Source organism: Micromonospora lutea (assembly GCF_016863535.1).
GTDB lineage: Bacteria > Actinomycetota > Actinomycetes > Mycobacteriales > Micromonosporaceae > Micromonospora > Micromonospora lutea.
Map to the genome: position 1 here is coordinate 1 of NZ_BOPB01000035.1, position 57,671 is coordinate 57,671.

Here is a 57,671-nt window from a genome sequence, read left to right on the forward strand (position 1 = left end):
CACCACGCTGACCAACGTGCCGTGCTTGATCAACACGTCCTTCAACGTGGCCGGCGAACCGATCGTGTGCAGCCCGGCCGACGCGCTGAACTGCTTCCTGAGCACCGAGATCGACCATCTCGTGCTCGGCAACCGCCTGGTCAGCAAGCGTGTCGCGGGTGCCTGAGCGCCATGAGCGTCGCAGCCGGTAGGCGAGCGGCGGGTCCGGAATACCTTAGCCTCAGGAAGGGTCCGCTTTGGGCGGTCCCAGCGGTACGTAGACGCATGGTCTGACACGGTCAGTCACCGGGACTGCGGGCAGCCACCTCGACCCACCATCAGGTGGCTGCCTCGGTCACTCTCCGCCACACGGCAGCCCCGAAAGGCTGGACCTCGGCGTGCAGGAGGCCCTGACCCACGCCTTCGCCGCGCACCACCGTCGACCTGAGCCTGGCGGCCGACTCCCACCCGGTCCCCATCGTCGTACACGACAGCGGCCCGCCCGACGACGAACCAGCGCGGTCGCCAACCGGCCGATGCGCCGTTAACAGTCGTCTCAGGTTCGCTCGGTACGAAGTAGGCATCGCCGGGCGATGCGGATCTCGGCCTCGCCGGCATGGCCGAACGCGCCGCGCTCTACGGCGGCACGGTCAGCGCCGGCCCCGCACCGAACGGCGGCTGGAGCGTCCACGCGACCCTGAGAGGCAGCCGTTCATGATCACTGTGCTCGTGGTGGACGACCGGCCGTTGCAACGCTTCGGGTTTCGCATGCTGCTGGAGAGCACCCCCGACACCGAGATCGTCGGCGAGGCCGAGAACGGCGCCGAGGCCGTTCGTCGGACCACCGAGTTGCATCCCGACGTGGTGCTGATGGACCTCCACATGCCGGGCGTCGACGGGATCGAGGCCACCCGGCGCATCGTCGCCGCCGGTGGGCGTTCGCGGATCCTGGTGCTGACGACGTTCGACGTGGACCGGTACGCGCTCGCCGCGCTGCGGGCCGGGGCAAGTGGTCTCCTGCTCAAGGACACCCGCCCGGAGGAGTTGCTCGCCGGCATCCGGGCCGTCGCCGCCGGAGACGCTGTGCTCGCGCCGGCGCTGACTCGGCGGCTGCTCGACGCGTTCGCCGACCGGCTCGACGACGACCCCGGCGGGCCCGTGCGGGAGGATCCCCGGCTGGGCTCCCTGACCGACCGCGAGCGCGAAATCCTCGTCGCCATCGGCCGTGGCCTGACCAACGGCGAGATAGCGCAACGGTTCACGCTGTCGCAGTCGACGGTGAAGACCCACGTCGGGCGGGTCCTCGCCAAGATCGGCGCCCGGGACCGGATCCAGGCCGTCATCCTCGCCTACGACCTGAGACTCACCCGGCCGGTTGAGAGCGACCGGCAGTAGGGCGGTGGAGGCGAGGCGGGTCTTGGCCGAGGGTGGCAAGGCGGAGGAGGAGGCCATGCCGGTGTTGCATGGCCGACGACGACAACGCCGCCAGCCGAAGTGCCAGGGCGCGCCGCAGCCCCGCCAGCCCGATTGCCGGTCGCTCTTAGTGCCTCATCTCGCGCGTCCGTCAGTGCGGACGTGTGTGAGCTCAGAGGTGTTTCTCGACTTGTTGACCTCGGTAGCTCACACACGTCCGACGCTTCGTCAGGACTTGCGGGGAGAGACCGTCATGATGCCAATGCACATCTCGTCGCTGGTGCCGTCGCCCCACACCACATAGCGCGGCGGCAGCTTGCTCAGCTGCGGCAGGCGTTTGCGCAGTCCCGCGTCGTGCGTGCAGGTCACCCGCAGCGTGTCCCCCGGGCCGATCTCCACCGGCGACGCCAGCTTCATCAGCCGCTGGTTGTCGAAGTCGAACTGCGGCACGTCCAGCACGACCTTGGCCTTTGGCGTGCCCGGGTTGAGTTCGACCTTCATGGCCCGCCCGAGCATGTGCATGTGACCGAAGCCGGCGAACAGCGTCATCGGCGCCTCCACCTTGTGGTCGCAGCTCTGGGTGTCACCGGGCTTCGGCGCGCCGCCCTCGTTGCACTCCTCCACCTGGCGGTCCGCCATCTCGCCGACCTCCGGCCCGAACCGCTTCGTCACGTCCGCGATCGAGGTCGCCCGATCACAGAGCGGACCCGACTCGTCGGCGGCGCAGGGCAGGTCGGTCGGCGCGTCGAGCGACCACGTCTCGAGCTCCCGGGTCTGCGGCGTGCCGTCCGTCAGCCGCAGCCGCACCGCCGAGCGGTCCGACCCGGCCGGCTTGCCGTCGGTCGCGAGCAGGTTGTAGTGGATCTGGAGGATGAGCAGGCTGCCCGGCTCCAGCTTGTGGCCGGCGTCCTCGGTGAGCAGCGTCTCCGTGGCACCCGGCGCCCAGGTGTCCACCCACGCTGCGTCCCCCTCTTCCACCTCGGCGCCGGCCACGCCGGTCCCGCCGAAACACTGCCAGCCGGGTCCGGGGGTCTTCGCATCCTGTTCACGCACCGCGTCAGCGCCACCCGGCGGCACCGCGTACACGATGGCGTGGTGTGCGATGGCGACGTTCTCCGGCGTGAACTGGGCCCCGGTCAGGAACGCCGCCCTGGTCAGGCCCAGATCGATCATCTGGCACCGGTACTCGTCGGTGCCGCCCTCCGGCGGCGCGGGCGTGTATGCCTCGGCCATCTTCAGGTCGACGAACCGCTCGCCGGCCCGCAGCGGCTGCGGTGCCGCCGAGGAGCCGCTCGCGTGCGCGCCGTGCGATCCGGTCGTGGCCGGCGCCGAACTGTTCTCGGCATCCGACCCGCAGGCGGCGACTGCGAGCATTGCCGCCAGCGCGATGCTGCCCGCCCTGAACCTCCACAGTGGGCTCTCAGGTTTCTTCATGGCCTGAACGCTAGGCACGATTCTGTCCCGTTTCGTCGTACTGCGGCCTCATCCTCAGGCGTGGGGCGGCACCCCGGTACTACCTCCGTGGAACGCCGTTGAACGGCCGCACGAGAATCATGCCCGTCGCAACGGGCGGCCCGGCCGCGCCGCCCGTTGGTCCTGCCGGGGCGGGGTGCGGGTCAGCGTACCCCGCTGTCCTCCCCGGCGACGCGGCGCGCGATCGGGGCGGGCGGGGTCGCGGCCGGAAGGTCGACCCGGAGCAGCGCGCCACCGCGTGCGGAGCGGGCGACGGTGGCCCGGCCGTCGTGGGCGTCGACGACCCGCTGCACGATCGACAGCCCGAGACCGGATCCGGGCAACGCCCGGGCGCTGTCGGCACGGTAGAACCGGTCGAACACCCGAGGTACGTCGACGGCGTCGATGCCCGGCCCGGCGTCGTCGACCTCGAGCACCGCCGATGCGTCCTCGGCACGAAGCCGGATCTGGACCGGCTGATCCGTGGGGGACCACTTGCCGGCGTTGTCGATGAGGTTGAGCACCGCCCGCTGGAGCGCCGCGGGACGGCCGCTCACCCACACCGAGGTGAGGTCGAGCGCGATCTCGATGTCGGGTACGCGGGAACGCGCCCGGGTCGCGGCGGCCACCACCACGTCGGCGAGGTCGAGCAGCTCGGTGTTCTCGTCGCTGACGTCACCTCGGGCCAGGTCGGTCAGCTCGGCGGCAAGGGTGCTCAACTCGGTCACCTGGGCACCGAGATCGTTGAGCAGCCGGGTCCGGCTCTCCACCGGCAGTGCGCTGTCCAGGTTGCCGCGCCGATCGAGCCGGATCAGCAGCTCGACGTTGAGGCGCAGGCTGGTGAGCGGGGTCTTGAGCTCGTGGGCGGCGTCCTCGGCGAGCAGCCGCTGGGCCTGCCGGGAGTCCCGGAGCGCGGCGAGCATGTCGTTGATCGACCGGATCAGCCGCCGAATCTCCCCACCGCCCTCATCCGGGATGTCGGCGTCGAGATCCCGGGTCTGCGCGACACGTTCCGCAGCGACGGTCAGCCGGTCGATCGGTGCCAGCCCGGTCCGCGCCACGGTCCGCCCGACCAGAGCGCCGCCGACCACGCAGAACAGCCCGATCAGCAGCATCCCGAACCCGAACTGGTTGACCGGACTGTCGTCGACGACCCGGGCCACCTGGACCGCGCCGTCACCCGCCCGGAGCGTGTAGATGAGGTAACCGTCCTCGTCGCTGTCGTTCGACTCCATCAGGTCGGTCGAGCCGCCCTGTGCCACGCGCCCGGCGGGCTCGCTGACCGGGGGCAGTGCGGGTTGACCGGCCGCCGTCCGCGTCGAGCCGTCGGGCAGGATGACCCGCACCAGCGGACCGGAGCCGGGATACGGCGGCAGCGGGACCTGCGCCAGACCCGCGCGCTCCGCGTTCGTCGCCAAGAGACGGGAGTCGGCGCGCAGCTGATTCTCGGCGGTGTCCCGCAGCTGCCAGTCCAGCAGTTCGCTGGCTACCTGAAAGGCCATGAACACGCTGACGGCGATGGCCGTCGCCGCGATCACCGTCAGCCTGGTCCGCAGGGACCGCCGGCGCCACCATCGGGTCAGCCGGCGCGGCTCCCGGCCGGCGGTCCTGCTCACGGAGGAGTCTCCCGCAACGTGTATCCCAGACCGCGCAGCGTGTAGATCAATCGTGGCTCCCCCTCGGCCTCCAACTTGCGGCGCAGATAGCTGACATACACCTGGAGGTTGTTGGCGGTGGCGCTCATGTCGAAGCCCCAGATCGCCTCGAACAGCGCGTCGCGGGTCAACACCCGGGTCGCGTTGCGCATGAGGACCTCCAGGAGGGAGAACTCGGTCCGGGTCAGGCGGAGCGGCCGCCCGCCCCGCCACGCCTCGAACCTGTCGGGATCGAGCCGGAGATCGGCGAACGCCAGGATCTGCGTCTCGCCGTCGCCCGGCGTGCGCCGGCGCAGCAGAGCCCGCACCCGGGCCAGCAGCTCCTCGGTGGCGAACGGCTTGGGCAGGTAGTCGTCGGCGCCCGCGTCCAGCCCCGCGACCCGGTCGGAAACCTGGTCCCGAGCGGTCAGCATCAGCACCGGCAGATCCCGACCCGCGGCCCGCAACCGCCGGCAGGTCTCCAACCCGCCGAGGCGGGGCATCATCACGTCGAGGATCAGCAGATCCAGCGTGTCACCACCGGCCCCGCCGAGCCCGTCGAGCACGGCGAGACCGTTGGCGACGGTGCTGGTGTCGTAACCCTCGACCTGGAGCACCCGCTCCAACGACTCACGGATGGCCGCGTCATCATCCGCAATCATGATCCGCACGCCGGCCCCCTTCCAGCCGATGGTTCTGCCGTTCATTCTCCGCCGGGAGGTTCCTGCACCGGGAGCGTTCGTCGGGCCGCCCGGTGCAGACGCAGGACCTGCGCATCAGCGGTCCCGGCCGGCCAGCTCGAGCACGGGCACCCGGGAGACCCGGAACGCGGGCCACGCCGCAGCGACGACGCCGGCTGCGACCGCGACGACGAGCGTCACTGCGAGGCGGGACCACGGTACGACGACGGATGGGATCTCCGCGCCACCGGTGACGTCGATCAGCGCCCAGCCGAAGCCGAACGCGACGGCGATACCGATCGATGCTGCCACGAACGACAGGAGTGCCACCTCGAGCCGCACGATTCGACGCAGCTCTCGGCGAGTCGCGCCGACCGCCCGCAGCAGCCCGAGTTCGCCGGAGCGTTCATTGATCGCGAGCGCCGTGGTGTTGGCGACTCCGAGGAGCGCGATGAAACCCGCGAGGAGGAGCATCCCGTCGATGAAGTTCCGGAACGCGGCGATTTCGCTTCCGCTGTTGGCGACGTGTTCCGTCCGGGTCTCGAAGAATGACCCGGGCGTGGCTCGGACCAGCGCCCGCACGTCTTCGTCGGCTGCGACCGCTCCGTCGGCGAGGTTGACGAACAACAGAGCGTCGAGCAGGCGACCGACCGAGGCGTCGAGCGTCGCCCGGTCGACGAAGTACAGCGGGGCTTCGAAACCGCCGGTGCTCCTGGCGACCACGGCGACGATCGGCGCCTCGAGTGTCGAGCCTTCGAACTCGATCGCGAGGGTGCCGCCGAGCAGCGTCGGGTCGTCACCGACCACGGCCACGCCCCCCTCGCTCAGGTCGGCGAGGTCGCCGGCGATCGGGTCGAGGTCGAACAGGGTCGGCAGTGCCGTCGGGTCGATGCCGCCGATCGCCTCGGCCTTCCCTGCCACGATTCCTTCGGCGATCGACAGCGCAGCGACTGCGTCGACCTCGGGCAGCGCTGCGATGCGGCCGGCCAGGGTCGGGTCGATCGTCGGGAAGTCGGCGGTCGCCGACGTGACCACCAGGTCCGCCTGCAGTCCGTCACGAACATCCGTCCCGACCGCGCTCGTCAGTGAGGTCGCGAAGATCCCGAACATCGTCACCATCGCGGTGCCGAGCATGAGCGCGAGCGCCGTCGACGCCGATCGGCGTGGGCTCGCAGCCAGGTTGCCCGCCGCGATCGAGCCACCCACACCGGCGACGCGGCGGGCCACCCGAGCGCTCCCCCGCGCTGCGGCGGTCACGATCGCCGGGCCGCACAGCACGAGCGCCGGGACGATGGCGACGACGAGTACGACCCACGCCGCGCTCGAACGCAGCACAGCCACAGCTCCTCCGGCGATCGCCACCGCGGCGAGCACGAGCCCGCTCGCAGTTCGCGCCGGGCTCACGACCCTGGCTTCCGCCGCGCTCTCGCGCAGCGCCTCGATCGGCGGTGTCGCCGCCGCGCGGCGAGCCGGGATCCATGCCGACAGGATCGTTGCGCCGATACCGACGGTCGCGGCGACCGCGATCGAGGTCGTGCTCACGATCGTCGGCCCGGTGAGCAACGTGATCCCGGCGAGTCCGACGAGCCAGCGCAGCGCGCCCACTCCCGCGACCCCGCACACGAGGCCGACGAGCGTGGCGATCGTCCCGACGAGCGCCGCCTCGATCACCACTCCGCCGAGCAGTTGGCGTCGTTCCGCACCGATCGCACGCAGCAGCGCCGACTCCCGCCGGCGGCGGGCGACGGTGAGGGCGAACGTGTTGAAGATGATCGTCACACCGATCAACACCGCGACCACGGCGAAGGCCAGGAGAAACACGGTCAGGAACTGCAGCGGTGACGTCGCGACGTCCTGCATCGTCCGGATGTGGTCGGGCCCGTCGATGACCTCGGCCTCAGTCAGCTCCGACAAGCGGTCGAGTACCTCGGCGCGGTCAGCGCCCTCCGCGACGTCGACGAGCACCTCCGTCGGCGCCGCAGTGTCGAGCCAGGCGGACACCGCGCCGTCGGGCAACAGCACCGTTCGCTGCAGCGGCGCCGCGTCCGCCGACGCGAACGTCGCGACACCGGTGATGGTCGCGTCGTGTATCCCCGTCGTGGTCAGGACCTGCACGACGTCACCCGGAGCCAAGCCCGCGTCACCGGCGAGAGACCGGTCGATCACGATCTCGCCGACCTCGGCCGGTGGTCGCCCCCTCGCGAGCCGGAACGGATTGAGCGCCGGGTCGGCAACCCAGTTGCGACCGACGTCGCTCGCCGTGCCGGTTCCGACTGACGATCCGTCGACGACCAGCTTCGCGAAGCCGACCCATTGCGAGGCGGCCCCGTCGACGCCATCGACCGTAGCCACGCGCTCGGTGATGTCGGAATCCAGTGATCGCCGAACCGACCTTTCCGGATCTCCCGGCCCTCCGCCGGGCTCACCGAGGACGACGCCCTGCACTACGGCGTCCGTCCCGGCCAACGCTTCGGCGATGTCACCAGCCGCTCGGCCACGCATCGAGTCGGACAGCACCAGCGTCGCCACGAGGAATGCCACCGACAGCGTGATCGCCGCGCCCGTCAGCACGAACCGACCCCGACTCGCGAGCACGCTTCGAGCCGCGCTCCGCATCATCTGCCTCATCGCCCCAGGCCCTTCATCACGTCGATCACCGAATCGGCCGACGGGTGATCGATCACGTCGTGCACTCGCCCGTCGACGACGAACACGACGTGGTCCGCCCAGGCGGCGGCGTTGGGATCGTGCGTGACCATCACGATCGACTGGTGATGCCGATCGACTGCTGAGCGCAGGAATCCGAGGATTTCCTGTCCGGACCGGGTGTCGAGGTTGCCGGTGGGCTCGTCGGCGAAAACCACCTGCGGCTGGGCGACCAGCGCCCGGGCGACGGCGACCCGCTGTTGCTGGCCACCCGAGAGCTCCGTCGGCCGATGATGCATGCGATCACCGAGGCGCAGCAGCGACACGACCTCATCGAGCACTGCGGCGTTCGGCCGGCGCCCCGACAACGTCAACGGCAGGCAGATGTTCTCCTCGGCCGTGAGCGTCGCCACGAGATTGAACGCCTGGAACACGAACCCGATCCGCTCTCGGCGCAGCCTGGTCAACTCGCGGTCGTCGAGGGCCGACAGATCGGTGTTGCCAACGAATGCGCGGCCCGACGTCAGTTGATCCAGCCCGGCGGCGCAGTGCATCATCGTCGACTTTCCCGAACCCGACGGGCCCATCACCGCCGTGAACTTCCCCGCCGGGAACCCGATGGTGACGTCGTCGAGCGCGACGACGGCCGACTGGCCGAAACCGTACCGCTTGACGGCGCCGACGAGCATGGCCGCAGCGTCATCAGCGTTGCCTGACAGCGCGCTCCCGTACTGCCGATCGACGACCGTGGAATCTGGACGTGAGGACACGAGACCTCCGATAAATGGTTGATCAGGGTTTTGTAAGGGATTTTCAACAAGTGATTGTTCAGAGTCCTGCCATCACTCCGTAGCCTCCTATGAACGGGTTACATCACTCATCTGATGCCGACTTTCATACCGAGCGAACCTGAGACGACCGTTAAAGCGGCGCTCAGGCCGCCCCGCCGAACCAGATGCCCAGCGCACGCACCAGCGTGGTGGCGTTCTGCCCGTACAAGGCACGAGGACACAGACGTGGGGCCGGATGAAAAATGCGTCGACATCGACCTGGTTCCGGGGCCTGAACAGCGGATCTGGCTCCGCTTACAGTTCGTTTTCCCAGTTCACGGCTCAGCTGTGCCCGTCACGGCAGTACGCCGACGGGCACGGTCGTGGCAATTGCGCAAACGGTGTGGCAGGACGACGACCTCAGCGCAGCGTCGACTGCCTCTGGATCAGTTCGAAGTCGACGACCAACCTCCGGGGCGCCGGCTGTTCCTCTCGCGGCACACCGTCGAACTGGAACTGGATCCGCTCGTCCAACAGGGCGACCGCCTGGTGTGCGATCACGTCGCGTCCGGGGTCGATGGTGCTCAGCGGAGGCCGGGAGTAGTTCGTCTCGTCGATGTTGTCGAAGCCGATCAGCAGGACATCCTCGGGAACCCGTAGGCCGCGGTCCTGAAAGGCGGCGAGCGCACCCAGCGCGAGGGTGTCGGCGAACGCCACAACCGCGTCGGGTTTCACCCCGCTGTCCAGGATGCGAGCGACCGTCGTGGCGCCGGTGGAGTGGAAATAGTCGGGTACACCGATGATCGCGCGTGGGTCGACGTCGAACCCTCGTGACTGGAGGGCGTCCCGGAAGCCCTGGAACCGCAGCGTTCCGCTACTCGGCGATGGATCGTCCTTGACTCCCAGGGGAACTACCGTGGTCGCACCCCGGTCCAGGACGTGCTCGGTCGCCGCACGTGCTCCCTCGACGTTGCTCATCGTGACGTGGTCGAGGCCGCCATCAAACACCCGCTCACCCAGGAGCACGAGGGGGAAGTCGACGTCGAACAGCGGAAGGTCTTTCTGGCCCAGCGCGAGCGGGGAGTACAGCACGCCGTCGAAGCGGGACCGGTAGCTGCCGTCCAGTACCCGCAACTCGCGGTCGCGCTCAGCGCTGGTCTGCTCGATGAAGACGGTCAGGCCTCGCCTGGATGCCTCTCGCATGACGGCGTCCGCAAGTTCGGCGAAGTACACGACGCGCAGCGACGGCACCACCAAGGCGATCGCCCCGGTCCGGCCTCGGCTCAGGTTCCGCGCCGACACATTCACGTGGTAGCCCAGCTCACGGATCGCGTCGTCCACCCGCTCGCGGGTTTCCGGACGCACGTACTGATAGCCGTTGACGATGTTGGACACCGTCTTGATCGACACCCCGGCGAGTCGGGCGACGTCGCGCATCGTCGCCGACCTGTTGGTCTTGCGGGCCACAGCCCCTCCCGCCGCTCGTCGATTCGTCGGCCAGCGTATAAGACTGCACCATTCACCGACCCAGGACGCAGCGGCCGGCCCGCCCGATCCGGGGCGTGCCGGCCGCGTGACGCGAGGTCAGTTGACGGTCAGGACGATGGTGTGAACGGAGCCGCGCACCGGGTCGATCTGCAACTCGTAGGTACCGCGCGCGAGCCCGGTGGTGTCCCAGTCGAAGACGTACTGGCCTCTCGCGGCGTTGTAGCGTGCCGTGTTGTCCGCCCTGTTCCGGACAGGTGTGGCCGCCACGCGGATGCCGGGCACGCCGTCGGTCTTCTTCACCAGGTAGAGCCGCGGCCGCGCGTCGGTGACCGGCTCGCCGTCCGTACCGGTCAGGGTGAACTTGACCGGTACGGCGCGCCCGGCTTTGACGACGTCGGAGCCGTCGCCGGCCAGCGGTGGCCGCACCGCGCCGACCCGGTATTCGGGCGCGAAGAGCCGCGGTACGAAGTCGATCAGGTTCGCCATCCAGATGTCGAAGCCGTGTGGCCCGATCCAGGTGCCGGCGTACTCGTAGTCGATGCCCTGGGAGGTCAGCCACCGCATCGAGTCCTGCGTGAACGAGTACGTGAAGTCGACGTCACCGGAGTACAACCGGGCCAGCTTGGTGCTTTCGTTGACCGCCTGGACATCGACGGTGGGATAGGAGAGCAGGCCCCCCGAGAAGGCACCGATGTAGGCGAACTCGCCCGGATGGTTGAGCCACGAGCTGAGGGTGTTCATGGCACCCCAGGACAGGCCGGCGAGCGCCTGCTCATCCGACTCGGTCGAGATGTTGTACTTCTCCGCCGCGGTCGGCATCACGTGCTGGCTGAGGTCGGTCCAGAAGTCGACGCCGTTCTGGTCCGGCATGACCACGACCATCGGCTCCATCGTTCCGTTGCGGGAGTGGTTGTCGAGGATCTGCCGGGCCCGCCCGGTCTCGAGCCAGCTGCCGTAGTTCTGGCCCCCACCGTGGTACAGGTACAACACCGGGTAGGCGGCTTCGCGATCCGGATCGTAGCCGGGCGGCGTCCAGACGTACGCGTAGCGCTCTGCGCCCTGGGCTCCGTCGTAGGTCATCAGCGAGACCGTGCCGCCCTTGCCTTCGGGGACATCGGCGAGCATCGCGTCGGTCTTGCCCGGTACGAAGAGCGGCGACTCCATCGTGTGCTTGTTGACGGTGTCGGCCGGGTCCTTCTTGTCGACCCCGTCGACCACGTACCGGTAGTAGTAGTAGCCGTCGAGCGGTCCAACACTGATTCGCCAGCGGCCGTCGGGCTGCTTGGCCATCGGGATCCGGAACCACTGCCCGTTCGGGGCCCAGTTGCCCCAGACCGTGACGTCCTTGGCGTCAGCCCACTGGGTGCCGGTCTCGAACGTGACGACGCCGTACGGGTCGATGTGCGGGGTCGTGATCGATCCGGCCGCAGGCGGCTGGTACGGCCGGGTCAGCGGGCGGTGTCCCTTGCTGACGCCGTGGCCGGCACCCTTCTGCCCGAAAAGCCGAGCGGCGAAGTCTCGCAGGTTCTCCCGCCACGCGTCCCAGGTGCCGCCGTCGTCGGGGTTGACACCGTCGAACTCGAACTTCACTCCGGACTTCTTCAGATCCACCAGCAGGTCGTAGGTGTCGTTGTAGGACGGGTCGAGCGTGTTGCCGACGTACACCCGGAGCAGTTTGGTGCCCTTGTTGATCGCCTTGGCCTGCGTCTTGGTGATCGAGCCGTCGGCGGAGCCGGAGAAGGCGCCGACGTAGCCGAATGCACCGGGATGGCTGCGGAGGATGCTGATTGCCTGCTCGGCACCGGTGGCGACACCGGCCAGCGCCTGACCGCCGGGCCGGGACGAGATGTGGTAGCCGGCCCGCGCTGCGGGGACGATGGCGTTGAGCAGCTCGGCGCGGGGGTCGGCGGAATTGGCGTCAGCCATCACGACCACCATCGGCCTGGCGTCCCTGCCTGCGACCAGGTTGTCCAGGATCTGCTTCGCCCGGCCGAGTTCCAGCCACTCACGAGCGGTCTGACCCTCGCTGCTCAGCAGGTACAGGACCGGGTACGCCTCGGTCCGGGCGGGGTCGTAGCCGGGCGGCGTCCACACCACGGCGGTACGGCTCTCCCCCGCCGCTGCGCTTCGGTAGGACAGCTCCTCCACCGTGCCGCCCGCAGCGGTGTCGTCCATCCACGCGACCGACTCACCCGGCACGAAGAAGGTGTTCCAGTTCGGCTTCGACGTCACCGCCACCGGGCTGCCAGGCTGGCGGAAGGAGACCTTCGACCGGTCCGGCATGGTCGCGGTGTACTGGTAGTGGTACAGCCCGGGCTCGAGCGGACCGACGTTCGCGGCGTAGTCCGAGCCACTCGGGTCCATCGCGAGCGCCGACCAGGTGCCGCTCGGGCCGATGTTCGCCTCCAGTTCCAGCGTTGCCGGCGTGCCGCCGACGATGCTGCTGGCCTGCGACTGCGGCACCTTGAAGTAGTGATAGACGTCGTCGTTCGAATGCCACGTGTCGGTCGCGGCAGCCGCCGGGGCGGTCGCGATGACTGAAACCACCAAAGCCGCGGCTGCGACAAGGCTGGTCATTCGAGGGCCACTGCTGTGTGACATCGCGTTGCTGCTCCCCTCAGAGCGTCAAGGCCTCACGCATCGCAGGCACGCGCCTCACCATCGAGATCGGCCATCGAAACCTTCCCGACAGCCGCGATAGTCCACATTCACACCAGCGCACTACATTTCCTACACCGGTGTAGAGCGGATGGCAAGAGACCTCTTCATGCCTATGATCTCCGGAGCGCCTGCGTGAATACGGCCCACACCAAGCCCCCTGGACTATGGCAACGGCACTCCAGCAGGTCAGCACCTCATCCATTGAGGACTCGATCTCTGTAACCACCCACTGAACGGACTGACGAGCGAGGGTAGGGCAGAGGATTCCGAGGACCGTGAAGAGCCAACGGTTGTAGGTGATGGCGAAGCGGGCGATGACCTCGGCGCCGGCAATTGTCGGCTTCCTCGAGTGATTCGTCCCGCAGGCAGGTGATGTCAAGGTTAGCCTTACCGCACGCAACGAGTTGGCCGTAGTTGATGCGTTTTCAACGCTCGGACTCCACCGGCTCCGCGCGATCCTGCCCGCGCAGGTACGAGCACCAACGACACGCCGTGTCACGGCTCGACCACGCAAACCCGCAGGTCATTCCAACATCCGGGCCCTCAGCGCTCACCTCGGCTGCGGGATCCGGGCTATGGTCGCAGAACTGCCAGCACCCAGTCAGAGGAGTTCTCATGATTGTGACCGCTGCCGTCTCCCGCGAGAAGGGAGCTCCGCTCGTCGTCGAGGAGCTGGAGTTGGACGCCCCGCGCTCCACCGAGGTGCGCGTACGGATGGTGGGCTCCGGGATCTGCCACACCGACGCCGTCGCCCGGGACCGCATCTACCCCGTGCCGGAGCCGTCCGTCTTCGGCCACGAGGGCTCTGGCGTCGTCGAGGAGGTCGGCTCCGATGTGCGTGGCGTCCAGGTAGGTGACCACGTCGTGCTGGGGCCGTCGTACTGCGGCAAGTGCGCCTTCTGCCGGAGCGGTCAGCCGATGTACTGCGAGAACGGCTTCACCGAGCTGTTCGGTTGTCGCCGGCACGATGGGACCACGGCCTTCAGCAAGAACGGAGAGATGGTCGGCTCCCACTTCTTCGGGCAGTCGTCCTTCGCCACCCACGCCAACGTCAACGAGAACAGCGTCATCGTCGTCGACAAGGACGCTCCGCTGGAGCTACTCGGCCCGCTGGGGTGCGGGCTCAACACCGGCGCCGGTGCCGTGCTCAACGAGATGCGGCCGGAGCCCGGGACATCGATCGTCGTCTTCGGGACTGGGGCAGTCGGCTTCGCCGCGCTGATGGCGGCGGCGGCCGTATCGTGCTCCACGATCATCGGCGTCGACGTCCACGACTCCCGTCTGGAGCTGGCCCGGGAACTGGGCGCGACGCACACGATCAACTCCTCGACCCAGGACCTGCACGCCGAGCTGAAGAAAATCACCGGCGGGCGGGGCGTGAACTACGCGCTGGACACCACCGCCATTTCAAGCGTCGTCCGGGACGCTGCGGACGCGCTCGGCACGCGGGGTGTGCTCGTCGCCGTCGGCGCGGCCGCGCCCGGCGAAGAGGTCAGCTTCGAGGTCGGCAGCTCGCTGACCAAGGGCTGGACCTTCAAGACGGTTATCGAGGGGTCGGCGGTGCCGCAGGTGTTCATCCCGCGACTGGTCGACCTCTGGAAGCAGGGCAAGTTCCCCTTCGAGAAGCTCGTGAAGACCTACTCCCTGAAGGACATCAACACCGGCTTCGAGGACTCCGCCTCCGGCGCCGTCATCAAGCCCGTCATCGCCTACTGACGACGACGGTCATGATCGGGATGGCCCAGCAGGACTGATGTGGTGAGTTCAGGCGTTCCCCGCACGGTCAAGGCGGTGGATACGTCGGAGTTGATTCGGCTCGACGCGGAGGCGATCGAGTGCGGGCTGAACCGCCAGCACGGTGCCGGGTGGCTGGCGGCGTTCGCCGATCCCGAAGCGGTGCACTATCTATGGCCGGTGCTGGTGCACCGGACCGCGCACCGGCCTGCGGTCTCGCCGCATTGGCGGTGCATGCTGTTGCTGACGGTGCGAGACGGCCAGCAGGTCTTTTCGCTGCTGGATGTCTTGCCGGCATCGTTCGAGGACCTGCCCGAGACGCTCGACGCGGCCACGAAGACCGAGATCGCTCACCGGCTGGAGCACGGGGGTCTGCTGACGCAGGCGCAGTGGGTCGACCTCAACCCCTGACCCGGGTACTGGTTGGCGACGGCGTGCCGATCGCGCGGATACTCGACAGGTGATCTATGCGGCTGCGGGCGCCTCGAAGGGCGATGACGTGGAGTCCGTCGCTCCTGACTGGGAGCAGGGTGACAATCTCAACCGCTGTCGGGAACCCCGGGAGGTCGACGCGGCCTTCGACCGCGGGGAAGGGCACGTCGGGTCGCGCTGACCGCCCTGGTGCACAACAACTCCGATGCGCTCGGCGAATCCGGAGACCCGCCGGCAGAGTCTGCTCGCCTTGATGCCCACGGCCCTTGCTGAGAGGCGTGTGGGGTGGCATCATCGCGGCCATGATCGAGAGAATCGAGTCCTCCGTCCGCCGGTGAGCGTGACGACCGAGCCTGGACTGCTCGGAGCCCGAATCACTCTGTACGAACACGCGCTGCGTCTCCACCAGCAACATCCCGATGGTGTCCTGCCTCGCGACGGTGAGCCGTATCCGGACGCAGAACGTCACCGCTCGCGGCCGTCAACTCGTCGTGCGAAGGATCAGCGGCTCCACGGCGCGGATGTCGCCGCCATCCTCGACAAGCACTTCAGTCAACCTGACACGCGGGCGAGTGAGCTTGTCGACGCCCTCGGCGATGCTTACGTTCCGATCCATCGCAATGACCACATCGTTGCCGCGGCGCTGCGCGCGAATCGGCAGCGAGTGCGAGAAACCGGCCGATGGTTGGTGCGGCACGGCACCGACCGCAATGTCGTCACGGTCGGACTCACGCTGCTGACCACCGATACAGCCGAAGACGACATCCCACTGATCCAAACCATCGGTCTGCTGTCGAACTGGTTCGGGCCCTTGGCCGCAGAGGCGTTGCAACGCCGCCGGGAAGGCACCGAAGCGCTGCTGTGGCTCGCCGAGCGCGTCTCCGGCTGGGGCCGGGTCTACGTCGTCGAGGCGCTGTGCCGACAAGGCCCTGCCCGTTCCCGGGCCTGGCTGCTACGCCATGCCTGCGACGGCGACTATCTCAACGGCTACTTCGCCGGCCAGGTCGCCACCACAGCACACCTACACGAAGCGATCACCAGCGCCGATGTCGACGACGAACTGATCGATCACACCGGCCGACTCCTGAGGGTCATGGCCGACTGCGGTGGCATGGGCATGACCCTTGAGCACTACCCGCCGGCACCTGTCGTGCTGGCCGCGCATGCCGCTCACCTCGCCCAGCAGCCGCCGACAGCGAACCGGTACGTCGATGCCGCGATCATCGCCGACTATCTGACGGCCAAGGCTCCGAACCGGTGCGGTTGCACTGCCGAGCAGCGGGACCACATCGTGCAGAAGTACCTTGCCGTACTCGACCGGCCGGATTGGCGCGACGCCGTCCGCACGGACCTCGACCCGACCAGCGACTTCTTCGCCTGGTTCACCCGCCACGTAGCGGCCCGGCTGCGTCTCGGCGCGTTTTCCGACGCGGCGGACGGTGACGGACGATGAGCCAAGAAACTCGTTACCGAACCTTCCGGCACGAGCTTCCGAACTGCACGTACCGATGGAGGGCGATCCTTGGATCGAACCTGTGACCTCTTCGGTGTGAACTCTCGGCGAGCCGCTCGGATCCGATGTCGTAAGAGGTCATCCGGGCTGGTGGCGTTCGTCCCGGTCGGGTGCGGCTGGCACGGTTGCTGTACTTCGCTGCTGTACTTCCGTCGGGTGCCTGGTCCAGCCGATGAAGCGGCGGTGCAGCGCGCCGGCCGGCGCCCAGGGCAGATCCTCGGCGGCCTGGACAAGGTAGGCACCGAGGTACAGCGCCAGCGATACCGGCGCATCCGCGTACTCCGCGCGTAGCTCCCGCCTCCGCGTCGGGCACGGCCACGGCAGGTCGCAACCGCCGCAGCTCCAAATTGGCAGCAGGGGCCCGTGAGTCGTCACCGCACACCACCCAGGAACCGGGCCACGCTCACGCGGGCCTGCCGGCTGGTCGCCGAGTCCACCTGCCAGCACAGGTACGGCGACAGCCGCGACCACCACGCCCGACAGCCGACGCACATGACGTCGAGCCCTCGAAGGTGGACCGCGAGGATGGCTTGCTCCGCGCCATTGGTCATTGCCCCTCCTCGGTCGGCCAGTGCCCGCGGTTGATCGGGATGCGGTGTCGGTTCCGGCAGGGCAGGTCGGCCCCGCACCGGCACAGCCACCTCCACTTGCGCCACGACCATGCCGGTCGGTGTCGCCGCGCCAGAGTCATCGCTACGGCGATCAGGTACTGGTCGTAGGACACTCGTCGCCCCGGTGGCGTCCTGTCCCGCATTACTGGCCCCCTCCGCCGGGCAGCGCCCCATGGCCGACCCCCAAGCCACGGGACCGGATCTATAACTTTCGGTAACTGCGACGCTACGATCACAACGGCGGCGGAGGGACTCACCCGCAGTACGAGTGAGCAGCCCGCATGTCAGCCACAGCGGTTGTTTCGGGGCGGGAACGTCGACCAACGGTCAACGTAGGGATGACGCATGGCAGGTCGCGGACGATCAATACCACAGCGAGGCGAGGTGACCGGCTACCTGCTCAAGCTGATCCGGGAGTCCATTCCGCTGACGCAGGAGCAACTCGCCGCCGACCTCGGCGTCGACCGCGTGACCGTGCAGAGCTGGGAGTCCGGGCGTCGACCATTCACGGCGGTGCCACTCGGGCAGGCGTTCGCCGTCCGGCGCAGGCTCGGTCGGCTCGGAGCGAACGTGACCCTGCTCGCCGCACTAGGCGACGCCGCCGAGGCAGACTTCATCCTCGCCGCAGTCCTGGACGGCCAGATGGATCGGTGCGACATCGCCGAACAGCCGCTCGGCTGGTGCGTACTCACCCGCCGCCTGACCGATCTGATCCTCTGGGCTGTTCTCGGGCAGACACCAACCTTCGCCAAAGGCATACCCGTCGCTCCTGCCCGGCGAGGCCCGGTGGCGTCGGGACCGGCCCTGCCCGCCGACGAGCAACGCGCGTTCTTCACCCGGCTTCACATACTCGCCGAACGGGCAGCCGCCGGACGTGACCCGAGCGTTCTGCTTCATCGACAAGCCTGCTTTCTCGCGGGCATGGACCCCACCAGGACAGCCGCAGGATGGCTCTCCCAGACCACCACCCGTACCCGCAGGGCGATCACGTTCCGAACGTGGTCACCGCTGTGGCCTGACGCCCGCTCCGTAGTCACATCCCTTGCGAACCAGGGCGACCCGGAACCCCTACGAGACTTCCTCGCCCGCGCGCATCCGGACGACACCTGCGAGCGAGCAGCCCTCAACTACTCGGCCTACTGGGTCGGCGAGATCCCGTACCGCCAGCACGACGACTCATTCATGCCTGCACCGCTCGCAGACTGGCACGGCTCGGTTCTCTTTCGGCACCTGGTCCAGCGCCTCGACCCAACGCACCCCTTCGTCGACCTCAACGTCCACAACATCTGGGCTCTGCTCGCCGTACGCCGCAGACTCACCCTCGACAACCCCACCGAGAGCCGAGCGCTCCTCAAACGCAGCACCCGGATCCTGGACAGCGACCACATCTCTGCACAATCCCGGCAGGAACTAACCTCTATCGTCTACAGCCTGCGAGCAGACGGAGTCACCGGCACAGGGACGGGCAGATGAACGACGACCATGACGCCGCCGGAGCCATGCGCTTCATCTTCGAGGCCGGCGTACTCAAGCGCGCCGACCGCACCGGCTGGTGGTTCGCCGGCGTCAAGCACCCCGAATCCATCGCCGAACACTCGTTCCGAACCGCGCTCATCGGGATGATGCTCGCCGCCATGGAAGGGGCCGACCCGGCCCGGGTATCGATGCTGTGCGTTCTGCACGACACCCAGGAAACTCGGATCACCGACATCCCCCACATCGCCAAGCGCTACCTCACCGCCGCACCCAACACCACCGTCACCGCCGACCAGGTCGCCGCCTGCCCACCTGTCGTCGCTGACCTCATCAACGCCGCCGTTGCCGAATACGAAGCGGGCGAGACACCAGAGGCCATCGTCGCCCGCGACGCTGACAAACTGGAATGCCTCGTCCAAGCAGTCGAGTACCGCCACCAGGGGATAGAGAACGTACAGCGCTGGATCGACAGCTCACGCGCGGCACTCAAAACCACCAGCGCCCACCGCCTCGCCGACGCCGCCCTCACCGGACAACCCCTCGCCTGGCTCACCCCTCCCCCACCACCGGCATAACCGCCAGGCACACACCTACCCACGGGGCCGATCCCTCCAAGCAGGTTGACCCCTCGCTTGTAAGTTCTGGGCGCTTCATCCGGGCGCGTCCGCGCATGTCTCTGACGTCGGGCGCTGATCCGCAGCTCTCCGCCCCTGACTCTCCGCGTCCGGCCCTGTTGCTGTCACCGTTGCTGTCGACAGCAACAGGGCCGTTCCGTGCACGAGGGTCTTCACCCAGTTGCGTGCAAGCCGTCAGTGGCCGCTACGCTCTCCCGCCGTGACCACCAGATTAGCCATCGTCGCAATTCTGATCAGCCTTGCCGCGCTGATCGTCGCCATGCGCACTGCCGCGTTCAATCGGCGTTCCGCCGACGCCGCCGAAGGGTCTCAGCATGCTGCTGACCGTTCGGCAGATGCAGCCAAGCGGTCAGCCGAGGCCGCCGCCCTGGTCGCTGAAGTTGAGCTCAAACGCGACCATCGAGACCTCGCGCCACAGCGGGAGTGGGTCAGGTTCGTCAAGGTCCAGAACCAGCGAACGGGCAAAGACAACATCTTCCTTACCCTGACACCGGCGCGGACCTACCTAACCCACACCGACTTGCTGCTCGACAGCGGTGGCCGGGCCCCTGCGAGTCCTGTGCGCAGCAACGTCATCCCCGGTGGCGTTGAAGGCCGCATTTACGTCGGGGAGCTGTCCGGCATCAAACTGCCCGAAGAGGTGGAGATCCGCTTTTCCCCCCACCCGAAGGCTCCGAGGGTGAGCCATGGACATGCGGGTGCGGCGAACCACTGATCGGTGATCACCATGATCGTGGGCACTGGGTTCTGCGAATAAAGATCGGTTCGGACTGGGCGGCTGCTTAATCTGGCGAGAGGAGCAATCCTCTGTCCCGCTGAGCGCGCGTCTGAAGCCCTCTCGGCCGCAAAGCTGCGCAGCCCGTCCGTGGGCGTTGCCCGCGCTTGCCCCCGACATCGAGGCTGGTCCTTGCTGACCTTCCAACCCTCCGCGTCTGGCGCCGTCGCTGTCGACAGCGACAGGGCACCCTTGTGCTGAGAGTTGCCCGGACTGTCAGCTTGGGAATCGGGTTGATCCAAGGCTGCCCGGCGTGGTGTCGGCTGGTTATGGAAGTAGGAGCGGCCCAACCGAGGTCTACGACAGGCGCTTGCTGACCTATGTTGACCACTGCGCCGGGGCACGGATCGGGCATGGACCTGACCCTAACCCGGGCAGTGCCGGCAAAGACGGCCAAGATGGACACATTGGCGCTAGCTAGCGTCAGAAATTTGACCGTCGCTGAGCCTGTTCTGTCGAATGCGGGCATCTAGGCTCGGTGGCTGACCCAGCCCTCCTGGTGCACGAGAGGGGTCCTATGACCATTACAGGCCCTATATGCTTCTGGAGTTACACTCACCGCGACGACAGTTTGGAAAACGGCAGAATTAGGCGGCTTGCCACTTCAATCAGTAACGAGTACGAGATCCTCACAGGTGAGACTCTCGAACTGTTCGTCGACAATACTGCCATCGCATGGGGAGACAGGTGGAGGAGTGTCATAAATGACGCTCTCACACGAACTGCTTTTTTCATACCCGTAATTACACCCTTATACCTGCGCAGCATCGAATGCCGGCGAGAGTTCTTGGAATTCTCGGGCAGGGCCAAGAGTGTAGGGTCGATGGAACTTCTCCTGCCGATCCTCTACTCGCCCACTCCAGCCGTGGAAGACTCCGGCAGCGAAGACGAAATTGTGCGGCTCGTGAGAGAGACACAGCGCGAGGATTGGACATCGCTTCGCCTCGCGGACGAGGCATCAGAAAAATATCGCACTGCTGTCCATCAATTGGCGGCGCGGCTGGTCGAGGTAATGGCAGCCGAGACAGCGAAGCCGCTTCCCGAGTTGCGTAACGACGAAGGAGAGGAAGGGGAATCCGGCTTCCTTGATGACGTGGCCGAGGCAGAAGAAAACGTCGAATCCTGGCAGGCAATCCTCAGTGACCTATCCGAGGAGTTGCAAAAGATTCAGGTTACGACGGTTAACTCTACCGAGAGGTTGCACCAAAGCGACAAACGAGGAGGGGGCGCGCGGGGAAGGTTGGCTGTTCTAAAACATTTCGCAGACAGCATCGCAACACCAAGTCAACGAATAAGCGAGCTGGGGCATGAATTCGCGAGGTCTGTTATAGCTAGCGACCCTGGAGTGCGTCAGCTTGTCTTACGCAGCAAGGCGGAGGCCCTGACACCAAAGAGCAAGGAGCAGGCAGAATCCCTAGCGGCCACCATCACGAAACTTGCGTCAATGAGTCAGCGCATGGCGGATGGCGTGGAGGAATTTCTGCGCCAACTAAGTAAGGGTGATGGCCTATCTCGGGTTACTCGAACTCCCCTTGGCCAACTGAGGATGGGCATGTCCGCGCTGACTGATGCAAACGCGGTAATTTCGGAATGGGGCCGCCTCGCTCGTCAGACCCCGTAATCGGGACACACCCGCTGATGGATATCATCCCGTCTGCCGTCGACCCGCCCTCCGGGGGAGCGGGCCGCCGCCCGGCCCGCCACGTCAAGACGGCCTTGACGCCCGTACGGACGCTGGCGGGCCGGGCGGTGGTCTGCTCGGCTTGCCCGGGTCGATGGCAGGCGGGATGGCCTACCGCAACCACCCACGGACCGTGACCCGCCGACGGAGCCCCGGCCATCCTGGAGCCGGAGCGCCCCTGCCGGAGGCGCAGTAACCGCAACCCCGCGACCGCCGCCAACTCGCCGACATGGCCGGCATCCGCTTCCCTACGCCGGGCGGGCTCGTGGCCGCGCGGCCCGGCCGGCTGCCGGCCCACCACAACCCCGGTCAACGCTGCTGTCGTGCTGCGGCGGCCCACCGGGCTTTCCGCTCTCCGCGCCAGCCGCCGGGCGTGTTGCGTGGCCGGAGCGGAGCGACAGCGGAGTGACGGACGCGCGCCCTGGCGGCGGCGCGTGCGGCCCGCTTGTCGGGCCGCCTTGATAGATGTACAGAAAGTCCTCCCACCCCGGCCGGTAGCCGGTAGCCGCTCCGGACCCGTTCGGCACCGAGGTTCACGACGGGTTGACGAGTCGGTACCCGGTGCTACTCTGGCGGTCGTCGAGCACGCCAGTGCGGCCTTCCTGCCGGATCGCTGGGCTCGACCACGGAGATGCTGAGCGGCCTTCCTGCCGCTGATGCGGGCCACGTCCCGCCGGTTCTCGATCACGTGGGCCGCGATGTCGGCCCCGGAATCCGCTGAGTGGCCCAGCACGGCCTTCCCGCCGTCACGATGGCCCGGATTCGCTCTCTTCGACGGGTGGGGCTTGCCTGCGGCAACCCGCCGGACGCCGACCGTCAGGCACCCCACCCGTCCCGGCATGACCAGCACGGCAACCGGAAGGACCACACCTCAACGGCGGTCAGCCTCATCCGCCCTCCGGCGTCAGCCGCCCTCCACGGCGGTGCCAGGAGACACCACGAACACCACCGACGGACAGCGTTCCGACGACCGGTGGCGGTTCGTCGCCCGTCCCTGCCACCTGCCCTGAGGAGAGATCGTGTCCACCCTGCACCGTCCCGGCGTCGCCGCCGGTCGTGCCGCCCAGGCCCTGCACCGGGCCGCCACCCCCGACTATTTCGGCTGGTTGGAGCACACCCGTACCGCCGGGGTTGTGCCCGGCCGGTCCGGCTGACCGGCACCATGACCGCCGTCGAGCGGGACACCGGGCGGGTCCTGGCCGAGCAGCACACCGACGAGTTGCCCGATCGGGTGCTCTACAAGGCGTGCGGCAATCGGCGTGCCGCCCAGTGTCCGGACTGCTCCTGGGTCTACGCCGGTGACGCCTTCCAGGTCGTCCGCTGCGGTCTGACCGGCGGCAAGACCGTCCCCGCGTCGGTGGCCCGGCATCCGGTCGTCTTCGCCACCTTCACCGCGCCGTCGTTCGGCGCGGTCCACCACGGGCACGTACCCCGGCACACCTGTGCCGACCGGCGGCGCTGCGACTGCCGACCGGCCCCCTGCCATGCCCGCCGTGATGCTGTCACCTGCCCGCACGGGCGGCCCGGGGCGTGCTTCGCCCGTCACGACTCCGCCGATCCGCAGCTCGGGCAGCCGGTGTGCCGGACTGTTACGACCACGATCACCAGGTCGTCTGGAACGCCTTCTCCGGTGAGCTGTGGCGACGCACCAAGCAGGCCGTCGAGCGGTACCTTGCCGCCCTCTGCCGCCGTCGCGGTATCCCGAGGGTTGAGGTCGTCACCGACTCCGGCCGGGTTCGGCGGGTGCCGCCAATACGGGTGTCACACGGGAAGGTCGCCGAGATGCAGCGCCGGGGCGCGGTGCACTTCCACGTCCTGCTGCGCCTCGACGGGGTCGATCCCGGTGACCGGCACGCCCTGGTCCCGCCACCGGCCGGGATCACCGTGGACGACCTCGTTGCTGCCGTGCACGCCGCTGCCGGGCAGATCACCTTCGCTACCCCGCCGCATCCCGACCGGCCGCAGGGTTGGTCGATCGCCTGGGGCGAGCAGGTCGACGTGCGCCGCATCGGCACCGGCGACGGGGACGTGACCGACGCCAGGGTGGCCGCCTACCTGGCCAAGTACGCCACCAAGGCCACCGAGGTCACCGGCCACTGCTCCACCCGGCTCACCCCGGACACCGTCGACGCCTACGCCGACCCGGAGGGCGACCACCTGGCCCGGCTCATCGACGCCTGCTGGCGGCTCGGCCGCCCCACCCGGCACCGCACCAGCGACACCGCCGCCCAGGCCGAGAGCCGTCAAGGCGGCCTTGACACCACACCCCATGCCTACGCCGGGCTGCGGCGGTGGGCGCACATGCTCGGCTACGGCGGTCACTTCCTCACCAAGGCCCGCCGGTACTCGGTCACCTTCGGGCTGCTCCGCGACACCCGCGCCACCTACCGCCGCGCCGATGACAGCTCCGTCACCGTCGGCACCCTGGCCTTCGTCGGCTCCGGGTGGCTGACCGACGGGGACGCCCTGCTCGCCAACAGCGCCGCCGCCCAGCACCGGGAACGCAGCCGCGTCGGCCGGGAGGAACTCGCCCACGAGCTGTGGTCGGGGGTGGCGGCGTGACCCGATCCCTCACCCCGCGCTGGTACTCCCCCGCCGAGGTCGCCGTCCTGCTCGGCTTCGGCATCTCCAAGGTCAAGATGAAGATCGCCACCGGTGAACTGCGCTCCATCAAGGACGGCAAGTACCGCCGCATCCTCCCCGAATGGGTCGACGACTACATCCGCGAGCAGGTCGAACGGCAGGAGGCCGCCTGATGCCCGCCCGTTCCCGCGCCAACGGCGAAGGCTCGATCTTCCCGTACCGCAACGGCTTTGCCGCGTACGTCTGGGTCACCAAGCCGGACGGCAAGCGGACCCGCAAGTACGTCTACGGCAAGACCCGCGACGCCGTGCACGACAAGTGGATCAAACTGCACCAGCAGGCTAAGGCGGGACCGGTGGCAACCAGCGTGCCGACTGTGGGCAGCTTCCTCGCCTACTGGCTGACCGAGATCATCGAGCCGAACCGGGCGCCGCTCACCTACGCCACCTACGAGACGTTCGTCCGCCGCTACCTCGTCCCCGGCCTCGGGTCCAAGCGGCTCGACCGGCTCCAGGCGCGCGATGTGCAGACCTGGCTGAACCAGGTGGCCCGCACCTGCCAGTGCTGCGCCCAGGGCAAGGACGCCGCCCGCCGCAAGGAGAAGCGGCGCTGCTGCGCGGTCGGCCGGTGCTGCCAGGCCGTCCCTTCGACGCGCACGGTCAGCGACATCCGGTCCGCGCTACGGGCCGCCCTCACCCACGCCCAGGCCGAAGACCTCATCACTCGCAACCCCGCCGTGCCGGTCACCCTCGCCACCGTCCGCCGTCGACGTGGCAAGTCCTGGTCCAGCGACGAAGCACGAAGGTTCCTCGAATCCGCCCGCGCCGACGCCGATGCGCTCTACGCCGCGTACGCCCTGGTCCTCGTCACCGGCCTGCGCAAAGGTGAAGCCCTCGGTCTCACCTGGGCCGACGTCGACCTCAATGCTGGAGAGCTGACCATCGGCCGCCAACTGCAACGCGTACGCGGAAAGCTCCTGCACCGCGAGACCAAGACCCAGGCGTCCGACGCCACCCTGCCGCTGCCCGACATCTGTCTGACCGTGCTGAAGCTCAGAAACGAGCAGCGCGACGAGGCACGAGCAGCCGCCGGCAAGGCGTGGCACGACAACGACCTGGTGTTCACCACCCGCTACGGCACGCCCATCGAGCCGCGCAACTTTCAACGCTCCTGGCAGGCCCGCTGCGACAAGGCGGCAACGAAGCCGATCACGGTCCACGGCGCGCGGCGGACCTGCGCCACCCTCCTGGCCGACCTCGACGTGCATCCGCGAGTGGCCATGCAGATCCTCCGGCACGCCCGCTTCTCCGTGACGATGGAGATCTACACGCAGGTGTCCTCGCAGGCGACGCGGGACGCCCTCAAGCGGCTCGGCGAATCCCTGACGCGATGACGAACTGCTGTACTTCGCTGCTGTACGGGCAGCAGAAAGGCCACCTCCCGGAGCTGGGAAGTGGCCTGAGCTGCGTGGGCGATACTGGGATCGAACCAGTGACCTCTTCGGTGTGAACGAAGCGCTCTCCCGCTGAGCTAATCGCCCTCAGCGCGCATGACTCTACCCGATCAGGCGCGCGGACTGCGAACCCGGGGTCAGTGCGTCGCGAGGTAGCGCAGCACCTGGGCGATCACGTCGATGCCGAGGCTGTATTTGATCGACAGTAGGGCGACGGTGGCGACGAAGACCAGGCCGACCGAGCCGATCACCAGGCGTACGAAGAGCGACTGCCGCTTCACCCACGCCGTCCAGCCATGGACGTGGCGGCGGGTGAAGGCGAGCAGGCGCTTGGCCCAGTGGAACTCCACTGCCCAGATGCCGAGGCCGGCGATCACCAGCAGCCAGCCGGGGCCGGGCAGTGGGATAAGTGCGATGCCGATGGTGACCACGAGGGCACCGAGCACTCCGAAGATAATCTTGAGTGCGATTCGGCCGGTGGGATTGCTCCGGATCAGTGCGAGGGTGGTGGATATTCGTTGCCGCCAGGAAGGTGGCGAGCGTCGCTCGGCCACGGCGACACCCCCCTCACGCTTCACGCCCCTGGTCATCTCTCCACGATGCCCCTTCCCGGGCGAGCTATCCCGACTTCCCCCCAGGGAGCCACGTCCGTTGAGCACTCGGACCGTCGCAACGCCGTGCCGATCTACCCGACCGTGATCGATCACTGACCGACCGTGCCGGTTCCTCCGCCTCTTCGCCACCCCGTACCCCCGCTGTTCGGCTCTGCGGACCGCGACATTCGACGGGTGTCTGGTGGTCGCCGCATCCACTGAGGAACACGTCCGCGACCATTTCACGCCCGAGTGTGGCGTGGGCCCGTCACTGCAACCGCCGACTGGACGTTACCGGAGTAAGTCGACGACTCAACAAACCCGATGCCGGGCAGGTTGAACCCACTGGGCAGAATCGGAAATCCTACATGACTTTTCACATTCATGAGGCCCTTCCGAACCCCTTCCCACCACTGGGTGAAGTCAGCGCATGGCGGAGCGTAGCCAGGAGTAGCGGCTGAGTATGGGAAAAGCGGGACACGCGCGTTCCGCAGCGGTGCCGGGGGGAGAACGTTCATGAGTGTCATCCGACCGACGACCGTAGAGGTCGAGACGTCGCTAAGGCTCGTCGCACCTGACGCCACCGCCTTGCCGGTGCGCGCCAGTCTGCGCTACGACCCTGCTGATCCGTATGCGGTCCATGTCCTGTTCCATGCCGAATCGGCTGGCGGCGAGGCGGTGAGCTGGTCCTTCGCTCGCGAGCTGCTGGTCACGGGACTGGACGAACCGGCGGGCATCGGGGACGTACGGGTCTGGCCCTGGGCCACCCCGCGCGGCGACTTCGTCGCGCTGGCGCTGTCGTCGCCGGACGGCAACGCCCTGTTCGAGGTCCCACGCAGCGTGCTGGTGCGCTTCCTGCGGCGGACCTACGTCGTCGTTCCGCGCGGCCGGGAGGCCGAGCACCTGGACGTCGACACCGCGGTGAACCGGCTGCTCGCCGGTCGCTGACTCACGAAAACCGGGGCCGCGCGGATCTGCCGAGTTCGCGCGGCCCCCACCGATCCCCACCCCACTCCCCACTCCCCACTCCCCAAACCCCCACCACTCACCGCCCACCCACCCACCCACCGCCAAGCACTCGCCGATCATGCAGTTGTGGCGCCTACCATAACGGGCTAATGCACACAGAACGGGTGCCACAACTGCATGATCGACGGAGCGGGGGCGGGACGGGGGCGGGACGGAGCGGGGGCGGGGACGGGGGGGGTAACGGGGTTAGCCGTGGGTGGTTAGGCCGCCGTCTACGGGGATGATCGCGCCGGTCAGGTAGGCGCCGGCCCGGGAGGCGAGGTAGATCGCCGTGCCGGCCATGTCCTCGGGGCGACCGATGCGGCCCAGCGGCACCTGCGCCTCGATGGCGGACCGGGAATTGGGGTCGTCGAGCGCGAACGCCATCATCTTGCTCTCGAACGGCCCGGGGGCGATCGCGTTGACGGTGATCTGCTCGCCGGCCAGTTGGTGGGCCAGGCTGCGGGTCAGCATGTGCACCGCCGCCTTGGTGGCCGAGTACGCGTACACCTCCATGGACGGCACCCGGAGGCCATCGATGGAGCCGATGTTGATCACGCGCGCCGGGTCGTCGGGGGCGGCAGCGGCGCGCAGGGTCGGCAGCAGCGCGGTGGTCAGCCGGAAGACGGCCTTCACGTTCACCGCCCACAGCTTGTCGAAAGCGCTCTCCGGGTAGCTCTCCAGTGGCGCACCCCAGGTGGCACCGGCGTTGTTGACCAGTACGTCCAGTTTGTCGACCCGGTCCTGGACGGCGGCGGCCAACTGTTGGGCACCCTCGTCCCGACCCAGGTCGGCGGGGATCGCCTCGCAGCGTCCGTGGGCGGCCAACTCCTTGGCCACCGCCTCGCAGACCTCGGCCTTGCGGGACGAGATGATGACGTGCGCACCGGCGGCGACGAAACCCCGGGCGATCATCAGGCCGATGCCCCGTGAGCCACCGGTGACCAGGACGGTCTTGCCGTCGACGGAGAACAGATCCTTCATGCCATCCCCTTGCGGTGTCCGGCCTGGGGCAGCCGGTGTCGGAGCCGCCGCCACGGACCGCTCGGGACGCTACGACGACCAGGTCACTACCGATCAGTAACCTAATCGTCCTGCGGCATCCGGAACAACCCCACCCGTCCGGGTGTCCGCCGGCGCTGCCAACGGCCCACGATATCCGGGTGGCGAGAGATGCGTTCGGGCCGGGCTCGGGCTAACGTCGCAGGTGATGGTCCCTTCCGGTCACCGCGCCACGGCACTGCCCGACGCTGCCGCCAACGCGATCGAGATCGACACGACCACGCTCGGTGATCTCGCGACCGACGCAGGGTGGCGACGACCGGTGCTGCTCACCCGCGAGCTGATCGTCCTGACCACCGGTGGTCACGGGCTCGCCGAGGTGGATTTCCGTGCCCTGCCGTGCCGGCCCGGCACGCTGCTGCGCATCCGCCCCGGTCAGGTGCTGCGCTGTGCCCTGCCCCAGTTGGACGCCACCGTGGTCCGTTGGCACCCGGAGGCACTGCACGGGCTCGACCTCGACACCGACCACGTACCCACGTGGGTCCAGCTGGCCGGCGAGGACGAGGACGCGATCATCAACGAGGTCAGCCAGTTGACCGTGGACGCCAGTCGGCACCGGGACACCAAGGCCGCCCGCAGCCTGCTGCGCCATCAACTGAGCGTGCTGCTGCTGCGATTGAGCATGCTGCCGTCCGGCGCGCAGCGGTCGTCACGCCCGGAGGAGGAGACCTTCCGGCGGCTGTGCCGCGAGGTGGAGCGGGGGTACCAGGCCACCCGCCGGGTCGAGGATTACGCCGATCGGCTGGGCTGCTCGGTGCGTACCCTCACCCGGGCCTGCCTGGCGATCACCGGGCGCAGCGCCAAGCAGGTGGTGGACGAGCGGGTCGCGCTCCAGGCCAGCCGACTGCTGGCGGCCACCGACGAGCCGATCGCCCGGATCGGTCGACAGCTCGGTTTCACCGAGCCGACGAACTTCGGCCGGTTCTTCACCCGCGAGGTTGGCATGAGCCCGGGCGCGTTCCGGGCCGCCCGCGAACGGCCCGTACCGGCGCCGGTAGTGCGCCCGCGTACACCCGTTGACGGGCGGTTCGACGCCCATCGGGCGTGACGGCATCGCGCGGTTGTGCGGTACGGCAGGGTGGTTGCGGCGACGCGTGCGGCCCCGGCCGCCCTGCATTGGGCATGATGACGGGGTGCAGATCTCCGCGCGCGGCGACTACGCGGTACGGGCGGCGCTGAGCCTCGGCGCCGCGTACCCGTCGCTGCTGTCCACCCAGGCCATCTCCGCTGAGCAGGAGATGCCCCGCAAGTTCCTGGAAGCGGTCCTGGCCGACCTGCGTCGGGCCGGCATAGTCCGGGCCCAGCGTGGCGCGGAGGGCGGCTACGCCCTGGCCCGACCGCCCCGGGAGGTGACCGTCGGCGCGGTGCTGCGAGCGGCGGACGGTCCGTTGGCCGGCGTCCGCGGCCTGCGTCCGGAGGAGACAGAGTACGAAGGAGTCGCCGCGCACCTGCCGCAGTTCTGGGTCGCGGTACGCGCCGCACTGCGCCGGGTGGTCGACGAGGTGAGCCTGGCCGACCTGGTCGACGGCCGGCTGCCCGCCCATGTCCGTCGCCTGACCTCCCTGCCGGACGCCTGGGAACCCCGCTGAGCCGATGACCGTGCCGGCCGTCGGGGAGGAACTCACGCCGCACACCGTCGGTGTCGAACCCGGCCATCGGGCCGGCGGCCAACCCGGCGGCGCGGACCCCGACCAGCAGGTAGCCGATCTGGAGGGTGGCGTTCAACCGCGCCCGGTCCGCCGGTCCGCGAGCCACTCCCGGGCCTGCGGGCGGTGGGAACAGCTCCGGCAGCCGCTGGTGGAAGTCCACGTCGGCGGCGAGCACCGCAGTCAGTGGCGCGGCGACGGTCTTGGCGTCCTGGCCGGCCCGGTCCAGCGTGAACAGGTCGACTGCGATGGTCAAGCGGTCACCGTACCCACCGTGGTGGTGTAGCCACCACGGTGGTGGATCAGCGGAGCACCGTCCGCTCCCCCACCGAGGGCAAGCGGCTCGGCGATCACCACACTGTGGTCGCCAGCCGGCACCCGGTGCGTCACCCGGCAGAGCAGCCGGGCCAGCACCCCGTTGAGCAGCGGCACGCCGAACGGGCCGGAGGTCCACCCGGGATACGCGGCGAACCGGTCGATGCCGCTGGTGGCGAAGACCCGGGCGGCCTCGGTCTGGTTGGCCGCGAGCAGGTGCACCGCGACGTGCTCGGCGCGGGCCAGCACCGGCCAGCTCGACGAGGAGACGTCGAGGCAGAACGACACCAGCGGCGGGTCGAGCGACACCGACGTGAACGACGTGGCGGTGAATCCGGCCCGCAGCGGCTTACCGAGGTCGCCGAGGCAGGCCGGGCGGGTACCCCGGGCCACGGCGGTCACCACGGTGACGGTGCTGGCCTGTTGGCGCAGCAGCGTACGGAACAGGTCCGGGTCCACCGGCCGCAACTCCTCGGCGCGGGGCTGTGCGACGGTGGTCATGCCGTCACCAGCTCACGTTCGGCGTACCGGCTGGCCGGCCGGGGGCGATGTTGAACGGCTCGTTGTAGGTGGTGGACACGGTCGCGATCAGGCCGATGTGCTCGGTCGCGGTCGCCAGCGCGGCGAGCAGGGTCAGCGGCTCGAAGACGGCTTGGATGTTGTGCCGCGCGTTCGGTCCGACGGCGAGACCGTCGGCGAGGAAGACGGAGTCGAGGGTGCCGCGCTCGGCGGTCCGGGCCAGTTCGACGAAGTGCCGTACGTCGGCCACCCGCTGCGGTTCGGTGCGGGGGTGCCGCCAGGCGGCCTCGTGGTGGCCGACACCCATCCGAAAGGCGTTGAGGTGCAGGGTTCGGGGCATGGGGTTCCTTTCCGACGTGAGGTCGGCTCAGGCCGTGACGTCGACCCGCCAGGTGGAGAAGCGACGTTCCCCGGCGACGAGGAGTTGGTTGACCAGCAGGCCGTTGGCGGAGATCGTGATGATCCCGGAGTACATGTCGGTGATGGCGAAGTTGTACTGAGAAGCGGTGCGACTCGGCGTCAGCTCAACAGAGCGCGCTTGCGTGCCGGACGAGGTCAACGTGCACACGAGCGGTGAGGAGAAGCTCAGCCCGCTGTGACATGAAGCCATGCTGCCCGCCGCCGATCAGCTCGGTCAATGGCCTTCCATTAGGTGGGATCTACTCGCGTTGTGAGCTCAGAGGCCGACCTGCAGCAGGGATGTTTCTATAACAAGACCCACCTGTTAGATGGGATATGTAACCCATCTCTCGGCCCGGGCTTCCACAGTGCAGCGATCGGGTTTCACGAATCGACGTTCCGGGCATGTTCCTGCCGCACGGGAAGTCTCGAAGGGAGCCCACAATGGGTGTGATGTTGCGCAAGCGCAAGAAGTTCGGGCCGCTGATCCTGCACTTCACGCAGAACGGCTTCTCGTCCTGGAGCATCAAGCTCGGTCGCTGGTCCTGGAACTCTCGGGCCAGGGCACACCGCGTCGATCTGCCGGGACCGCTGCACTGGAAGCAGGACAAGTCCTGAGATCCGCCACCCTCAACGGGGCGTCGGCACTCCCGGCGCCCCGTCACTGTCTCTCGGGGTGGGCACCACGGCCTTCCCGCTGGAGGTCATGCGCCTGACCGGACGGCGGTGACCAGCACGTCCCCGCCGAGCCGACCTTCCTGCGGCGTCCGGGTCACCTGCCCGGAGTCGAGCAGGTCGGACAGCACCCGCACCGCGTCCACCGCTCGGTACGCGGTGTGCGTCACCGCGTACCGGCGCAGCTCGGTGACCGTACGCGGGCCGTACCGGGACAGTTCCTCCAGCAGGGCCCGACCCAACGGTGCCGGATCCGTCCGCTCGGCGGGTGACAGCGGATCACCGTACGGGTCACGGAACCGCGACCCGCTCGCCCACAGGCTTTCCTTCAGCTCCTCCAGGCTGCGGTCCGATCCGGTGCCGAAGCCGATCCGCCGGTCGGCGTCGATCAGCTCGACCTCGGTGGCCAGCGCGAACCCGGCGTCGATCAGCGCCGTGCGCAGGGGTGCCGCTGCCCCGGCGACGACGAGTGCCTCGGCGGCCCGGCCGGCCGCGGCGGCGGTCAGCGCCACCGGATCGTCCGACTCCAGGTAGGACAGCACCGGCGCGCCCACCGCACCGGCCGCGCGCAGGGCCACCGGCAGTCGGGTCGGCGGACCGGGCATCAGGTGCACGGCGACCTCGGCTGGCAGTCCGGCCTCGGCCGCACCGAGCCGGGCCGGCAGTTCCGCGGTGCCCTCGGCGAGCACCAGGACGGTGAGCCGGCAGCCGCGCAGCCGGGCGGCGTGTCCGCCGGCCAGGCGTACGGTCTGCTCGGCCAGGTGCGGGTCGCTGCCGTCGTACCCGAGGACGACGGTGGCCCGGCGGGCGCGGCGCAGCGCGGCCGGCGCCCACCTGTCCAGGTGTCGGAGAAACGCGGCGTGCCCTACGGCTTCGGTCGACATGTTGCCGTTCTACCGCAGCCGGTCACGCCGGCCCGCCGGGACCGCCGTTTCACACCGGGACCGAGACACCGACGCCACCTCGGGTGTCCCCGCCGTAACGCTCGATCTCGGCGGCCAGGTTGAGCCGACTGATCCTGGTCCGGGCGTCGAAGGCGGCGTCGTCGAGCCGGTCGGCGGGGACCAGCCAGACCACCTCGAACTCCAGCCCGTCCGGGTCCTGACCGTAAAGGCTCTTGGTGGTGCCGTGGTCGGAGGTGCCGACCAGCGCGCCGGCCTCGGTCAGCCGCCGGGCGACGGCGGCGAGTTCGTCGAGGGTGTCCACCTCCCAGGCCAGGTGATAGAGGCCGACGGTCTCCCGCCCGGCGGTCGACCGGCCGGCGGCCGCACCGACCTCGAACAGGCCGAGGTCATGGTCGTTGGTGGAGCCCGGTGCCTGCAGGAAGGCGGCGCCCCGGAACCCCTCCGGAGTCATCGGCACCTGACGGAAACCGAGCACGTCGCGGTAGAACGTGATGCTGCGGTTGAGGTCGCTGACGTACAGGACGGCGTGGTTAAGACGATGAATTCCCATGCCCCGAGGGTAGCCCGATTTAGTTGAGAGTTCAATTACTGCGCTATGATGCTGGTCATGACCCGCTGGCTGACCCCGGACGAACAGCGCACCTGGCGGTCGTTCCTGACCGCCTCCCGAGCGCTGATGGACACGCTCGACCGCGAGCTGCAACGCGACGCAGGCATGCCGCACGCCTACTACGAGATCCTGGTCCGCCTCTCCGAGGCACCCGAACGTCGCCTGCGGATGAGCGAGCTGGCCGACGTGAGCGGCTCCTCGCGCAGCCGGCTCTCCCATGCGGTGAGTCGGCTGGAGGCGGCCGGCTGGGTACGCCGCGAGGACTGTCCCACCGACCGGCGCGGACAGATCGCCCACCTCACCGACGACGGATTCGCGAAGCTGGCCGCCGCCGCGCCTGGCCACGTCGAGGGGGTACGCGAGCACCTGTTCGACGCTCTCAGCCCGGCGCAGGTCGAGCAGTTACGCCACATCAGCGAGGTACTGACCGAACGCCTGAAGCGAGCCTGACCGGATCCTGACCGAACCACTCCGGCGCGGGTCTTGTACTAAACGTCGTCGAATGAGCACGATGGGGCGTGCCCTCCGGCTTCGGTGAACTGACTGATCAGGCGCACGACCTGGTCTCCGCTGGCGATCTCGCCGGCGCTCAACGGCTGCTCGCCGACGCGCTGACCGGCGCCGACCCGCGCCCGGCCAACGCCACGTCCGAGTTGGCCGAGGCGGCCAGCCTGCACGCGCGGGTGCTGTTCGCGCTCGGCGAGCCGCACTCGGCGCGGGGCTGGGCCGCCTACGCGTACGCCGCCAGCTCCCAGCTGTACGGCCGCTCCGATCCGCGTACGGTGGCCACCGCGGCCACCCTGGCGGCGGTGCTGCACCGGGTCGGCAGTTGGTCACGGGCGGCGCGGCTGTACCAGGAAGTGATTATCGAGCTGACCGCTTCGGACGGACCGGAGTCGCTGCGGGTGCTCGCCGTCCACGCCGATCTGGCCACCGTGGAATACGCCCGGGGCCAGTGCCAGGTCGCCCGCGACCGGCTTCAGGACACCTGGGAGTTGCACCGCGAGGTCTACGGTGACGGGCACCCGAGCGGGATCAAGATGCTGGCCCGGCTCGGCTCGATGCAGCGCGACTGCGGTCAGTTCGCCGAGGCGCAGGACAATCTGGCTCTGGCCCGCGAACTGGCCCGCCAGCACCTTCCCGCGGACGATCCGCTGGCCGCCCAGGTGACGGCCCTGGCCCGGGCGGCGGCCAACCCCGACCACGTCTGCGCCGACAACCCGCCGGTCAGCGTGCAGGAGCCGGTCGTACCGGCCGCCCGTACCTCGTCGAGCGACGACACCCCACCCGCGCCCACCTGGCCGCACCCGCGTCTGCCCGACGAGGGCCCCGCGACAGCACCCCCACCGACCCCGACGAACCTGGGCGGTACGCCGGCCGGGACGGGCACGGCCGACGGGACGCAGACGAGCGCCGCCTGGCCCGACGGAGCCGCGACCGGCGCGGGAGCTGCGGGCGGCTGGCCCGACGATGAGACCGGTTCGGCCACACCGCCGCAGGAGGGTTGGCCTCCGGCGTGGGCCGCAGCAGCGGCGGACTTCCCACCCGACGAGCCGACGCCTGCCGTCGAGTCGCCGTCAGGGTGGGCGACAGCGCCGGACGACGAGCGGTGGGCGACGACGCCGGACGACGAGCCGTCCCGAGCATCCTGGCCGGTGGACCCGGAGCAGGGCGAACAGCCGTGGCGGTCAGCTCAGCACGTCGACCGCGAGGAGCATCCGGCCGAGGGCTACCACCCCAGCACCGGGTATCCGCCGGCCGGTCCATCGGCGGCCGGGGCCACGTCACCGGTGCCCACGCCCCGGCAACCGGTCGACGGCCCGGCCGGACCACCCGAGGACTGGTGGGCCGGTTCGGCGGCCGAGCAGCCCGATCCGGACCCGCATCCCGAGGTACCACCACCGACCGGCGGTGCCGTACCGCCGAGCGTGGTCGGGCTGACCGGCACGCCGCAGGCTCCCGGGGTGTACCGGCTGCGCCGGGTCGAGCCGGAACGTCCCGGTCCACCCTCGCCCCTGCTGCCGGTGCCGGTGCGCCGGACCGGCGTACCGACACCGGCCGGCCGGCCGAACCGGCTGGTGCTGATCGTCGCGGCTGGCGTCGCCGTGGTGCTGCTCGGCGCCGCAGCGGTCATCGCCGGGGTTTCCCGGGTCGGCGGCGACGATCCGGCACCACCGACGGCGAGCGGCGGCCCGAGCGACGCGGCACCACCGACAGCCACCGCCACGGCCGGCGACGCTCCCCCCGCATCCCCCGGTACCGCGCCGACCGGGCTGTCACTACGCGACAACCGGGACAGTGTGACGTTGCGGTGGACGTACCCGGCCGGGGCGGAGGGACCGGTGATCGTCTCAGGGGGCCGGGACGGCCAGCCGCAGAACCCCTTCGCGGATCTGCCCGCCGGCAGCGACAGCTTCGTCGTCTACGGTCTCAACCGCAGCCTCGACTACTGCTTCACGGTCGCGGTCGCCTGGTCCACCGACACGATCGCCCGCTCCGACGAGGTCTGCACCGAGCGCCGTTGACCGTCGAGGACGCGCTATCTTTGGCAGTTCAGGCACAAAAAAGAACGGCTTGAAAAGCCGTCCTGAACGCAGATTCTAGCTGATCGGGAGACGGATTGTCAAAGCACTCCGGCGGTTCGCCGTCCGACGACGAGATCGGCCGCGAGCAGGAGTACGTCTCGATGCTCTACCAGCGCCTCGACGACCTGCGTGACCAGGCACAGACCCGGTTGACCGAGCAGCTACGGTCGACCGGCGGCACATTGCAGGCCCGCTCACAGCGCGACAGCTCGGTACGCATGTACGCCGACCAGGTCGAGCAGTTCTCCGCAGTGGAGAATGGCCTTTGCTTCGGCCGACTGGACACCGACAGCGACCAGCGCCACTACATCGGGCGAATTGGCATCTTCGACACCGAGGGCGACTACGAGCCGCTGCTGATGGACTGGCGCGCTCCGGCCGCCCGCGCCTTCTACCTCGCCACCGCCGCCAACCCGCAGGGCATCCGGCGACGCCGGCACCTGCGTACCCGGCAACGGAAGGTGGTCGGCCTCAACGACGAGGTGCTCGACCTGGCGACCGCCTCCCCCACCGCCCACGAAGAGCTGACCGGTGAGGCGTCGCTGCTGGCCGCGCTCGACGCCGGGCGGACCGGCCGGATGCGCGACATCGTGGAGACCATCCAGGCCGAGCAGGACCGCATCATCCGGGCCGACCTGCCGGGCGTGATGGTGGTGCAGGGTGGGCCGGGCACCGGTAAGACCGCGGTGGCGCTGCATCGCGCCGCGTACCTGCTCTACACCCACCGACGGGAGTTGTCGACCCGGGGTGTGCTGCTGGTCGGGCCGAACGTGACGTTCCTGCGCTACATCTCGCAGGTGCTGCCCGCGCTGGCCGAGACCGGCGTGCTGCTGCGTACCCAGGGTGATCTCTTTCCGGGGGTCAGTGCCCACCGGGCCGAGCCGGCCACCACCGCCGCCCTGAAGGGCCGCCTGACGATGGTCGAGGTGCTGACCAACGCCGTCCGCGATCGGCAGCGGGTCCCCGACGAGCCCGTGGAGATCGAGCTGCCGCAGCGGGAGGTTCTGGTCCTCGACCCGGCCACCGTGCACTCGGCGCGCGACCGGGCCCGGCGCAGCGGCCGGCCGCACAACCTGGCCCGCGCCGTCTTCGACATCGAGGTCATCCACGCGCTGGCCGACCAGGTGGCCGAACGCATCGGCACCGACCCGCTGGGCGGGGAGAACCTGCTCGACGAGGCCGACCGCGCCGAGATCCGCCGCGAGCTGCGCGAGGAGCCGCAGGTCCGGGCCGTCCTGGACGAGCTGTGGCCGGTACTCACACCGCAGCGGCTGCTCGCTGACCTGTACGCCGCACCCGAACGCATCGACGCCGCCGCGCCGATGCTCAGTGACGCGGAGCGGGCCGCGTTGCACCGCGAGCCAGGCGGCTGGACACCGGCGGACGTGCCCCTGCTGGACGAGGCGGCGGAGCTGCTCGGTGAGGACGACCGGGCCGCCGCCGCCCGCCGGAACCGGATTCGCGCCCTGCAACGTGAGTACGCGGAGGGCGTGCTGGAGATCGCCCGGGGTTCGCGGTCGATCGACGTGGAGGACGAGGCCGAGGGCGGTGAGATTCTCGGCGTGACCGACCTGCTCGACGCCGACCGGCTGCTGGAACGGCAGGAGGAGGCGGACCGGCTCACCACCGCCCAGCGTGCGGCGGCCGACCGTGGGTGGGCGTTCGGGCATGTGATCGTCGATGAGGCGCAGGAGTTGTCGCCGATGGCCTGGCGGCTGCTGATGCGCCGCTGCCCGAGCCGCTCGATGACGATCGTGGGTGACGTGGCGCAGACCGGGGCGTTGGCCGGCACACCGTCGTGGGCGGAGGCGCTGGCGCCGTACGTGGCGGATCGGTGGCGGCTGACCGAGCTGACCGTCAGCTACCGCACCCCCGCCGAGATCATGGAGGTCGCCGCCGGCGTACTGGCCGAGATCGATCCGGCGCTCCGGCCGCCGCGCGCCGTACGCTCCAGTGGTTTCCCGCCGCAGCGGCGGACGGTGCCGGCCGGGTCGCTCGCCGCGGAGCTGGTGGCGGTGGCTACCGCCGAGGCGGCAGGGTTGACCGACGGGCGGCTCGGGGTGATCGTCCCGGCCGGTCGGGTCGACGACCTCGGTGCCGCGCTGACGGCGGCACTGCCCGAGGCGGCCGTCGGTGAGCAGCCGGAGTTGGAGAGCCGGGTGGTGGTGCTGACCGTCGCCGAGGCCAAGGGCCTGGAATTCGACTCGGTCCTGGTGGTCGACCCCGACCGCATCATCGCGGAGTCTCCCCGAGGTCGCAGCGACCTCTACGTAGCCCTCACCAGAGCCACCCAACGCCTCACCACCCTCACCCCCACCCCTCACCCTCTCGGTTGATCATGAGGTTGTTGCCTGCCGCCGTCGGCGTGTCGGGCAACAACCTCATGATCATCGGGGTGGGGGCTGAGTGGCGGGGGTGGACTGGTCGCTGGTGCTGCCGCCGGTCGGGGTGCTCATGCCGCCGGTGGTGGCGTCACCGGTCGTTGTCGGGGCGGCTTCGTCCCGGTGCCGCGCCACCCGGCGGGCGCTCGCCGGACCGGCGGTGCCGCCGGTCGTGGTGATCGCGCCCTGACCACCCGTCGGTCCGCCGTCACGCAGCACGGTCGGGTCGATCGGCACGTCGGCCGGGTCGTCCGGGTCCTCGCGCTGCAGTTCACTCTCCACATCGGTCGGCGGCACGGTCACCTCGTCGAGGGCGCCTTCGCCGTACACACCGCCGGCGATCCGCTCCTCGGCCCGGCGAGCGGCGTCCTGTCGCATCTCGTCCTCACGCACGATCCATCACCTCGCAGAAGGGTCGGTCACTCTGCGTGCCCGGTGGCCGGCGGGGCAAACCCGCGCCGCCGGTCACCGGGAAGCGGACAGCGGGCACACCGGGCGCCGTACCGCCATTACCGATCGGGACGCGACCATCGTGACGTCAGCGCCGCCCGCGAAAACCGAGAATCGCGGCCCGGCCTGGCGTTACTGCCCCCGACACGAGGGGTAGACCCGGGGTGCCCGCGCCAAGTACGCGAACCGTGCCGTGGCCGACACGCGGTAGCGGGGCGAGGGTCGCAGGTTACGACTCATCAATCCTGAGGAGGACAGATGAGCACGCAGGCTGCATCTACCAGGCCGATGAACCGCCCGGCGCAGGACGCGCAGCACCGCGCGAGCATGCAGGACACCCGTCAGATGCCGATGATGCACGACGGGCACCGGGAACAGATGCCGGCGCCGGGTACCGAGACGAAGCAGTCGTTTCTGACGACGGAGTTCTGGATCTACGCGGCTGCCGTCACCGCTGTGGTCATCGCCGCCTTCTGGCGTGGCACCACCGCGAACGGTCTGAACCTGAACAACCCGGGCCAGGCGTGGTTCTTCATCACCCTGCTGACCCTCGGTTACCTGGGTAGCCGTGGTCTGGCCAAGGCCGGCAGCCCGAAGCGTTCCGGCGAGGAGCGTAAGCGGGGGCGGTGACCCCGCTCAGGCGGAGCCGCAACCGGCCCGCATACCGCACGGTGGCCCTTCGGGATCCTCTCCCGAAGGGCCACCGTCCCGTCGTGCCTAGAACTCCTCGAAGCCGCCGAAGTCACCGCCGCCGAAGTCGCCACCGAAGTCACCGGCGGCGTCGGCCACCTCGTCCTCGGCGCCCTCGAACGCGTTACCGATCATGTGACCGGCGAGCATGCCACCGGCGGCGCCCAGCGCGGCACCGGCCACCACCCCGCCCATGCCGACCCCGCCCCGGCGCTGGTGCGGGTGGCCGAACTTCTGCGCGCCGCCGTAACCCTGCGGACCGAACGCCTGGGCACGCAGGGCTCCGAAGCGGCCGATCGTCTCCTGCAACCAGCCGTCGACCACCTGCGCCCAGTCGGTGCGCTCCGCGTCGGTGTGCGCGATCTGGTAACGCCCGAAGACGTCGTGGCCGGGCGTCAGAAAGCCGCCACGCTTGTCGCACTCCAGCACCACGTCGACACCGTGCGGGTTGGCCACGAAAGTCAGTTCGAGTTCGTTGATGGTCTGCGCGTACTGCGGTGCGGCGAAGAACTCGATCTCCTGGTAGAACGGCAACGTCTGCTGTACGCCGTAGATCATGCCGCGCTCCAGGTCGGCCTTCTTGAACCGGAAGCCGAGTTGCAGGAACGCCTCCAGGATGCGCTCCTGCACCGGAAGCGGATGCACGTTGATCTCGTCCAGGTCGCCCTTGTCGACCGCACGAGCGATCGCCAGCTCGGTACGCAACCCGAGCGACATGCCGTGCAGACGCTGGCCGTACACCGCGGTGATCGGGGTCTCCCACGGCAGCGGCAGCTGGAACGGAATGGAGAGCGCCTGCTTCGGGGCGAGCTGGAGTGGCCCGCTGACGACCTGGCGGTGGAACTCCATCACGCCGGCCTGCTCACCGATCTCGACCCGGGTCACCAGACCGATGGCGATGTGTTCGATGTTCGCCTGGGCGTCCCCGCCGAGCAGGTTGACCTGGCCGTCGAGTGCCAGTCCCGGTCTGGTGTTCGGGTTGGCCAGGACGGTGTCCACACTGGGACCGCCCACGCCCAACGCGCTCAACATCTTCTTGAAGACCATTGGTACTCCTGCGGGATCTGGTGCCCGAACTCCATTGTGGGAGCGGACGCGGACCACCGCACCCTATCGAGCGGGCCTGTGAGATGGCTGAAAAACCAACCGGGTGGGCCGCCGCGTGTCAGGCGGGATCACCGCCGTCGGTGGCCGGACCGGCACGGACCCGGCCACCGACGAGTGCCGGTTCAGCTCGCGGTGCAGGTCACCGCGGGAGCCGAGTTGGTGCCGTTCCAACTGCCGAGGAAGCCGAAGGTGGTGCTGGCCCCGGCACCGAGGCGGCCGTTGTAGTCGACGTTGCGGGCCGTCACGCTGGATCCGCTGCTGGTGATCGTGACGCTCCAGGACTGGGTCACCGTCTGGCCGTTGGCGTACGTCCAGCGCACCGTCCAGCCGTTGATGGCGCTGGAGCCGGCGGTCACCCGGACGTCACCCTGGAAACCGCCCTGCCACTGTCCGCTGATCGAGTAGGTCGCGGTGCAGCCGGCGCTCGGCGGCGGCGGCGTGGAGGGAGGCGGCGTCGACGGCGGCGGGGTGGAGGGAGGCGGAGTGGACGGCGGTGGAGTGGACGGCGGCGGGGACGACGGCGGCGGAGTGGTCGGCGGGATCGAGTCGTAGACGCTGGCCTGCCGCGAGGTCTGCCGGATGCCGTTGGTGCCGTTGAACAGCCGCTGGCCCCAACTGGTCAGCTGGTTCGGGTTGAAGTTGGTGGCCATGTCGAGGTACTCCACGCCACCGCTGTTGCCGCTCCACGACCAGCCCAGCCAGCCGATGCCGTTGGCCTGGGTGTAGGAGAGGATGGCGTCCTCGTCCGGGTTGCCGTCGGAGTGGTTGTGCCCGAACTCGCCGACCACGATGGGCAGGCTACGGCTGCGGAAGCGACCCAGGTAGTCGCTGATCTCCGCAGCGGTGTCGAAGACGCCGTACATGTGGATCGAGAAGACCGTGTTGCGGGCCGGGTCGGCATCGAACACCGTGGGCGCGTTGTCCCGCATGGTGAAGGACCAGTCCTGACCCCAGTTCGGGGCGTCCACCATGATGGTGTGCGTGATGCCACCGTTGCGCAGCCGACGGATCGCGTTGGAGGTGTCGGTGGCCCACGACGAGTAGTTCTGGTTGCCGTACGGCTCGTTGCCGATGTTGACGATCGCGTACGCTTCCTGGCCGTTGAGCGCGCTGGCGATGCTGAGCCAGTAGTCCACCGCGCGGTCCAGGGTGATCGCCCCGCTCTGCTCGCCGTACCCGGTGGTGTCGTGCACCTCCAGCACGCAGATCAGCCGGTTGGCCTTGCAGAGCTGGATCACGTTGGACACGTCGGCGGCGCTGTTACGCGTCCACCGGTCGCCGCTGGAGAGCACCACCCGCACGGAGTTGGCGCCCAGGGCCTTGATGTCGGCGAAGGAACTGGTCTGGTTCGGGTACCAGGTGTGCGCGTGGTTGACCCCGCGCATGATGAACTCGTTACCCTTGGCGTCGTAGAGCCGCCCGTTGCTGACCGTGAAGCCGGCGGCGGCGTGGGCCGATGGTCCGAAGGCGAAAACCGCGGCGACGGTCGCCAGCAGGACGGCACCGACGGCCGCGAACAGTTTTCTCATGCATTCCTCGCAGGAGGTGTCTCCCCCGTGCCCAGGGGGTGCGGTGAGTGGCAGGTGAGCGGCTGCAGCCCGACAGCCGCGCGCAGACCCGGCGAGGCATCAGCGTATGCCGATGGCTTGACGAAAGCAACCGGTTCAGTAGACCGGCTACCCGTGACGACCCAGGAGACGCCGAGCCGTCACGGGAGCGGACATCCCCACCACAGGATGCACACCACGTCGGTCCCTGAACCGGTTCAGACAAACGGTAGGCAGGGGGCGGGCACACCGTCAAGCGTCCAGCAGGGTTGACCGATCCGGGCCGGGGTATCCGGAGTTGATCCGCCCTGGACCGGTGAGGAGAGGTCAATGGTCAGCATCGGCTACACCCTGTTGTGCGAGCAGGCAGGTCCGAAGGAACTCGTCGACTACGCCGTGCGGGCCGAGGCGGCCGGCTTCGACCAACTCGTCATGTCTGACCACTACTACCCCTGGTTGGAGTCCCAGGGCCACTCACCGTACGCCTGGTCGGTCTTGGGTGCGGTCGCGCACGCCACCTCCCGCGCGGCGCTGATGTCCTTCGTGACCTGCCCGATCCGCCGTTACCACCCGGCGGTGGTGGCGCAGAAGGCGTCAACGTTGGGTGTGCTCTCCGACGGCCGGTTCACCCTCGGCCTCGGTGCCGGGGAGAACCTGAACGAGCACGTCGTGGGCGGGTGGCCGCACGTTCAGCAGCGTCACGAGATGTTCGAGGAGGCACTGCAGATCATCCGCCCGCTGCTGAACGGGGAGACACTGACCTTCTCCGGCAACCACTTCGACGTGCCGGACGCCTATGTCTGGGACCGACCCGAGCGGCCTGTGCCGATGGCGGTGGCCGGCTCCGGTCGGCAGTCGGTGACCCTGGCCGCCGAATACGCCGACGGCCTGATCGCCACCGAACCGGAGCCACATCTGGTCGAGATGTACGAACAGGTCGGTGGCGCCGGACGTCCCCGGTACGGGCAGGTGGCCATCTGCTACGGACCGGACGAGGCCGAGTGCCGGAAGATCGCACACGACCAGTTCCGCTGGTTCGGGATGGGCTGGAAGGTCAACACCGACCTGCCCGACACCGACTCCTTCAAGGCGGCCACCCAGAGCGTGCGCGAGGAGGACGTGGCGGCCGGGATCTCTTGCGGCCCCGACGTGGAGAAGCATGTGGCGGCGTTCAAGAAGTTCGTCGACGCCGGCTTCACCGACGTGGCGCTGATTCAGGTCGGTGGCGACAGCCAGCCGATGTTCCTGGACTGGGCGCAGGAGGAGTTGCTGCCCCGACTGCGCGAACTGTGATCCGCCGCCGCTCGCCGAGACCATCCGCGGCAGGTCGCCGAGACCATCCGCGCCCTGCTCGCCCTGAACATCCCGACGAACTGACAGGAAGACCAGCGCATGCGCATCGGTAACACGGAGATCCGGCCCGCTGGTGGCGGCGTCGGCTGCCTTCTGATGATCCTTTTCTCGATCGTCGCCTCGATCGTCCTGACCGTCCTGCTCAACCTGCTCATCTGACGCCGCACCCGACCCGATCACGGCGGGGTGAGGACGAACTCCGCGAGCAGTGGGTAGTGGTCGGAGGCGTGCTCGGTGTCCGGGTCGCGTACCACGTGCAGGTCGGTGAGCCGGTCGGCCAGCGCGGGAGTGGCGAGCAGGTAGTCCAGGCGCAGGTCGGCGAACTCGGCGCCACCGTGGGCGGTGGGCACTGTCGGCCCGGCGTCCACTCCGAGATCCGTCAGCCCGGCGGCGAGCAGCCGAGCCACCGCGCGGGTCTCCACCGTCCGCCCGTCCCGGCGCAGGTGCCGACGACGGTACGCCGGCGGTAGCCGACCCAACTGGTCGGCGTGCCCGGCGTACGGGTCGAGGGTGTTCAGATCACCGGCGAGCAGCGCCAGGCCGTCCCGGGCCGGGCGCAGGGCGGCGGCCGCCCACCCTGCCTCGACCAACCGGCGGGTCCCCCAGTACGGATCGAGGTGGGTGCCGAGCACCGTCAGCGGCCCCGCACCGGTGCCCACCACCACGCGTTGGGCCGCGTGGTGGAACGGCCGGCGTACCGGCGCGGCAGCCAGCACCGGCCACGACGGACGCACCAGCAGCGCGACCGGTTGCCCCAGCCAGGAACGAGCCAGGTACGGCCGGAGTCCGACATCGGTGGCGAAGCCCGCGACGTCGAGACCACCCAGTTCCTGCACGGCGAGCACGTCCGGCCGCTGCCGCGCGATGACCCCGGCCACCAGCTCGCGCCGGTCCGGGCCACCACGGTCCCTACCGCCGGTGCGGATGTTCCAGGTCATCACCCTCAGCACGGCTCAGCCCGGCCGACCGGCCCGTGCCAGTTCGTCGTCGAGGGTGTCCACGTCCTCCGACTCGATGGCCGGCTGGTTGCCCTGCCGCACGTCCTCGTTGGGGCGCACCACCCAATACAACAGCCCGATCCACAGCGTGGTGAGCAGAATCGCGCCCATGAAGTCCGTCGGGTGGTGCATGCCCCGGTACATCCGGGAGATCGCCACCCCGACCGGCATCACCACGGCGAGCGCCACGAAAACCCACCGCCACCACCGGTCGGTGCGGACGAAGACGATGACGGCGATCGCCACCCAGAGGCAGAGGGTGGCGGCGATGTGCCCGGACGGGAACGACGACGTCGGCATCGGGCCGTCCAGGTTCTCCACCGGCGGACGCGGCCGGTCCACCGCCGCCGCGCTGGCGAGGAAGAGGGTCAGCTCACCGAACATCGTCAACGCCACGAAGAGCACCGGTCGCCAACGCCGCCAGATCGCCAGCACCAGCGGGCAGAAGACCAGCGAGATCAGCAGGATGGCGTGGGTGTCCCCGACCTTGCTCCACCACCAGCTCAACTCGTCGAGGAAGTCGGTGCGGCGTTCGGCGAACCAGGTGGGCACGACCTCGTCGAGGCGGGCGAGGAAGGTGTTGTCGGCGTGGTAGCTGACGAACATGCCGAACCCGTACAGGGCACCGAACACCAGCACCCAGCCGACGATGATCTCGGCGACGCCGGCCCGGGCGTGCGGCAGCAGCTTCTCCTCGTCCGGCGCGGGCGCCACGTCGTGCCCGGCCTCCGGTTCCAGCCCATCGGTCAGCGGCACCGCGGGTCGCCCCCGCTCCAAGCGCCACAACCGGAAGGCGTACGCGGTGAGGCCCAGCCAGGCCGCGCCGAGCAGCCAGGCGCCGATCACGTCGGAGAGGAAGTGCACGCCGAGCGCGACCCTGGTGAACCCGATCAGGAAGACGACCGCGGCGACCAGGGCCATCGCCGGCCGACGCCAGCGGGGCGCCATCGCCGGCAGGAACACCAGCAGCAACGCGCCGTAGGCCACCATCGACCCGAGGGCGTGCCCGCTGGGGAAGCTCTGTCCCGCGTACGCGCCGATCGGCACGTCCACCTCGGGACGCAACCGGTCAACCAGGGTCTTGAGCGAGGGGTCGAGGATCAGCGCGCCCGCGCCGGTGACGATCAGGAACACCGCGAGGCGACCCTGCCGGCGGATCAGCAGCCCGACCACGGCGACGGTCACCAGCCAGACGATGACCGCACGGCCACCGAGGTCGGTGATGGCGTTGAGCACCGTCACCAGCGGACCGATCGGGGCCACCTGGTCGTTGAGCCACTGCGCCACTCCGTGGTCCACGTCGTACAGCGGTGGCCATCGCACCCGTACCAACGTCAGCAGCAACCCGAAGCCGACCCCCGCACCGAGCACGAGCGCCAGGCCGGCGAGCGTACGTTCGGTGAAATGCCCGAGGGGTCGTCGCAGTACGTCCCTGACCGCGCCCACGGCAGCCTCCTTCGCCTCTGGCGTGGCGCAGTACCCGGTACGCCGCTCCGGTACACCCGGTGCGGTGGCAGTGACGCGGTGGGTCAGAGTGCGGTCATCTCGCCGGTGTCGTGCACGGGAACCCGCTGCGCGTTCGGCTCCCACAGGTCGGGCTTGGCCGGTTCCTGCACGCCGATGCGGACCGCCTCCAGTTGCGCCGCGAAGGCGAGCCCGCCGAAGAGCGCGATGCCGGTGAGATTGGCCCACAGCAGCAACGCCATGATCCCCGCCAACGCGCCGTAGGTCTGTCCGAAATCCTCGCTGAAGCGCACGTAGCCGGCGAGCAGCAGGCTGGCCACCCACCACAGCGCGGTGGCGATGCCGGCGCCGAACAGTAGCCAGGACAGGCCGGGCTGATGGCGGCGAGGCGCGTGGCGGAACAGCACCGCGACGGCGAGCACCGTCAGGCCGAGGCTGAGCGGCCAACGCACCAGGTCCCACACCGTGCTGGCGGCCTCTCCCCAGGCGTAGTGGCGTTCCACGGAGTCACCCATCGGTCCGCCGCCGACCAGGATGAGGAACCCGGCGAGGGCCGGGAGGCCGGCGGTCACGGCGAGCACGGCCGCCCGCAGGTACTTCCAACCGGCCGGGCGGTCCCGTTCGACGCCGTAGATGCGATTCGCACCCCGCTCGATCTGGGCCATGGTGCTGGTCAGTGCCACCAGACCGGTGATCAGGCCGAGGGTGAGCGCCACCTCGCCGGTCTCCTCGACCCGCTCCGCGCCCGGGTCGTCACCGTCACCGAGCAGTTCGGCGACGACCTGTTCACTCGTGCCGGGGGTCAACGCCAGCACGGTGTCGGCGACCACCTCGCCACCCTCGGCCGCGCCCAGTTCGGAGATCAGCCCGGTGAGAGCGATCAGGAACGGCACCACGGCGAGGCAGAGCTGGAACGCGAAGGCCCGGGAGTGGCTGAACCCGTCGCCGTACCGGAACCGGGTGAAGGCGTCACGCAACAGATGCCAGCCGCCCTCCCGCCGCAGCGTCCGCCACGCGTGGTCGGCGCAGAGTTGCTCGTCGGACATCAGCCGGGTCTCCGGCACCATCCTGGTGCTGCTCACGACGCGGCTCCTTCGCTCGCGACCACCGGGCCCGCCGGTCCACTCCGCACGCTCACCCGACCAGCCCTTCGTTCACGGCAACGGGGCGTGACGACTCACTTCTCGTGCTCACCTCGGCCCTCCTCGACCAGGTGTTCACCCCGCTCGGCGGCGGCTGCGGCGTCGTCGGCCAGGTCGGGCGCCTGGGCCGGTCGCGGCACGCACAGCCACAGCGCCCGGCGTCGAATCTGCACCCGCAGCTCGCGGCCGGGTGCGATCAGGTCGCCGTCCAGCTCCCTGGGCTGGTTCCGGTTACTGGTTATCTCCACTCGACGGGCGCGGTACACCTCCATCCGGGGCACCCGGTCACGTCGGCGCAGCACCGCCCAACCGAGCGAGAGCCAGTGCCGCAGCGTGCGCGGAGTGAGCACGGCGACGTCGAGGTAACCGTCGTCGGGTTCTGCCTCGGTCAGCAGGATCACCCCGCCCTGGAGCCGGCCGACGTTGGCGACCAGCACCGAGCGGGCGCGACGGCGCAGCGGCGGTTGGTCGTCCAACCGGATCGACACCCGCATCGGTCGGTCCCGCAGGTGTCGTGCGGCCCCCACCACGTACGCCGGCCAGCCGATCCGCCGCTTGGTCGTCTCACTGGTGGCGTCGAGCATCTGGGCGTCGAAGCCCATGCCGGCCATCACCGCGAAGTGTTGCCCGTCCACCGCACCGACGTCGAGCAGCCGCCGGCCACCCTCCACGGCCACCGCCAGTCCGGCGGCCAGGTCGTCGGAGAGACCCAGGTTGGCCGCGAGCAGGTTGCCGGTGCCCTGTGGCAGCACGGCGAGCGCCACCTCGGTGCCGACCAGCGCGTCGACGCAGGCCATCACCGTGCCGTCTCCGCCGCAGGCGAAGACGATGTCCACCCCGGCGGCGAGGGCCTTCTCGGTCTGGCCCCGACCCGGATCGTCGACGGTGGTCTCGAACCACAGCGGCTCCGGCCAGCCGGCCGCGTCGAGCACGTCATTGACGGTGCGGCGCAGCGCGTCGAGATCGGTCACCTTGACCGGGTTGACCACCACCGCGCTCCGCAGCGACTCTTCGTGCTGTCCAGCTTCCACGGCGTCAGTGTGCAGCACCCTGCCGGGTTGGGCGACCCGACGCCGGTGTGCCTCGATTCACCACACCGACGCGGGTCGCCGACGTTTCGGCCGACGGACCGTGGGGGACGCGATCACGCGCGCAGGAGGCCGACCGGCTGGGCCGGGTGCCACCACGCGGCTTGTCGGTGCCGGGCAGCCGTCACGCACTGGCACGCAGGGCGAGCTCGACCCGGTGGCGCACGTCCGCCAGGTCGACCCCGGCCTCGGTGAGCGTCAACGCGGCCAGCCCACGGCCTTCCCGCAGCAGGCCGAGCAGGATGTGCTCGGTGCCGATGTGGCGGTGACGCAGCCGAATCGCCTCGCGCAGCGACAGCTCCAGCACCTTCTTGGCACGAGCGGAGAACGGGCCGCCAGCCGGTCGCCGTCGGCCCCATCGGCGTCTGGGGGCCGGCGCCGCCTCACGGAGGGCGTCCGGGCCGAACGACTCCTCGATCCGGGCGACGATGGCGGCCAGATCGATGCCGATCTCGCGTAACGCCGCCGCGTCGGCCTCGCCGAGGCCGCTGTCGCCGGTCTCAGCGTGGCGACGGATCCGCTCGCGCAGGTCGTCGGCGGTGACGCCCGCGTCGCGCAGCACCCGTACGGCCAGGCCGTCACCGTCGGCGAGGACGGCGAGCAGGAGGTGTTCGGTGCCGACGGGTCGCTGGCCCTCGGCGCGGGCCTCGTCTCGTGCCCGCCGGACGGCCGTGCGGGCACGGTCGGTGAATCGTTCGAACATCACGCCTCCCGAGAGGATTCGACCGCCGGTCGCCCGGCGTGTTTCTTGTGCACCGCCTGCCGGCTGACCTCGAGGGCGTCGGCGATCTCCTGCCAGGACCAGCCCTGTCGTCGGGCGTTGTCGACCTGGACCACCTCAAGCCGTTCGAGCAGCCGGCGAAGGGCGCGGACGGCGCGCAGACCGACCCGGGGGTCGGTGCTGCCGGCCGCGGCCGCGAGTTCCGTCGCGTGACTCATGCTGTCAACCTACATTGACACCACCCGCGCGTCAACCCTGGTTGACATCCGAGCGCCCGCCTCCCCGCCCACGGCGGCGCACGCACGAACGGATCAGCTCGACAGCGCGCCCACGCCACTCACCGCCCGCTGGCCTGCTCCGATCCGGCCCCCTGGAGGCACCACCGCGACTAGCCTCAGACCCAGGCCGGGTGCCACAGCTGCGGGGGTGATGTCGGATGGCCGCCGCCAACGAGGCGCCGGTGCTCGTCGGCATCGGTCCGCAGGACGCCCTGCCGGTGGCCCGCCTCGCCGCCCGGGAGGCTGCGGCGCACGGACGCCGGTTGCACCTGCTGCACGCGTTCAACTGGGCCACCTTCGACGATCCGGGGGTTTCCCACTCCCGTGCCCAGGCCGAACAACTGATCGCTGCGGCGACCGCGGCGATCAACGAGAACGAGCCGGGCGTGCCGGTGACCGCCGAGATCACCGAAGGCTCGGCGGTGTCGAACATCCTCAGCAGGTCGGAGACCGCCTTCCTGGTGGTGGTCGGCGACGGCGGCATGGCCCACTGTGACCGCTGCATCCCGGCCGACAGCCACGCCGTGCAGGTGGCCGCCCGTGCCGACTGTCCGGTGCTGGTCGCCCGGCGGGAACCGCCACCCGCCGGCCCGATCCTGGTCGGGATCGACGGCTCGGCCTCCGCAGAGGTCGCACTGCAATGGGCGCTCAGCTGCGCCACCCAGCACCGGGCGCGGTTGCTGGCGCTCTGGGTGGTCGACTCCGACGGAAGCGTCGGGTACGCCACCGAACGACTCAGCGAGACGCTGTCCCGCCACCGGAGCGACCATCCCGACATCGCCGTCGAGAGCCACGTCGTTGAGGGCGAACCCGACGACGTGCTGGTCAACCAGTCACGCTCGGCGCAACTGGTGGTGGTCGCCGCCCGTGGTGAGGAGCCGTTGCGGGGGATGCTCGGCGCGGTCAGCCAGACGCTGCTCTACCACGCTCCGTCCCCGGTGATCGTGATCCGCGGCGTGACGGCGCACCGGACCGTGACGGGCCGTGACACCCGAATCGGCGGGACCAACGGCCCTGATCCAGGATCGCCGATTCAGCGAAGCTGACAGAGGAAACCGCGCGTTGCGGATGCAGGATTCACCGACCCGCGAGAGGCTCAGGCAGTATGGACACCGCCGTAGACCTGCGAAGCCCCCTGACCGATGACGAACTGCGCCGGCTGGACGCCTACTGGCGGGCGGCGAACTACCTCACCGTCGGGCAGATCTACCTGCTGGACAATCCCCTGTTGCGTGAACCGCTGGCCGCCGAGCACGTCAAGCCCCGCCTGCTCGGGCACTGGGGCACCTCCCCCGGGCTGAACCTGATCTACGCCCACCTGAACCGGGTCATCGTGGCGCGGGACCTCAGCGCCATCTACATCACCGGGCCCGGTCACGGTGGACCAGCGCTGGTGGCGAACACCTGGCTCGAAGGCACCTACAGCGAGCTCAACCACGACATCGGCCGCGACGAGGCCGGGATGGCCCGGCTGTTCCGCCAGTTCTCCTTCCCCGGCGGCATCCCGAGCCATGTCGCGGCCGAGGTGCCGGGTTCGATCCACGAGGGCGGCGAGCTGGGGTACGCGCTCAGTCACGCCTACGGCGCCGCCTTCGACAACCCGGATCTGCTGGTCGCCTGCGTGATCGGAGACGGTGAGGCGGAGACCGGCCCACTCGCCGGTAGCTGGCTGTCCAACGTATTCCTCAACCCCGCCCGCGACGGCGCGGTGTTGCCCATCCTGCACCTCAACGGATACAAGATCGCCAACCCGACGGTGCTGGACCGCATCCCCGAGTCCGACCTGCTCGACCTGATGCGGGGCCAGGGCTACCAGCCGTACGTGGTGGCCGGCGACGATCCGGCAGTGGTGCACCAGAACCTGGCCGCCACCCTGGACCGGGCCCTGGACGAGATCGCCGAGATCCAGCACCGCGCCCGCTCCGGCGTGCGCGTCGAACGCCCACGTTGGCCGATGATCGTCCTGCGTACCCCGAAGGGCTGGACCGGGCCTCGCGACGTCGACGGCAAGCGGGTCGAAGGCACCTACCGGGCGCACCAGGTGCCGCTGTCCCAGGTCCGGAGCAACCCGGACCACCTGGCCGAGCTGGAGCGGTGGCTCCGCAGCTACCGTCCACAGGAGCTGTTCGACGCCACCGGCGCGCCGGTGGCCGAGCTGGCCGACCTGCCGCCCAGGGGAACCCGGCGGATGAGCGCCAACCCGGTCGCCAACGGCGGCGCCCTGCTGCGCGACCTGTCCCTGCCCGACTTCCGTGACTACGCCGTCGAGGTGCCCCGACCCGGTGCGACGGTCACCAGCGCCACCGGCGAACTCGGCAAGTGGGTCCGGGACGTGATCAGCGCCAACCCGCAGACGTTCCGGCTGTTCGGACCGGACGAGGTCGCCTCCAACCGGCTCCAGGCCGCCTTCGAGGTCACCGGACGGGCCTGGGTGGCCGGCACGGTCGACGACGACGACCACCTCTCCCCCGACGGGCGGGTCATGGAGGTCCTCTCCGAGCACCTGTGCCAGGGCTGGCTGGAGGGCTACCTGCTGACCGGTCGGCACGGCATCTTCACCAGCTACGAGGCGTTCATCCACATCGTCGACTCGATGGTCAACCAGCACGCCAAGTGGCTGAAGGTGACTCGGGAGATCCCGTGGCGGCAGCCGGTCGCCTCGCTGAACTACCTGCTCTCCAGCCACGTCTGGCGGCAGGACCACAACGGCTTCTCCCACCAGGACCCAGGCTTCATCGACCACGTGATGAACAAGAAGGCCGAGGTGGTACGGGTCTACCTGCCACCGGACGCCAACACGCTGCTCTCCACCATGGACCACTGCCTGCGCAGCCGGCACTACATCAACGTCGTGGTGGCCGGCAAGCAGCCCGCACCGAGCTGGCTGACCATGGACGAGGCCGTCGCGCACTGCCGGCGCGGCGTGGGCATCTGGGACTGGGCCAGCACCGATCAGGGCAGCGAGCCGGACGTGGTGCTCGCCTGCGCCGGCGACGTGCCGACGCTGGAGACGCTCGCCGCGGCGGACCTGCTCCACCAGCACCTGCCCGAGCTGAAGGTGCGGGTGATCAACGTCGTCGACCTGATGCGCCTCCAGCCGGACTCCGAGCACCCGCACGGCCTGCCCGACTCGGAGTTCGACACGCTGTTCACCCGTGACAAGCCGATCATCTTCGCGTACCACGGCTATCCGTGGCTGATCCACCGGCTCACCTACCGCCGTACCAACCACGACAACCTGCACGTACGCGGATACAAGGAGGAGGGCACCACCACCACGCCGTTCGACATGGTGATGCTCAACGACCTGGACCGCTTCCACCTCGTGATCGACGTGATCGACCGGGTACCGGGGTTGGCCGCCCGCGCCGCGCACCTGCGGCAGGAGATGACCGACGCACGCCAGTCCGCCCGCGACTACACCCGCCGGTTCGGCGAGGACGATCCCCGGGTGGCCGAGTGGCGCTGGGTCCGCGATACCGACCCGACCAACCGGTGAGGAGGCATCCGTCATGAGCGAACGCAGCAGCACCGCGCCGTCGAACGACGCGGAGATCCTGGTGGGTTACGACGGCTCGCCCGACGCCGCGGCGGCGCTGGAATGGGCGCTGGAGCAGGCCCACCGCGACGGTCGACCGGTCCGGCTGGCGTACGTCTTCGAATGGCTGACCGTGGCCGGCTGGGTCGGGCCGGGCGTGACGCCGGGGATGTGGCCCGACGAGCAGGCCCGCCGCCAGGTCGAGGAGTTGGTCGGCAAGGCCGCGGCGGACGCCGCCACCACCCACCCCGGCCTGGACGTGCGCGGCGAGGTGCTGGACGGACCACCCGCGCTGATCCTGGAGGAGGCGTCGACGCAGGCTGGCCTGCTGGTGCTGGGCAGCCGTGGGCATGGCGGCTTCGCCGGCCTGCTCGCCGGCTCGACCGCCGTCGCCGTCACCGCGCACGCGCACTGCCCGGTGGTGGTGGTCCGTCGTCGACCGACCGAGGGCGACCGGGTCGGACACATCGCGGTCGGCGTGGACGGCTCGGAGCATTCCCTGCTGGCCCTCGGCTTCGCCTTCGAACAGGCGGCCCTGCGGCGGGTACCGCTGCACGTGGTGCGGGCCTGGCAACCCCGACGCGACCAGTGGGGTCTGCGTGGCGAGCAGGCCCGGGACGCGGCGCTGGCGGAGCACCGCGCCGAACTGGACGAGGCGCTACGCCGCTGGCGGGACACCTTCCCCGACGTCGCGGTGACCGTCGAGACGGCCGCCGCCGCGCCGGCCGGTCTGCTCATCGATGCCAGTCGCAACGCGCAACTGATCGTTGTCGGCACCCGGGGACACGGTGGGCTGCGGGGCATGCTGCTCGGCTCGGTCAGCCAGCAACTCCTCCAGCACGCCCACTGCCCGGTGGCGGTGGTCCGGGAACGCTGAGACACCACGCGGGTCGGCCGAGTCAGGCCGGCCCGCGTGGTCCGCCCCCGAGCGCCCGCAGCGCGTTGAGGATCACCAGCACGTCGATGCCCTCCTGGAGGAACGCGCCCGCCACGGGTGGCAGCCGCCCGGCCGCCGCACAGCCCATCGCGATCAGCGCCAACCCCATACCCACGGTGGCGCTCTGCACCGCGATCCGGCGGGCGTAGCGGGCCACCTCGACCGCGTCGGCGAGCGGATCGAGCCGGTCCACGCTCAGCACGGCGTCGGCGACGTCGGCCGAGGCGGTCACCCCGGTAGCGCCCATCGCCACGCCGACACTCGCCTCCGCCAGCGCCGGAGCGTCGTTCACCCCGTCGCCGACCATCACCGTCACCGCGCGCTGCGCCTCGGCCCGGACCCGATTCACCTTCTCCTGCGGGGTGCAGGGTCCGCGCGCGCCCCAGGACCTCCAGCGAGCCGCCGTCGCGCACCAGCACGCCACGCCGGGCCACCCGGGACAGCCCGGAGACGATGGCGATCGGGGTGGCCAGCAGCAACGGGCACGGTGTCGCCACCACCAGCACCGCCACCGCCCGCAGGAACTCGCCGGAGAGCAGCCAGCCCAACCCGGCCAGCACCAGGGTGAACGGCACGAAGGCCACGGCGTACCGATCGGCCAGCCGCACCATCGGCGCCTTGCGGGCGGTCGCCTCCTCGGCCAACCGGACGATCCCGGCGTACGTGCTGCGCTCGGCGCTCTCGACCGCCCGCAGCCCGAACGCGGCACCGGCGTTGACCACACCGCTGCTCACCCGTTCCCCGGACGCCCGCTCGACGAGCCGGGACTCCCCGGTGACCACCGACTCGTCGAGCGTCGCGGCGGTCTCGGTGACACCGTCGACGGCGACCACGTCACCCGGGCCGACCAGCAGCCGGTCACCGACCGCCACCCGGTCCACCGGCACCACCTCGACGTCACCGTCGGGGGTGGGCCGTCGTGCGGTCCGTGGCGCCCGCTCCAGCAGCGCTCTCAGGTCTCGGGTCGCCCGGCGCTGTGCGTACGCCTCCAGGGTCCGACCGGTGGCCAGCATCACGGCGACCACCGCGCCCGCCAGGTACTCGCCGACCACCAACGCTCCACCCAGCGCCAGCACGGCGATCACGTCCACGCCGAACTGCCGCCGCCACAGCTCGCGCAGCATCGACACGGCGGCCGGCAGCAGCGCGACGAGGCTCGCCAATGCCCACCCGATGTCGGCGACGCCCGGCTGCCCGACCAGCCGTGCCACCGCACCGGCCAACACCAGCAGCGTGAGCCCGGTCAGCGGGGTCCACAGCCACCAGCTCCGACGCCGCGAACCGGCCCCGTCGGCCTCGGGCCGAACCGGCTGCTCCGGCAGGCATTCGTCCACGCCGTGGTCCGCTGCCGATCTCCGCTTTCGCACCCACGGATCGTCCCAACCCGTGCGGTCGCGCGTCGGTCGGTCTGGGCAGAACGTGGCGCGCAGGTCCCGCCGGGTCGGACGAGCCGGGTCGTGCGGGTCGGCGGTCGATGCAGCAGGATGAACCGGACCGCACCCACGGCCGTACCGGAGTGCGGCACCATGGCAGAGACGGAAAGGTCGTGAGGATGAGCCACCAGACGCCGGCTACCCACCGCCCGCTGACCACCGCCCTCGCGGAGGCCGCCGCGATGGCCGGTTACGCGCCGTCGGTGCACAACAGCCAGCCCTGGCGCTGGCGCGTGCTGCCCGACGCGTTGGAGTTGCGGGTGGTCCGGGACAGTCGACTGGCCGCCACCGACCCGCACGGTGAGCTGGTCACCCTGAGCTGCGGTGCGGCACTGCACCACGCCCGGCTGGCGCTGGCCGCGGAGGGTTGGGCGACCAGCGTGCAGCGAATGCCCGACCCGAGCGACCCTGACCTGCTCGCCCGGCTCACCGAGCCACGGGCCACCGGGGCCGACCCGGACGCGATGCGGTCGGTGCAGTGCATGCAGGTGCGCCACACCGACCGGCGTCCGGTCAGTGACGAGCAGGTCTCCGCTGACTCGTTGGGCAGCATCGCGTCGGCTGCCGGGCAGGAGGGTGCTCGGCTGGAGATTCTCGACCGCGATCAGATGCTGCGTCTGGCGGCGTCCGCCTCGCGCGCCGGCGCGATCGAGGCGGAGGACTCCCGGCTGCGGGAGGAACTGGAGTACTGGACCAGCCGCTCGGGCGGCACCGGACTGACCCCGGAGGTGCTGCCGGAGCAGCCCGCGCAGACCACTGTTCCGGGTCGGGACTTCGGCCGTCCCGGCACGCTGCCGGTCGGTTCGGGGCACGACCAGGCAGCGTCGTACGGGGTGCTCTACGGCGACGAGGACGAGCCGGTCGACTGGCTCCGCGCCGGTGAGGCGCTGTCGGCAGCCTGGCTGGCCGCCACCCGCCTGGGGGTTTCGGTGGTGCCGCTCAGCGGCGTGGTGGAAGTGGCGGCCACCCGGCAGACCCTGCGCGAGGTGCTCTCCGGGCTCGGCCACCCCTACCTCGTCCTGCGCCTCGGGATCGCCGACCCGGCCCACGCCGGCCCGCCGCACACCCCGCGGCTGCCCCGCGAGCAGGTGGTGGACATCTCGGCGGTCACCGGCGACGCCGGGTGACCGTCCCGGGGCGTTTCCGTATCGCCGGACCCCGGCTAGCATCGCCGGGTGACCGTCGGCGTACCCAACCCCGGGCACGAGCCTCCGTCGCTCGGCCTCAGTCCGCTGTCCCGAGTCCACCTTGACGAGTTGCTCCAGGAGATGCTGGACCGCGTCGGCGAGGTGGTGACCAGCCGGGAACGGTTGCGGGCGCTGCTCGACGCGGTGGTCGGCATCGGCACCGACCTGGATCTGCACAGCACCCTGCTGCGCATCGTGCAGGCGGCCTGCGACCTGGCCGGGGCCCGTTACGGCGCGCTCGGGGTGATCGGTCCCGACCGGATGCTGCACGACTTCATCACCCACGGCATCTCCCCCGAGCTGCATGCGAAGATCGGTGATCTGCCGCACGGCCGAGGAGTACTCGGCCTGCTCATCGACGATCCGAAGCCGCTGCGGATGCCGGACATCACCCAGCATCCGGACTCGTACGGCTTTCCGCCGCACCATCCGCCGATGCACACCTTCCTCGGCGTGCCGGTCCGCATCCGCGACCAGGTCTTCGGCAACCTGTACCTCGCCGAGAAGCAGGGCGGTGCCGAGTTCACCGACGACGACGAGGAGATCGTCGTGGCGCTCGCCGGGGCCGCCGGCGTGGCGATCGAGAACGCCCGGCTGTACGCGCTGGCCCACCGTCGGGAACGCTGGCTCTCCGCCACCGCCGAGATCACCTCGCTACTGCTCGGTGAGGTACGCCGTACCGACGCACTGACCCTGGTGGCGCGCCGTGCCCGGGAGGTGGCCGAGGCCGAGCTGGCCCTCGTGCTGCTCTACGACGAGGAGGCGGATCACTTCACCGTCGAGGTCGTCGACGGGCTCGGCACCCAGGCCCGCGCGCTGGTCGGCACGGTGCTGCCGGCCGCCGACACCAGCTTCGCCGGTCCGGTCGCGCAGGGGCGACACGACTCGGTGGAGGATCTGGCCCACGCCGCACCCTGGCCGGCGGTGCTGCACACCGGGCCGGCGGTGGTCTCTCCGCTGGCCACCGCCGACACCCTGCACGGGGTGCTGGTCATCGCGCACAGCGTCGAGCACAGCGGTGTCACCGACGACGACATGACCCTGTTGGGCAGCTTCGCCGGTCAGGCCGCACTGGCCATGGAGCGCGCCCGTGGCCAGGAGGAACGCGAGCAGTTGGTCGTCCTTGAGGACCGCGAGCGGATCGCCCGGGACCTGCACGACGTGGTGATCCAGCGGTTGTTCGCCACCGGCCTGCAGCTGCAGAGCACGGTGCCGCTGGCGGCGCGCTCGGACGTGGCCAAGCGGATCAACGCCGCGGTCGACGACCTGGACGCCACCATCAAGGACATCCGCCGCACGATCTTCGAGCTGCGAACTCCGATGAGCGCGGCGCTACGCACCGAGATCCGCGAGGCGGTGGAAGCCGCCGCCGAGTTGCTGGGTTTCCGGCCCAGGCTGGAGCTGACCGGGCCGATCGACAGCGC

At 69.8% G+C, this 57,671-nt stretch carries 50 protein-coding genes, 1 tRNA gene and 2 pseudogenes (1 of these 53 running past the window's edge); 27 read left to right on the top strand and 26 right to left on the bottom strand.

Annotated features, from left to right (window positions below):
• The first annotated feature begins 16 nt into the window (after window positions 1–16).
• Window positions 17–166 (top strand): carbamoyltransferase C-terminal domain-containing protein, encoded by a 150-nt coding sequence (locus tag Vlu01_RS28025; protein ID WP_373307516.1) that lies wholly within the window; start codon window positions 17–19, stop codon window positions 164–166.
• Window positions 167–693: 527 nt separating this feature from the next.
• The gene (locus tag Vlu01_RS25650; protein WP_204004260.1) at window positions 694–1,374 is read left to right on the top strand and encodes a response regulator; all 681 of its coding nucleotides are present in this window, start codon (window positions 694–696) and stop codon (window positions 1,372–1,374) included.
• Window positions 1,375–1,620: 246 nt separating this feature from the next.
• Here Vlu01_RS25650 and Vlu01_RS25655 read toward each other — a convergent pair whose 3' ends face one another.
• From Vlu01_RS25655 to Vlu01_RS25685, 7 genes are all read right to left on the bottom strand, one after another.
• Window positions 1,621–2,826: a monooxygenase gene (locus Vlu01_RS25655; RefSeq protein ID WP_204004263.1), complete on the bottom strand. Its 1,206-nt coding sequence runs from the start codon at window positions 2,824–2,826 to the stop codon at window positions 1,621–1,623.
• A 182-nt stretch (window positions 2,827–3,008) separates the two neighbouring features.
• The gene (locus Vlu01_RS25660) at window positions 3,009–4,460 is read right to left on the bottom strand and encodes a HAMP domain-containing sensor histidine kinase (RefSeq protein WP_204004265.1); all 1,452 of its coding nucleotides are present in this window, start codon (window positions 4,458–4,460) and stop codon (window positions 3,009–3,011) included.
• Window positions 4,457–5,140 carry a response regulator transcription factor gene (locus tag Vlu01_RS25665; RefSeq protein WP_275409490.1) on the bottom strand — a complete coding sequence of 228 codons (684 nt, stop codon included), beginning with the start codon at window positions 5,138–5,140 and terminating at the stop codon, window positions 4,457–4,459. Before Vlu01_RS25665 ends, Vlu01_RS25660 begins: the two co-directional genes overlap by 4 nt.
• A 114-nt stretch (window positions 5,141–5,254) precedes the next feature.
• The gene (locus tag Vlu01_RS25670; protein ID WP_204004269.1) at window positions 5,255–7,729 is read right to left on the bottom strand and encodes an FtsX-like permease family protein; all 2,475 of its coding nucleotides are present in this window, start codon (window positions 7,727–7,729) and stop codon (window positions 5,255–5,257) included.
• A gap of 53 nt (window positions 7,730–7,782) precedes the next feature.
• A complete protein-coding gene (locus Vlu01_RS25675) occupies window positions 7,783–8,493 on the bottom strand; it encodes an ABC transporter ATP-binding protein (protein WP_204004271.1) in 711 nt (236 codons plus the stop codon).
• Window positions 8,494–8,994: 501 nt separating this feature from the next.
• On the bottom strand, window positions 8,995–10,041 hold the full coding sequence (locus Vlu01_RS25680; RefSeq protein ID WP_204004273.1) for a LacI family DNA-binding transcriptional regulator: 1,047 nt from the start codon (window positions 10,039–10,041) through the stop codon (window positions 8,995–8,997).
• 117 nt (window positions 10,042–10,158) lie between these two features.
• Entirely contained in the window at window positions 10,159–12,609 is a 2,451-nt protein-coding gene (locus Vlu01_RS25685) for an alpha/beta hydrolase-fold protein (protein WP_204004275.1), read from the bottom strand.
• Between the two features lie 729 nt (window positions 12,610–13,338).
• Between Vlu01_RS25685 and Vlu01_RS25690 the strand changes: the two genes are divergently transcribed.
• From Vlu01_RS25690 to Vlu01_RS25705, 3 genes are all read left to right on the top strand, one after another.
• Entirely contained in the window at window positions 13,339–14,439 is a 1,101-nt protein-coding gene (locus Vlu01_RS25690) for an NAD(P)-dependent alcohol dehydrogenase (protein ID WP_204004278.1), read from the top strand.
• Between the two features lie 90 nt (window positions 14,440–14,529).
• A complete protein-coding gene (locus tag Vlu01_RS25695; protein ID WP_239096125.1) occupies window positions 14,530–14,868 on the top strand; it encodes a hypothetical protein in 339 nt (112 codons plus the stop codon).
• Between the two features lie 226 nt (window positions 14,869–15,094).
• On the top strand, window positions 15,095–16,342 hold the full coding sequence (locus Vlu01_RS25705; protein WP_239096126.1) for a hypothetical protein: 1,248 nt from the start codon (window positions 15,095–15,097) through the stop codon (window positions 16,340–16,342).
• A 431-nt stretch (window positions 16,343–16,773) separates the two neighbouring features.
• On the opposite strand, the gene Vlu01_RS28030 is transcribed toward Vlu01_RS25705, so the two are convergent.
• Entirely contained in the window at window positions 16,774–16,953 is a 180-nt protein-coding gene (locus tag Vlu01_RS28030) for a hypothetical protein (RefSeq protein ID WP_239096127.1), read from the bottom strand.
• A gap of 405 nt (window positions 16,954–17,358) precedes the next feature.
• Here Vlu01_RS28030 and Vlu01_RS25715 point away from each other — a divergent pair, with 405 nt between their 5' ends.
• The 7 genes and pseudogenes from Vlu01_RS25715 (at window position 17,359) to Vlu01_RS25745 (ending at window position 25,556) form a co-directional block, all read left to right on the top strand.
• Window positions 17,359–18,486, top strand: a complete 1,128-nt coding sequence (locus Vlu01_RS25715; RefSeq protein WP_204004282.1) for a helix-turn-helix domain-containing protein — start codon at window positions 17,359–17,361, stop codon at window positions 18,484–18,486.
• Window positions 18,483–19,064 carry an HD domain-containing protein gene (locus Vlu01_RS25720; protein WP_204004283.1) on the top strand — a complete coding sequence of 194 codons (582 nt, stop codon included), beginning with the start codon at window positions 18,483–18,485 and terminating at the stop codon, window positions 19,062–19,064. The genes Vlu01_RS25715 and Vlu01_RS25720 overlap by 4 nt, the downstream gene beginning before the upstream one ends.
• A 259-nt stretch (window positions 19,065–19,323) precedes the next feature.
• Complete coding sequence (locus Vlu01_RS25725) at window positions 19,324–19,839, top strand: hypothetical protein (protein WP_204004285.1); 516 nt, start codon at window positions 19,324–19,326, stop codon at window positions 19,837–19,839.
• A gap of 883 nt (window positions 19,840–20,722) precedes the next feature.
• A complete protein-coding gene (locus tag Vlu01_RS25730; protein WP_204004287.1) occupies window positions 20,723–21,520 on the top strand; it encodes a hypothetical protein in 798 nt (265 codons plus the stop codon).
• Window positions 21,521–22,599: 1,079 nt separating this feature from the next.
• Window positions 22,600–24,142, top strand: a pseudogene (locus Vlu01_RS25735) (replication initiator).
• Window positions 24,139–24,336: an excisionase family DNA-binding protein gene (locus Vlu01_RS25740; RefSeq protein WP_204004290.1), complete on the top strand. Its 198-nt coding sequence runs from the start codon at window positions 24,139–24,141 to the stop codon at window positions 24,334–24,336. The pseudogene Vlu01_RS25735 and the gene Vlu01_RS25740 overlap by 4 nt, the downstream one beginning before the upstream one ends.
• Complete coding sequence (locus Vlu01_RS25745) at window positions 24,336–25,556, top strand: tyrosine-type recombinase/integrase (protein ID WP_204004292.1); 1,221 nt, start codon at window positions 24,336–24,338, stop codon at window positions 25,554–25,556. Before Vlu01_RS25740 ends, Vlu01_RS25745 begins: the two co-directional genes overlap by 1 nt.
• Window positions 25,557–25,631: 75 nt before the next feature.
• Here Vlu01_RS25745 and Vlu01_RS25750 read toward each other — a convergent pair.
• Together Vlu01_RS25750 and Vlu01_RS25755 are read right to left on the bottom strand one after the other, a co-directional pair.
• Window positions 25,632–25,703: transfer RNA gene (locus tag Vlu01_RS25750), tRNA-Val, on the bottom strand.
• A 50-nt stretch (window positions 25,704–25,753) separates the two neighbouring features.
• Entirely contained in the window at window positions 25,754–26,428 is a 675-nt protein-coding gene (locus Vlu01_RS25755; RefSeq protein ID WP_373307515.1) for a TIGR02611 family protein, read from the bottom strand.
• A gap of 297 nt (window positions 26,429–26,725) precedes the next feature.
• On the opposite strand from Vlu01_RS25755, the gene Vlu01_RS25760 reads away from it, so the two are divergent.
• Window positions 26,726–27,157, top strand: coding sequence for an SsgA family sporulation/cell division regulator (locus tag Vlu01_RS25760; protein WP_007457244.1), 432 nt, complete (start codon window positions 26,726–26,728; stop codon window positions 27,155–27,157).
• A gap of 267 nt (window positions 27,158–27,424) precedes the next feature.
• Here Vlu01_RS25760 and Vlu01_RS25765 read toward each other — a convergent pair whose 3' ends face one another.
• Window positions 27,425–28,201 (bottom strand): glucose 1-dehydrogenase, encoded by a 777-nt coding sequence (locus Vlu01_RS25765; RefSeq protein ID WP_204004298.1) that lies wholly within the window; start codon window positions 28,199–28,201, stop codon window positions 27,425–27,427.
• Between the two features lie 226 nt (window positions 28,202–28,427).
• Between Vlu01_RS25765 and Vlu01_RS25770 the strand changes: the two genes are divergently transcribed.
• The 3 genes from Vlu01_RS25770 (at window position 28,428) to Vlu01_RS25780 (ending at window position 30,211) form a co-directional block, all read left to right on the top strand.
• Entirely contained in the window at window positions 28,428–29,327 is a 900-nt protein-coding gene (locus tag Vlu01_RS25770) for a helix-turn-helix domain-containing protein (RefSeq protein ID WP_204004300.1), read from the top strand.
• Between the two features lie 85 nt (window positions 29,328–29,412).
• A complete protein-coding gene (locus Vlu01_RS25775; protein WP_204004302.1) occupies window positions 29,413–29,868 on the top strand; it encodes an RrF2 family transcriptional regulator in 456 nt (151 codons plus the stop codon).
• A gap of 4 nt (window positions 29,869–29,872) precedes the next feature.
• On the top strand, window positions 29,873–30,211 hold the full coding sequence (locus Vlu01_RS25780; protein ID WP_204004304.1) for a hypothetical protein: 339 nt from the start codon (window positions 29,873–29,875) through the stop codon (window positions 30,209–30,211).
• Here the strand turns inward: Vlu01_RS25780 and Vlu01_RS25785 are convergent.
• From Vlu01_RS25785 to Vlu01_RS28035, 3 genes are all read right to left on the bottom strand, one after another.
• Window positions 30,178–30,741, bottom strand: coding sequence for a flavin reductase family protein (locus Vlu01_RS25785; protein WP_204004306.1), 564 nt, complete (start codon window positions 30,739–30,741; stop codon window positions 30,178–30,180). The two genes, Vlu01_RS25780 and Vlu01_RS25785, sit on opposite strands and share 34 nt — an antisense overlap.
• A gap of 4 nt (window positions 30,742–30,745) precedes the next feature.
• On the bottom strand, window positions 30,746–31,099 hold the full coding sequence (locus Vlu01_RS25790) for an LLM class flavin-dependent oxidoreductase (protein ID WP_239096128.1): 354 nt from the start codon (window positions 31,097–31,099) through the stop codon (window positions 30,746–30,748).
• A 184-nt stretch (window positions 31,100–31,283) separates the two neighbouring features.
• The gene (locus Vlu01_RS28035; RefSeq protein ID WP_373306315.1) at window positions 31,284–31,361 is read right to left on the bottom strand and encodes a putative leader peptide; all 78 of its coding nucleotides are present in this window, start codon (window positions 31,359–31,361) and stop codon (window positions 31,284–31,286) included.
• A gap of 241 nt (window positions 31,362–31,602) precedes the next feature.
• On the opposite strand from Vlu01_RS28035, the gene Vlu01_RS25800 reads away from it, so the two are divergent.
• Entirely contained in the window at window positions 31,603–31,776 is a 174-nt protein-coding gene (locus tag Vlu01_RS25800) for a DUF4236 domain-containing protein (protein ID WP_099846875.1), read from the top strand.
• Window positions 31,777–31,862: 86 nt separating this feature from the next.
• Here the strand turns inward: Vlu01_RS25800 and Vlu01_RS25805 are convergent, their stop codons facing one another.
• Together Vlu01_RS25805 and Vlu01_RS25810 are read right to left on the bottom strand one after the other, a co-directional pair.
• Window positions 31,863–32,717: a hypothetical protein gene (locus tag Vlu01_RS25805; protein WP_204004308.1), complete on the bottom strand. Its 855-nt coding sequence runs from the start codon at window positions 32,715–32,717 to the stop codon at window positions 31,863–31,865.
• A 49-nt stretch (window positions 32,718–32,766) separates the two neighbouring features.
• Entirely contained in the window at window positions 32,767–33,288 is a 522-nt protein-coding gene (locus Vlu01_RS25810) for a VOC family protein (RefSeq protein ID WP_204004311.1), read from the bottom strand.
• A gap of 48 nt (window positions 33,289–33,336) precedes the next feature.
• Between Vlu01_RS25810 and Vlu01_RS25815 the strand changes: the two genes are divergently transcribed.
• The 3 genes from Vlu01_RS25815 (at window position 33,337) to Vlu01_RS25825 (ending at window position 38,269) form a co-directional block, all read left to right on the top strand.
• A complete protein-coding gene (locus Vlu01_RS25815) occupies window positions 33,337–33,798 on the top strand; it encodes a MarR family winged helix-turn-helix transcriptional regulator (RefSeq protein ID WP_204004357.1) in 462 nt (153 codons plus the stop codon).
• 68 nt (window positions 33,799–33,866) lie between these two features.
• A complete protein-coding gene (locus Vlu01_RS25820; RefSeq protein WP_204004314.1) occupies window positions 33,867–35,873 on the top strand; it encodes a tetratricopeptide repeat protein in 2,007 nt (668 codons plus the stop codon).
• Between the two features lie 95 nt (window positions 35,874–35,968).
• Complete coding sequence (locus tag Vlu01_RS25825) at window positions 35,969–38,269, top strand: HelD family protein (protein ID WP_505841149.1); 2,301 nt, start codon at window positions 35,969–35,971, stop codon at window positions 38,267–38,269.
• 51 nt (window positions 38,270–38,320) lie between these two features.
• Here Vlu01_RS25825 and Vlu01_RS25830 read toward each other — a convergent pair whose 3' ends face one another.
• On the bottom strand, window positions 38,321–38,707 hold the full coding sequence (locus Vlu01_RS25830; RefSeq protein WP_204004319.1) for a hypothetical protein: 387 nt from the start codon (window positions 38,705–38,707) through the stop codon (window positions 38,321–38,323).
• 315 nt (window positions 38,708–39,022) lie between these two features.
• Between Vlu01_RS25830 and Vlu01_RS25835 the strand changes: the two genes are divergently transcribed.
• Window positions 39,023–39,394 carry a hypothetical protein gene (locus tag Vlu01_RS25835; protein ID WP_239096129.1) on the top strand — a complete coding sequence of 124 codons (372 nt, stop codon included), beginning with the start codon at window positions 39,023–39,025 and terminating at the stop codon, window positions 39,392–39,394.
• A gap of 87 nt (window positions 39,395–39,481) precedes the next feature.
• Here Vlu01_RS25835 and Vlu01_RS25840 read toward each other — a convergent pair whose 3' ends face one another.
• Window positions 39,482–40,501: a sporulation protein gene (locus Vlu01_RS25840; protein ID WP_204004321.1), complete on the bottom strand. Its 1,020-nt coding sequence runs from the start codon at window positions 40,499–40,501 to the stop codon at window positions 39,482–39,484.
• Between the two features lie 182 nt (window positions 40,502–40,683).
• Window positions 40,684–42,090 carry a cellulase family glycosylhydrolase gene (locus Vlu01_RS25845; RefSeq protein ID WP_204004323.1) on the bottom strand — a complete coding sequence of 469 codons (1,407 nt, stop codon included), beginning with the start codon at window positions 42,088–42,090 and terminating at the stop codon, window positions 40,684–40,686.
• 348 nt (window positions 42,091–42,438) lie between these two features.
• Here Vlu01_RS25845 and Vlu01_RS25850 point away from each other — a divergent pair, with 348 nt between their 5' ends.
• Window positions 42,439–43,401 (top strand): TIGR03557 family F420-dependent LLM class oxidoreductase, encoded by a 963-nt coding sequence (locus Vlu01_RS25850; RefSeq protein WP_204004325.1) that lies wholly within the window; start codon window positions 42,439–42,441, stop codon window positions 43,399–43,401.
• A 236-nt stretch (window positions 43,402–43,637) separates the two neighbouring features.
• Here the strand turns inward: Vlu01_RS25850 and Vlu01_RS25855 are convergent, their stop codons facing one another.
• The 6 genes from Vlu01_RS25855 to Vlu01_RS25880 all read right to left on the bottom strand — a co-directional run bounded on the left by Vlu01_RS25855 (window position 43,638) and on the right by Vlu01_RS25880 (window position 49,092).
• A complete protein-coding gene (locus Vlu01_RS25855) occupies window positions 43,638–44,399 on the bottom strand; it encodes an endonuclease/exonuclease/phosphatase family protein (protein ID WP_308440985.1) in 762 nt (253 codons plus the stop codon).
• Between the two features lie 15 nt (window positions 44,400–44,414).
• Window positions 44,415–45,905: a phosphatase PAP2 family protein gene (locus Vlu01_RS25860; protein WP_204004329.1), complete on the bottom strand. Its 1,491-nt coding sequence runs from the start codon at window positions 45,903–45,905 to the stop codon at window positions 44,415–44,417.
• 83 nt (window positions 45,906–45,988) lie between these two features.
• Window positions 45,989–47,005, bottom strand: coding sequence for a YihY/virulence factor BrkB family protein (locus tag Vlu01_RS25865; protein ID WP_204004331.1), 1,017 nt, complete (start codon window positions 47,003–47,005; stop codon window positions 45,989–45,991).
• A 95-nt stretch (window positions 47,006–47,100) separates the two neighbouring features.
• Window positions 47,101–48,096, bottom strand: a complete 996-nt coding sequence (locus Vlu01_RS25870) for a diacylglycerol/lipid kinase family protein (protein ID WP_239096130.1) — start codon at window positions 48,094–48,096, stop codon at window positions 47,101–47,103.
• A gap of 181 nt (window positions 48,097–48,277) precedes the next feature.
• A complete protein-coding gene (locus Vlu01_RS25875) occupies window positions 48,278–48,856 on the bottom strand; it encodes a Clp protease N-terminal domain-containing protein (RefSeq protein WP_204004333.1) in 579 nt (192 codons plus the stop codon).
• A complete protein-coding gene (locus Vlu01_RS25880; RefSeq protein WP_204004335.1) occupies window positions 48,856–49,092 on the bottom strand; it encodes an HTH domain-containing protein in 237 nt (78 codons plus the stop codon). The genes Vlu01_RS25875 and Vlu01_RS25880 overlap by 1 nt, the downstream gene beginning before the upstream one ends.
• A gap of 218 nt (window positions 49,093–49,310) precedes the next feature.
• Between Vlu01_RS25880 and Vlu01_RS25885 the strand changes: the two genes are divergently transcribed.
• Genes Vlu01_RS25885 through Vlu01_RS25895 form a run of 3 tightly spaced genes read left to right on the top strand, consistent with a single transcriptional unit; the run spans window position 49,311 to window position 53,567 of the window.
• Window positions 49,311–50,198 carry a universal stress protein gene (locus Vlu01_RS25885; RefSeq protein WP_204004338.1) on the top strand — a complete coding sequence of 296 codons (888 nt, stop codon included), beginning with the start codon at window positions 49,311–49,313 and terminating at the stop codon, window positions 50,196–50,198.
• Window positions 50,199–50,257: 59 nt separating this feature from the next.
• Entirely contained in the window at window positions 50,258–52,651 is a 2,394-nt protein-coding gene (locus Vlu01_RS25890) for a phosphoketolase family protein (protein WP_204004341.1), read from the top strand.
• A gap of 13 nt (window positions 52,652–52,664) precedes the next feature.
• A complete protein-coding gene (locus tag Vlu01_RS25895) occupies window positions 52,665–53,567 on the top strand; it encodes a universal stress protein (protein WP_204004344.1) in 903 nt (300 codons plus the stop codon).
• A gap of 22 nt (window positions 53,568–53,589) precedes the next feature.
• Here Vlu01_RS25895 and Vlu01_RS25900 read toward each other — a convergent pair.
• Window positions 53,590–54,961: pseudogene (locus Vlu01_RS25900) on the bottom strand (HAD-IC family P-type ATPase).
• A 218-nt stretch (window positions 54,962–55,179) separates the two neighbouring features.
• Here Vlu01_RS25900 and Vlu01_RS25905 point away from each other — a divergent pair.
• On the top strand, window positions 55,180–56,187 hold the full coding sequence (locus Vlu01_RS25905) for an Acg family FMN-binding oxidoreductase (protein ID WP_204004347.1): 1,008 nt from the start codon (window positions 55,180–55,182) through the stop codon (window positions 56,185–56,187).
• Between the two features lie 141 nt (window positions 56,188–56,328).
• Window positions 56,329–57,671 carry the 5' portion of a GAF domain-containing sensor histidine kinase gene (locus Vlu01_RS25910; protein ID WP_239096131.1) on the top strand. 286 nt of this gene lie beyond the right edge of the window, so the window shows 1,343 of its 1,629 coding nt (coding positions 1–1,343); the start codon lies at window positions 56,329–56,331; the stop codon falls past the right edge of the window.

Bases quoted from the DNA above. Each gene is read 5' to 3' on its own strand.
- Vlu01_RS25650 (WP_204004260.1), top strand. From the start codon at position 694: ATGATCACTGTGCTCGTGGTGGACGACCGGCCGTTGCAACGCTTCGGG.
- Vlu01_RS25655 (WP_204004263.1), bottom strand. From the start codon at position 2,826: ATGAAGAAACCTGAGAGCCCACTGTGGAGGTTCAGGGCGGGCAGCATC.
- Vlu01_RS25665 (WP_275409490.1), bottom strand. From the start codon at position 5,140: ATGATTGCGGATGATGACGCGGCCATCCGTGAGTCGTTGGAGCGGGTG.
- Vlu01_RS25675 (WP_204004271.1), bottom strand. From the start codon at position 8,493: ATGCTCGTCGGCGCCGTCAAGCGGTACGGTTTCGGCCAGTCGGCCGTC.
- Vlu01_RS25690 (WP_204004278.1), top strand. From the start codon at position 13,339: ATGATTGTGACCGCTGCCGTCTCCCGCGAGAAGGGAGCTCCGCTCGTC.
- Vlu01_RS25705 (WP_239096126.1), top strand. From the start codon at position 15,095: ATGCGCTCGGCGAATCCGGAGACCCGCCGGCAGAGTCTGCTCGCCTTG.
- Vlu01_RS28030 (WP_239096127.1), bottom strand. From the start codon at position 16,953: ATGACCAATGGCGCGGAGCAAGCCATCCTCGCGGTCCACCTTCGAGGG.
- Vlu01_RS25715 (WP_204004282.1), top strand. From the start codon at position 17,359: ATGGCAGGTCGCGGACGATCAATACCACAGCGAGGCGAGGTGACCGGC.
- Vlu01_RS25720 (WP_204004283.1), top strand. From the start codon at position 18,483: ATGAACGACGACCATGACGCCGCCGGAGCCATGCGCTTCATCTTCGAG.
- Vlu01_RS25730 (WP_204004287.1), top strand. From the start codon at position 20,723: ATGGAACTTCTCCTGCCGATCCTCTACTCGCCCACTCCAGCCGTGGAA.
- Vlu01_RS25745 (WP_204004292.1), top strand. From the start codon at position 24,336: ATGCCCGCCCGTTCCCGCGCCAACGGCGAAGGCTCGATCTTCCCGTAC.
- Vlu01_RS25760 (WP_007457244.1), top strand. From the start codon at position 26,726: ATGAGTGTCATCCGACCGACGACCGTAGAGGTCGAGACGTCGCTAAGG.
- Vlu01_RS25765 (WP_204004298.1), bottom strand. From the start codon at position 28,201: ATGAAGGATCTGTTCTCCGTCGACGGCAAGACCGTCCTGGTCACCGGT.
- Vlu01_RS25770 (WP_204004300.1), top strand. From the start codon at position 28,428: ATGGTCCCTTCCGGTCACCGCGCCACGGCACTGCCCGACGCTGCCGCC.
- Vlu01_RS25780 (WP_204004304.1), top strand. From the start codon at position 29,873: ATGACCGTGCCGGCCGTCGGGGAGGAACTCACGCCGCACACCGTCGGT.
- Vlu01_RS25785 (WP_204004306.1), bottom strand. From the start codon at position 30,741: ATGACCACCGTCGCACAGCCCCGCGCCGAGGAGTTGCGGCCGGTGGAC.
- Vlu01_RS25790 (WP_239096128.1), bottom strand. From the start codon at position 31,099: ATGCCCCGAACCCTGCACCTCAACGCCTTTCGGATGGGTGTCGGCCAC.
- Vlu01_RS28035 (WP_373306315.1), bottom strand. From the start codon at position 31,361: ATGTCACAGCGGGCTGAGCTTCTCCTCACCGCTCGTGTGCACGTTGAC.
- Vlu01_RS25800 (WP_099846875.1), top strand. From the start codon at position 31,603: ATGGGTGTGATGTTGCGCAAGCGCAAGAAGTTCGGGCCGCTGATCCTG.
- Vlu01_RS25805 (WP_204004308.1), bottom strand. From the start codon at position 32,717: ATGTCGACCGAAGCCGTAGGGCACGCCGCGTTTCTCCGACACCTGGAC.
- Vlu01_RS25810 (WP_204004311.1), bottom strand. From the start codon at position 33,288: ATGGGAATTCATCGTCTTAACCACGCCGTCCTGTACGTCAGCGACCTC.
- Vlu01_RS25815 (WP_204004357.1), top strand. From the start codon at position 33,337: ATGCTGGTCATGACCCGCTGGCTGACCCCGGACGAACAGCGCACCTGG.
- Vlu01_RS25835 (WP_239096129.1), top strand. From the start codon at position 39,023: ATGAGCACGCAGGCTGCATCTACCAGGCCGATGAACCGCCCGGCGCAG.
- Vlu01_RS25840 (WP_204004321.1), bottom strand. From the start codon at position 40,501: ATGGTCTTCAAGAAGATGTTGAGCGCGTTGGGCGTGGGCGGTCCCAGT.
- Vlu01_RS25845 (WP_204004323.1), bottom strand. From the start codon at position 42,090: ATGAGAAAACTGTTCGCGGCCGTCGGTGCCGTCCTGCTGGCGACCGTC.
- Vlu01_RS25850 (WP_204004325.1), top strand. From the start codon at position 42,439: ATGGTCAGCATCGGCTACACCCTGTTGTGCGAGCAGGCAGGTCCGAAG.
- Vlu01_RS25855 (WP_308440985.1), bottom strand. From the start codon at position 44,399: ATGACCTGGAACATCCGCACCGGCGGTAGGGACCGTGGTGGCCCGGAC.
- Vlu01_RS25875 (WP_204004333.1), bottom strand. From the start codon at position 48,856: ATGTTCGAACGATTCACCGACCGTGCCCGCACGGCCGTCCGGCGGGCA.
- Vlu01_RS25880 (WP_204004335.1), bottom strand. From the start codon at position 49,092: ATGAGTCACGCGACGGAACTCGCGGCCGCGGCCGGCAGCACCGACCCC.
- Vlu01_RS25885 (WP_204004338.1), top strand. From the start codon at position 49,311: ATGGCCGCCGCCAACGAGGCGCCGGTGCTCGTCGGCATCGGTCCGCAG.
- Vlu01_RS25890 (WP_204004341.1), top strand. From the start codon at position 50,258: ATGGACACCGCCGTAGACCTGCGAAGCCCCCTGACCGATGACGAACTG.
- Vlu01_RS25895 (WP_204004344.1), top strand. From the start codon at position 52,665: ATGAGCGAACGCAGCAGCACCGCGCCGTCGAACGACGCGGAGATCCTG.
- Vlu01_RS25905 (WP_204004347.1), top strand. From the start codon at position 55,180: ATGAGCCACCAGACGCCGGCTACCCACCGCCCGCTGACCACCGCCCTC.